The sequence below is a fragment of the Mangrovibacillus sp. Mu-81 genome (genome assembly GCF_036867415.1).
Lineage (GTDB): Bacteria > Bacillota > Bacilli > Bacillales > Bacillaceae_B > Rossellomorea.
Genome location: NZ_JBAJHU010000002.1, coordinates 1 through 57,671 on the forward strand (window position 1 = coordinate 1; position 57,671 = coordinate 57,671).

Here is a 57,671-nt window from a genome sequence, read left to right on the forward strand (position 1 = left end):
TTTGCCTTTCTGGATGGCATGGCTTATGTCTCGAGCCTCTAGCCGCCGGAGCTGGACAATAAAAAAAGCCTCCATGCAATCATGCACAGAAGCTCGTATCACCATCAAGGTTACAGCATTTTCAATAATGCATCGCGACCAATCATACCCGGATTGATTCCGCGGTTTTCCGCTTCAACCGTCACCGATTCAAGAGGGGCATCCAGGAGCTGGTCGATTGTCTTTACTCCCACTGCCCTGCCCGCGATGATGCCTCTGTCACTTAATTTCTCATTGAGTAAAGCAACATCCAGTGCCCCGCACATGATATATCCCTTATCGCTCGCCACGACGAGCAGGTTGGTCTTCGGTAACGCAACGGAAATAGCTGAAAAGGTATGTCCTTGAATGGTAATCGGAGAAAGATTCATCATCCTGCATCGCTCCTCTCAACTCATATGTATGACAGGAGCGGAAGAACGGTGAACCATTTACCGACCCAATTTCCAAGCAAGGATATCCCGCAGGAATTCCGGCATGAAGTACTTCTTCTCCAAACGCTGCAGGTCTGGAAAGAAGTGCCCGAATGTGAACATATCGGTTGTTGCAAGTTTATACGTTTTCTTGGGCTGGATCGGTTCTCCCTTGATATAAATCTTTTGTTTGTCTTCTTCAAAGACAATGCCGGAATAGACAAATTCACCCATTATTTTGCCCCTGAATCCAAGGCCTTTGAGGTTAAGATGCGGCCAGTCTTCATTAAATGTCTGCTTGAGGATTTCTTTCAGCTCTGCTCCTGAAAGCTCGATCAGACAAGGATTGATCGGGTGCGGCAGAATACGGTGAAGGTCCTGCCTCGTGACCGGTCCTTTGTTTAACCCTTCCATCAGAAGACCTGCATTCAGGAAGGAACAATCTGCTTTGCACCATTCCTTCAATGCGTCGCACAGCATTTGCGGCAGAGGTGACGCTTCGAACCATTCTGCGGATAATGAGTCCGGCAGGGTGGCAACCTCTGTACAAAGGAGCTTTTCCCCTATTTGCAGCCACTGTAGCTTCTCTTCATCTTCCTGTGTGGACTGAGGCAAATCATCGTGTGCATACAACTGTGCTTTTTTCGCCAGCACATTCTTTGTATCAGTATCGATTTCAATCATCATGTGACCGACAAAGTTCCCGAACTTCCCTGCAGCACCAAGCATGACCCCATTGATCTCTTTTCCCTCATGTAAAATATGATGGGTATGCGCACCCAGTATCACATCTATTTCTGGATGGGTCTCCGCTATGAGCTCATCATCCCGGATTCCCAGGTGAGACAGCAGAACCAGTACATCCGCTTCGTTCTTCAACTGTGCGACCTGTTTTTTCAATTCATCCAGGGGAGCTGAAACCGACCAGCCAAGCGCTCTATAGAAAGGGTAGAAATTGGCCGTCAAACCAAGGACAACAACTTTCAATCCTGACTTCGTTTCATAAGTATGATGAGTCTCGAGCCATTCAGGCAGCTTCCCGTCCCGGTTCAACAGGTTTCCGACAATCACATCGAATTCAGCTTCCTGATACAACGTATCCAGATCTTCATAATCCAGCGTGATGCCTTCGTTATTCCCGATCGTTACAGCGTCATAACCGGCTTTGTTCAAAAGCTGGACATTAGCTTTGCCCAATGTTGCTTCCGTATATGGATGCCAGCGGTCTACGTGGTCACCAATATCAAAGAGGAAGACGTCTTCTCCCTCATTCACATGCCATTCTTTTCTTTTTTGTATAAAGTCCCGGATCCTCGGCCAGTGCTCCAGATGACTGTGCAGGTCGTTAGTATGATAGATATGGATTACTTCTTTCATTGAACTCTCACTCTCCCAATGGAGGTTACCCCGTAATACTTTGATAAATCAATCGTATTCCTATTAAAATCAGTATAATGCGCAGGACACTCACAAGTGCCTTTGATTCAAGCCTTGTATTTAAATAGGACCCCAGCTTAGCCCCGAACCATGCTCCCGGGATCAGCGCCAATGCATACAGCCATTTAACATTCCCCAAAGCAACATGCGTACCTGAACTGACCAGGGCGGAAAGAAAGACCATGAACATCGATGTCGCCACTGCTACATGAGGCGGGAACATGAATATCAGAATCATCGCCGGCACCATCAGCGAACCTCCGCCGATACCGAATAAACCTGAAGTGAACCCTACCACCAGCGCAATCAATGCGCCCATCAGCGGAGGATATCCATAATGGAATATCTGTCCGCCGGGATCGGTGAACTCCCTTTGAAAAGAAGCCGACTTAAACTTTTCGATCGGCTTCAACTTGTTGCGCACCATCAGGATAAGCGCCATGACAATCATAAATATACCAAAATAAAGATTGAAGTCTTCCAAATCAAGGTATTTATTCACCCATGCGCCGATGATCGCACCCGGTCCGCTGCCCCCAAAGAAAATCAAACCGCTTTTGTAATCAACTGTCTTGTGCTTCAAATACGCAAGGGTCGAGGACAATCCCGTGAAAATCATGACCATCAATGAAGTTCCCACTGCTGTTTGCGGTGTGATGTTATCAAGCCAGCCAGTATATGTACCAAAATAAATCAATGCAGGAACAACGATCACTCCCCCGCCCAGACCGACAAGCGAGCCGACTGTCCCTGCGAGTAACCCAATGCAAATCAATACGATCCATTCCACTTACTTTCATCTCCAGTTCTACTAGTAGAAACGCATTTATACGGCGGATACACTTCTCGTATATTTTTCTCATCCTGCAATTAGAATAAATCAAGTTGTTTCGGAGCAAGCACCTGGTACTCAATTCCGAGCATATCAATCAGCTGTTTCGCATTATCTGCAGCGTCTCCACCCGAATTATTATTAAAAAGGATATAAATATCCTTTGACTCTTCATGAAGTTTACGGATATGAGGGATCCATTCGCTTAATTCTGCTTCATTATAGCGATATAAATACCGCACCTCACGCCATTCATCCCCACTGCCTGTCTTATTCCAGCCATGCACATTGCGGCCATGAAACCTGATCAGCGTCGCCCCTTCATCAGTGGCTTCCAATACCCTCGGCACCGACCCCTCTCCTGCCTGTGGTTCATCACAAATACTATGGATCCAGCCCTGTTCCTTCATGAATGTGAGGGTCCTATCTTTAAATCGGGGACTGTACCAGCTTTGATGGCGGAACTCCAATGCTAAAGGTAGATCTTTCAATTGTTCTTTACAGTACCTGATATAGGCAACATTGTCACGCGAGCAATCAAACCATGGCGGAAACTGCATGAGAACCATCGCAAGCTTATCTTCCCTGAGATACGGAGAAAGGGACTCCTTGAATGCCTGAAACATATCCTCTTTCGTTTCAAATGGAATCTCTCCGCGCTCATGTCCGGTCATACCCTGATACGCCTTCACAATGAATTTGAACTCTTTTGGCGTATCTTTCACCCATTTCTCGGCATTACGGATCGGCTGGACCGCATAAAAACTCGCATCCACTTCTACCGCAGGGAAATGCGCACCGTACTCTTTCAGCTTGTCCCGCGGCGAAACATTCTCATAAAGAGTATCATGATCCCCCCAACCCGTGACTCCTATATAAATCATCCGTATTCACCTCTTCTCGTATGATGAACATCCATTGGTTTGTCTTACATTTTATCATAACAGGCGAGTGAAATCGTAGTGATTGATGTTTTCAATGCTGAACCCTTTCTTGCCGTATCGATTATGAGCGGAATGTTGATTTTATGATTCAATTCATGAATTTATGAGCGTTATTTTTGATTTATGATCGATATTCTTATTTTATGAGCGTTTTACCGATTTGTCGACAAAGTTCAACAAACCGCCCGTCCCATCCTAACTTCTCCTGCAAAAACAAAACCCCCTCAGGCCGCATAAATGCGATCAAAGGGGGTTTCCTTATAAAAAAATCTATTATCCAATCGAACCTTCCATCTCGAACTTGATCAGGCGGTTCATTTCCACTGCGTATTCCATTGGAAGTTCTTTCGTGAATGGCTCGATGAAGCCCATTACGATCATTTCTGTTGCTTCTTCCTCTGAAATTCCGCGGCTCATCAGATAGAATAATTGTTCTTCTGATACCTTGGATACTTTCGCTTCGTGTTCAAGCGAGATGTTATCGTTCAGGATTTCGTTGTAAGGAATCGTATCGGAAGTAGACTGATTATCCATGATCAGCGTGTCACACTCGATGTTAGAACGTGCGCCTTCCGCTTTGCGTCCGAAATGAACGATCCCGCGGTATGTTACTTTACCGCCGTGTTTGGAGATCGACTTCGAAACAATTGTTGAAGAAGTGTTCGGTGCCAAGTGAATCATCTTCGCACCTGCGTCCTGGTGCTGACCTTTACCTGCTAATGCGATGGAAAGTGTCATACCGCGGGCACCTTCTCCTTTAAGAATGACAGCCGGATACTTCATCGTCAGTTTGGAACCGATGTTTCCGTCTACCCATTCCATTGTTGCGTTCGCTTCACAAACAGCACGCTTCGTTACCAGGTTGAAAACATTGTTCGCCCAGTTTTGAATCGTCGTGTAACGGCAGTACGCATCTTTTTTGATGATGATTTCAACTACCGCTGAGTGAAGCGAGTTCGTTGTGTAGACAGGTGCTGTACAACCTTCTACATAGTGTACGCTTGCGCCTTCGTCAACGATGATCAAGGTACGTTCGAATTGACCCATGTTCTCGGAGTTGATACGGAAATACGCTTGCAGCGGCGTATCAACCTTAATACCTTTAGGAACATAGATGAATGAACCACCGGACCATACCGCTGAGTTCAGTGCAGCAAATTTGTTATCCGTCGGCGGAATAACTTTTGCCCAGTGTTCGCGGAATAGTTCTTCGTTTTCTTTAAGGGCAGAATCTGTATCTTTGAATACGATCCCCATATTTTCCAGGTCTTCCTGCATGTTATGGTAAACAACCTCGGATTCGTACTGTGCAGATACCCCCGCAAGATACTTTTGCTCAGCTTCAGGAATACCCAATTTATCAAACGTCTGTTTGATTTCTTCAGGTACTTCATCCCAGCTGCGCTCTGATTTCTCTGAAGGCTTTACGTAGTACGTAATCTCATCAAAGTTCAGTTCTTGTAAGTCGCCGCCCCATTGTGGCATTGACATGTTATAAAAATGGTCAAGTGACTTCAAACGGAAATCAAGCATCCATTGAGGCTCTTCCTTCATGCGCGAAATTTCTTCTACAATCTCACGCGTCAAACCACGTTTCGAACGGAAAATTGATACGTCTTTATCACTAAAACCGTATTTATAATCCCCGATCTCAGGCATTTTCTTTGCCATGTCGATTCCTCCATTCTTTGATAGAGCGGGAAGATGAGCTTACTCCTGCTCTTCTTCCTTTACTCCTTTTTCCATCGCTTTCCAAGCCAGGGTCGCACATTTAATGCGGGCAGGGAATTTAGCAACGCCTTGAAGTGCTTCAATGTCTCCTAAATCCACATCTTCATCGTATTCGTTTCCTTGCATCATATCAGAAAAAATCTTCGAAAGCTTCAATGCCTCGTCAATTTCTTTACCTTTTACAATTTGTGTCATCATAGAGGCAGATGCCATCGAGATGGAACACCCTTCGCCGTCAAATTTGGCGTCCTGGACGATGCCGTCCTCCACCTTCAGTGTCAAGTGAATGCGGTCCCCGCAGGTCGGGTTATTCATGTCGATCGTAAAGCTGCCATCTTCCAAAGACCCTTTATTTCGGGGGTTCTTATAATGATCCATGATGACTTGTCTGTACAGCTGATCTAAGTTATTAAAAGACATCGCTGAAAAACTCCTTTGTCTTCACTAGCCCTGCAACAAGTTTATCAATATCTTCCTCTGTATTATACAGGTAGAAGCTTGCACGTGCAGTCGCCGAGACATTCAGCCATTTCATAAGGGGCTGTGCACAATGGTGACCGGCACGGACAGCAATTCCTTCTGCATCGAGTACAGTCGCCAAATCATGAGGATGGACATCATCAATGTTGAACGTCACAAGTCCGGCACGCTGACCGGGATCTTCCGGACCATAAATGGTCATCCCTTCAACTTCATTCATTTTATCCAGTGCATAAGCGGCTAGCTTGTGCTCATATGCCTCGATCGTGTCCAATCCGATATCTTCAAGGAAATCAATCGCAGCTCCGAGACCGATTGCACCTGCAATGATCGGAGTGCCGCCTTCGAACTTCCATGGAAGCTCTTTCCAAGTGGATTCCTGAAGACCGACGAAGTCGATCATTTCCCCGCCGAATTCGATCGGCTCCATCTTGTTCAGATGCCTCTTCTTCCCGTAAAGGGCACCGATACCGGTAGGCCCAACCATTTTATGTCCCGAAAAAGCGAAGAAATCACAATCAAGGTCCTGGACATCGATTTTCATGTGAGGTGCAGCCTGCGCACCATCCACTACCATGACAGCGCCATGATCATGAGCGATCTTCGTGATTTCCTTGATTGGATTCATCGTACCAAGTACGTTCGATACCATCATAATCGAGACGATTTTCGTTTGGGAAGTAATGGTTTCTTTTACATCTTCAAGCTTGATCGTACCATCTTCTTGAAGTGGAACGTATTTTAATACAGCGCCTTTTTCCTTAGCAAGCTGCTGCCAGGGAATGATGTTGCTGTGGTGCTCCATATGCGTGATGACGATTTCATCGCCTTCACTTAAGGATGCACGGCCGTAGCTTGCCGCTACCGTGTTGATCGCGGTTGTCGTTCCCCGTGTGAAAATCACTTCCTGAGTAGACGAAGCGTTGATGAATGTCCGAACCTTTTCACGCGCTCCTTCATAACCGTCCGTCGCCCTTGTGCCCAGCGTGTGTACGCCGCGGTGGACGTTTGAGTTAAAGCCGCGATAATAATCACTGACCGCATCAATGACGGAAATCGGTTTTTGCGAAGTCGCCGCGCTGTCTAAATAAACAAGTGGATGGCCGTTGACTTCCTGGTCGAGAATCGGAAAATGCTTACGAATCTCTTTTACATCCATTAGTTTACTTTCCTTTCGATTACCTCGACAAGCTGTTTCTTAACTCCTTCAATCGGCAATTGATTTACCACAGGAGCAAGGAAACCGTGAATGACAAGACGTTCTGCTTCTTTTTGCGGAATCCCGCGGCTCATCAGGTAATAAAGTTGAAGCGGATCGACGCGTCCCACTGATGCTGCGTGACCTGCTGTTACATCATCTTCATCGATCAAAAGGATCGGGTTCGCATCTCCGCGCGCTTTTTCGCTGAGCATCAATACGCGTGATTCCTGCTCTGCATTTGACTTGGATGCACCGTGTTCGATTTTGCCGATACCATTAAAGATTGAAGATGCTTCATCTTTCATCACTCCATGTTTCAAGATGTAACCTTCAGAATTCTTTCCGAAGTGAACAACTTTAGTCGTGAAGTTCTGTTTTTGCTTGCCTCGACCGACAACCACCGTTTTCGTATCAGCATAAGAACCGTCACCGATCAGATTCGTTACGTTTTCTGAAACTGTGTCTCCATCGTTCATCAAGCCAAGTGCCCACTCGATGCGTGAATCCCTCGCTGCAACACCGCGGCGGTTCACGTATGTGGTCAATCCGCTTGCAAGGTTGTCTACCGCACCATATGCAACTTTAGCGTTATTATTCGCAACCACTTCCGTCACGATGTTGTATACGCCATCTTCAACGTCTGTTGTAGAAATATAGTTTTCTACATATGTCACTGAGCTGTTGTCTTCTGCCACCACCAATACGTGGTTGAACATGGCAACTTCAGCGTTGTCGTGTACGTAAACCGCTTGAATCGGCTCTGCCAGTTCTACATTTTTCGGAATGTATAGGAAGACTCCCCCATTCATCAATGCCGCATGAAGAGCCGTAAGCTTGTGCTCATCCGATTTTACGCCTTCTGTCATGAAATACTTCTGAACTAGGTCGCCGTGCTCTTTCACCGCTGTGAAAATGTCCGTGAAAATAACACCATTTTCTTTCAATTCATTTGATAGAGATAGGAAAGCCGGTGTGTTATTACGTTGAATATATAAACTTTGATCTTTACTTTCTAAGTCAACTAATGCTTTTACTTCTTCTGGCAGCTCACTCAATGATGAGAACGAATCACTTTCAACTGAATGCTTCTTGAAAGAAGTGAAATTCCAGTTCGTGATTTTCGTTTTATCTGCAACTGGAAGGCTAAGATCCTTCATTTTGTTAAAGGCATCTGTACGAAGGGTTGTTAACCATTCTGGCTCTCCAAGCTGCTTTGAGTAGGAGCTGACATAGTCCTGATCTACTGATAGTTTCGTTTCTACAGTCATTATTATCCCCCTAACACTTACGCTTCTTGGCCAACAGTTTCGTCTTTAATTCCCAGTTCTTCTTTAATCCAGTCATAACCTTCCGCCTCAAGACGCTGTGCGAGTTCCGCACCGCCTGATTTCACAACACGCCCCTGCATCATGACGTGTACACGGTCTGGTGTGATGTAGTTAAGAAGACGCTGATAGTGAGTGATGATCAGGCATCCGAAATCTTCACCGCGCATCTTGTTGATACCTTTAGATACAACTTTAAGCGCATCAATATCAAGACCGGAATCAATCTCATCAAGGATTGCGATCTTAGGCTGAAGCATCATCAATTGAAGAATTTCGTTACGCTTCTTCTCACCGCCTGAGAAACCTTCATTTAAGTAACGTTGAGCCATATCCGGATCCATTTCAAGGTATTCCATTTCAGAATCCATTTTACGAATGAATTTCATTAGTGAAATCTCATCGCCTTCTTTGCGGCGGCTGTTGATTGCGGAACGCAGGAAGTCTGCATTCGTTACTCCGCTGATTTCACTTGGATACTGCATTGCAAGAAATAAACCAACTTGCGCACGCTCATCTACTTCCATTTCAAGGACGTCCTGCCCGTCAAAATGAATACTCCCTTTTGTTACCTCATACTTCGGGTGACCCATGATAGCAGAAGATAATGTTGATTTACCTGTACCATTCGGACCCATTACTGCGTGGATTTCTCCACCTTTAATTTCAAGGTTAACCCCTTTCAGGATTTCCTTTCCTTCAATCTCAACATGAAGATCTTTAATTGTTAAAGTAGAACCTGCCATGTGTAAATACCTCCGTGACTTTATATAATGATAAGAATTAAATTCTTTCATCATTCTCAATTTATTCTCATTACAATCTTATAACAAATAAAAGGTATAATCAACTTTTTCAGACGCGATTCCATTGTGTTTCCGACCTGCAAATACTTCCCTATTCTTTACCAGGTACAAAAGAAAAATGCAGGCACTCTCATGAAAGGAACTTGTCCGAATTCCTTCCTATATAAATAGGAAATAATTACATAGTAAAACACTCTTTTCTCCGTCTGTTGATTCCCTGCAGGAGTATGCGATCAATATTGTGAATGAGCTAATCCAAACCATATTCATAAAAAAACCAGTGTCTGTTTCAACACTGGTTTTCCTTAAGATCTATTATATATGAGCGTGCACTTTTCTATCAAGTGCCGCAATCATTCTCCGGCTTTCTTTATAATCCCGCTCTCTCTGTTTCTCTACTTGCATTCTGACATCATGCTTTCGTTTGTACACCTCGTATCCAATTCCATGGGCACTATGCATCGCCTTTTCCATTTCACTTGTGTACGTCAAACCCTCAAGAGAGTCGATAATGAATCATTCCTTTCAATTTTTATATACATAACTATACTACCCCCTCTTCTTGAATACAAAACCCGTTTTCGGTCATTTTTTCTTAAAATACTTCATCAGAAGATTTTAACTGGAGGGTATCATTAAGTTTTCACAAAATTCCGCCATTATACTAGCGAATAATAGGTAAGTTAGTAAATATCCAGATGCTTGTATAAAGATGAAGCGCTTACATTTCTAATAAACCCCTATTTCCTGTATTCGAAGTATTATCTAGAATATCTGAAGACCGTTCCTTCCGCTGCGCTCCTGCAGGGTCTCACATAAGCTACTTTTCCCCCAGGGATCTTCGTCTTGCACTCCAATCAACCGTTGGAATAAGTTGCTAACTAAATGGACTTTTGAACAAAGCTAATAAAAAACCGAACTTACTTGAACTTATAATTCAAATTAGTTCGGGCTTTATTTAGACTGGAACACTTTTGTCTCAGCCTGTTGGGTTATTGTTTCAGTTGGTTTATTTCCTGGACGGATTGTTGGACGAGTGTGACGGCCTGGCTCATTGCCGCTCCTCCGCCGAATGCCGCAGTGACTCCAACTGCTTCAAGGATTTCCTGTTCGGAGCATCCTTCATCGAGGCATCCCTTTGTATGATAGATGATGCAGTATTCATCTTGGGAATAGAGGCTGATGCCGAGGGCGATGAGCTGCTTTTCTTTTTTCGTGAGGACTCCTTCTTTGAAGCAGTGTTCAGTGAATGTATTATAATGCTGTGCAAGCTCCGGCATTTTCTCGGTGAAGATCCCCAGCCCCATTTTATAATCATGAAGTGCGGCTTCGGTTGTATTTCTTGGTTCCATTTGCATCATGTTCAGCTCCATTTTCGATTAGATTCTTCGAAGATAGTATGGGCCAATCAGGAAAGGTTTATGTCCGAAATTTAGTGCAGCCGCAGCCTGAAAATAAAAACAACCCGATGCAGTCACCGGGTTGCTCAAGTTAGGCTTTTTTTCAGAAAAGATTTTTGACATTATTCTGTTACAGGTACTACCGCTCCATCCCATTCTTCATTGATGAATTCCTGAATTTCTTTTGAACGAAGGGCTTTAACCAACTCTTTCACTTCTTCCTTATCTTCATCTCCTTTGTTGACAGCAATGACATTCACATATGGAGAATCAGTATCTTCTATCGCAATTGAGTCTTCCAGCGGTTTCAGGCCTGCATCGATGGCATAGTTGGAATTGATCACCACTGCATCGCCTTCTTCGTTTTCGTACATTTGAGGAAGAAGTGCTGCCTCATATTCATAATCGAATTGGAGATTTCTAGGGTTCTCCTCAATGTCTTCAAGCTGCGCCTGTGTATTTTCAACTCCATCTTTTAATTTAATAAGTCCTTTCTTTTCCAAAAGGGTAAGGATACGACCGTGGTCGGATACTGAGTTACTCATTAAGATGGTGGCACCTTCCGGAAGATCCTCTAAAGATTTATACTTTTTAGAGTAAGCCCCGATCGGCTCGATATGGATTCCCCCTGCGTTGACGAAATCATAGTCGTTATCCTTCATTTGCAAGTCCATATAAGGGATGGTTTGAAAATAGTTCGCATCAAGGTCTTCATTATCAAGGTCTTTATTCGGAAGGATATAATCCTGATAGGTCTCAATTTGTAAATCGATTCCTTTCTCTTCCAAGATCGGCTTCACCTGTTCAAGGATTTCAGCGTGAGGTACATTCGAAGCACCTACGACCAGTTCCTTTTCATCGCTTCCCGATCCAGTATCATTCCCGCATGCTGCCAATCCAACTATACTACTTGCTGCAATAACTCCTGCTATCCACTTTTTCATGTTTTTTCTCTCCTCTTATCGTTTGTCTAATTTATTTGTAAAGAAATCCCCTATGATCTGAATGGCAAATACGATGATCAGTATCATGATCGTGGCTGCCAGTGTTACATCTTCCCGGCTTCTCTGGAACCCGTCCAGATAAGCGAGGTTTCCAAGTCCTCCTGCACCGATGACTCCTGCCATCGCTGTGTAACCTACAAGGGCAATAGCTGTGACCGTTATACCCGAGATGAGTGCCGGCATGGATTCAGGCAGCAATACCTTCAGGATGATCGTACTTGTTTTCGCACCCATCGCCTTTGCAGCTTCGATCACACCCTTATTCACTTCTCGCAGTGCGATTTCGACCATTCTGGCGTAGAACGGAGCCGCCCCGATGATCAGAGCCGGCAAAGCGGCATTCGCTCCACGGATCGTATCCAATAAGAATTTCGTGAAAGGAATCAGCAAGACGATCAGTATGATGAACGGAATCGACCTGAACACATTCACGACAGAGTTCGTAACCGTGTAAGTGAGTTTATTTTCCCAGAGGTTTTCTTTGGATGTCAGGAATAACAGGATCCCCAGAATGATGCCTAAGACAAATGTGATCAATACAGACATTCCGGTCATATAGAGTGTCTCTAACGTTGCTTCCCACATTTTTTCCCAATCGACATTTGGAAATAGAGTTTCGATCATCATGCCATCACCTCAACCTTCACCTGTTGACTCTCAGCAAATTGCAGAGCTTCCCCAAGCTGCGATTCAGCCCCGTCTAAATGAACAAACAGAGTGCCGTATGCTCCTTTTTGCGTCTGGGAAATCTGTCCCTGAAGGATATTTACTTCAAGGTCGAACTTCCTGATCAACGAAGTGATCAAAGGCTGCCCGGTCGAATCCCCGACAAAAGTGAACTTCAACACTTTTCCGGTGGGATAGTGCTTGATCAACTCCTGCATCGCTTCTTCAGACTCCTGAGCCTGTGATACTTCTTTTACAAAACGTTTTGTCACTTGCTGCCGGGGATTACGGAACACTTCGAGTACATCCCCAAGTTCTACAACTTTTCCGTTTTCCATCACCGCGACACGGTGACAGATTTTCTGGATGACATGCATCTCATGGGTAATCAGGACTATGGTCAAACCGAGACGCCTGTTGATATCCACCAATAAATCAAGAATGGAATCTGTCGTCTGCGGATCGAGGGCAGACGTTGCTTCGTCACACAGCAGTACGCTTGGGTTATTGGCAAGTGCCCTTGCGATTCCGACACGCTGCTTTTGTCCCCCGCTCAGCTGTGAGGGGTACGCCTCCCCTCTTCCTTCAAGCCCGACAAGCGCGAGTAATTCATTGGCACGCCGAGTTCGTTCCTTTTTTGGCACTCCTGCTATTTCCAATGGGAACTGAATATTTTCGAGAACGGTTCTGGACCATAATAGATTAAAGTGCTGAAAGATCATCCCGATGGACTGCCTTGCTTCACGAAGCTTCCTGCCTTTGATTCTTGAAACAGACTGCCCGTTCACATCGATTGTTCCTTCTGTTGGAACTTCGAGTCCATTTAGCATTCTGATCAGGGTACTTTTACCGGCACCGCTGTAACCGATCACCCCAAAGATTTCACCTTCCCCAACAGAAAGATCGACCCCGTCTACAGCTGAAATCGGACCTGCTTTTGATTGATATATTTTCTTTACTTCTGAGATTGTGATCATGATGTCAGCCACCTTTCTTTCTCCGAGTAAAAAGAGCGTTATAATGAGGGTTACAGCTTTCCTTTGTAAAAAACGTGCTCCAGGCGGCCCTTTTAATTCCAGCCAATAAAAAAACCTTTCCGCAGATAAGCAGAAAGGCATAATCATATTGATTATCCTTCCTCTTATCTTTCAAAGCATACGCTTTGAGTGAATTGGCACCATTTCAATTTTCATTGACGGTTGCCGGGCTTCATAGGGCACGTCCCTCCACCACTCTCAATAAGAGTAAGTCTAACTATATAAAGTTTATGAGTGTAAAGTCTCAGAATATTTGCTACAAAAGTGATTCTATCATCGCACAAACGGGGTGTCAATTATTTTTTTCAGAAGATTAAAGTATTCAATATATTTCAACTGGTTCTTTTATCATTGGCCTTGTCAGCCAAAGCACTGATTCGACGAATAACAGAGGGCGGTAGCCTCCCTTTACCGACAATTGATCACTTTCAACCAATCTTGATAATAGCTCATTACCGGCGAGAACGGTGGTGATCATCTCCTCATTGCCTGTAATGACAAATTGAGGCTCAAGGTTATTGATGTCTTCCGCTACAAAACATTCTTTATTGGAAAAAGAAAGGGTGTAGCGCTGACTCTCACATTCAAGTTGAAGAATAAATGGGTCTGAAGGAAATAACAGCTGCAGATGGTACTTGGAATGACATTGGTCAATTAGTTTATCTAATAGATTTCTCATAAATACCCTCCCGCGAATCTTCTTACTTAACTTAATTCTACGAATGGGTTTTTTATCCTTTTTTTCTCTCTCGACACAGTTTTGTTGGAGAAAAGCAACTTGTGTCGAATTAGTTGGTTTTTGAATATTCAGAATATAAATTCTGAGTATTTTCTCATCATTTCCCAAGAAATATGTCCAAGTTTGTTGAAAGGTTTTCCTTAATATTTATGTTTTCATCACATATAAAAAAGACCTTTAATCATCAAAGGTCTCTGTTTTTTTTAACATCTCATATAAATAGGGAACTGAGTGGAATGCATAGATTCTTTCCCTCTCTTTTGCATGTTTATAAAGAAGTAAACATGGCACACTTTCAATCGCCTGCTCTTCTGCAAACTGTGGTAAGTAATTCAAATTGACTTTATCAAAGTGAAACGATTGCGGAAGCTTTTTCACAACTTCCATCATTTTGCCTGCTACCTGGCATGTCCCACACATCGGGGTGTAAAGATAAACCGCCGTAAGTTCATGTGTGTGTATTGATTCATACAGCGAATTTGTACTACTTACCTCATTCAACGTTAACTCATCCTTTTTTCCAAGTATTCCGTGTGTATATCAATATTCGCTCCGATCAGTACAGATGCCAAGTGGTACTCGGGAGCCGATGCCACTTCTTTATACATCCGGTCGATATATAAGTGCTCTGCCTCCGGGAATTCCCGCTTGAATTGTTTTCGAAGCTTTTCTCCTGCATGATCGGCATCCACCAGTATATAAACATCTCTCTGCTCCAGCGAATCAATCAGTTCGTCCATTTTCGTCATGCTGATGGTTCCATTTGTACAAATAATCTCAATAGGCTCTTTAATGATTCCTTCCACTTTACGTTTATCCGTCGTGCCCTCTACAATGATTACTTTCTCATCACCGATATCAAACATTGTCATCACCTTATCTTTCAGAAATAAGATTAGGATAGTATATTCAATTTATTAGAGATGATGTCCACTACTTACATATATCTTCTCATTTTTATTTAAAAATAGAAAGAAATACGGCCGATACATGGTTAGTTTCGGTCTGCTCCATAGCCTGATGACTGCCGTTTCAAACACTGTGCCAAGTTCAGTATTCTGCAGATAGACAAAAAAGTGCCAGTCCTACCGGAGGAACCTGGCACCGTTTTTTTATGAATATCAACACCAGCCACCCTCATCGCAATCGGTATAGCGTGCTTCAGAACCTTCTGTTGCGGTGTAATGTTGAAAGATTTTATCTTCATTCGCTTCAAAGTTCGGTTCCATGGTGATGCCTTCCAGGGGAACTGCCATGCGGCCGATCGGCTGATTGTCGAGATACAATTCCAGGCTTCCGTTTTTTAATTTACCTGTCACACGTTCGGTAACATCGAGCTTCTTTGGTTCAAGAGTCATCGGGATCATCCTTTCTGTAATGTCTTCCACATTTAGAATGCCCCAAAAGAAAAACAAAACACCTTGAGAATACCCTCAAGGTGCCTTGAAATCATTAACCTTCGTTAATCATTTCTTCATATTGTTCTGCTGTCATAAGCTTGTCCACTTCTCCAGCATCAGATGGCTCAACGACGATCATCCAAGCTTTTTCATAAGGAGATTCGTTGACAAATTCAGGGCTGTCAGCAAGCTCTTCATTCACTTCAACGATTTTACCTGAAACCGGTGCATAAAGCTCAGAAACCGTTTTAACTGATTCAACGCTTCCAAATGGTTCATCTGCTTTCACTTCGTCGCCTACTTCCGGCAGTTCGACGAATACGATATCTCCAAGTTCAGATTGCGCAAACGCAGTAATTCCAATACGCAGTGTTTCCCCTTCGGTTTTAACCCATTCGTGTTCTTCAGAATAGCGAAGTTCTTTCGGTGTACTCATTTAAAAATCCCTCCAAATACTTGGTATACAACCTAATATTGACACACTTTTAAATAAAAAAGCAAGAAAACGCAGTGTTTCCTTCAAAACTTTTTAGGTGCTGTGACAATACCTTCCATTTCCGCATCAAATCAACGATTCCACGCTCACTTCCAGGACTCTTCAAACGTTTCTTCCTTGAATCCGACTGTCACCTTCAAGCCATCCGTAGTGAGCGGCCGCTTGATCAGCATACCGTCTGTGGAAAGGATCTCAAGCAGTTCCTCATCAGAGGCAGAATTCACTTTTTCCTTCAAGCCAAGCTCTCGGTATTTCTTGCCGCTTGTATTAAAGAACTTCTTCAATGGCAGCCCGCTTTTTTCATAAAGACTTTTCAGTTCCTCCTTTGAAGGAGGATTTTCAACAATATGTATTTCATTAAAATCCGCGTTATTGTCCTCCAGCCATTTTTTCGCTTTTCGGCACGTCCCGCATTTTGGATAAGAATAAAAAGTCAATGACATATTACCACCACCTTTCATATTGGCTTCTAAACACCGCTGTTGATTTCCGTGCAACAGCTTAACAACCAAATACAACTATACTTATTATACATAGTAAACAGATGATCTTCATCAACCTTACTCATTAAAAGTATACCCTCTACTTGACTACATTCGACAGCTTTCGTTATTCTCCTTCTTTTAGAAAAGGTTTATTCACAGTGATTTTCTATTTGGCCAATCAGTTTTTTAGAGGTGAATGGTTATTAAGTATCTCCTCTGTTCATTTAACTTCCGTTATATCCATTCTTGGGCTTTGTGGACAATATTTACGGGGGACGAATCGAAGGGCAGTCGATTCGTTGATCCCTAGTATGATAAAAGATAGATTATGCTGTAAAAGGTGAAGTAACTGTATAAATGAGATCAAAGTTTTAAAAACATGCATTCTGGTGTCTGAAAAGAAATATTACATAAAAAAAACTACACGATAGTCCACTGACATCCTGCTTTTTCACTGAAATATTAATATACTAATATTTATTGTGCCAGTTTCGTGAATATGTGCCAGTATTTAATTATTGTGCCAAAATTTAAATAAATGTGCCACTTTCCCAATAATTGTTCTGCTTGTCGAATTTTCTCTTTCCCAGCACTTGACTTCACTCCACTCCTGTTGCCATCGCTTCCCTCCATCAACAAAACCCCAATCAAAAAAACAGACCCCCAGCTAAAGAAGGCCTGTTTCCCGAAACATTCACTTATCAAACAACATACTTCTCAGCTTCAACAAGTTTCTCGGACGCTTCACGTTTCACAGCGATTACGTTGATCGGCGTGTGGCGTGTGAATTTGCGGAGTGCTGAAAGCATCATGCGCAGTGAGTCGCCTTGTTCTGTTGCAACAAGGGTTTCTTTCGCATGAGCTTCGATTTCATTGAACGCTTCCTGACAGAAGATCTGTGTGTAAAGAAGCTTTTGCTTCGCTTTTTCAGCGCCTTTTTCAAGCGTCTTTTCCGTGCGAAGGACCGCTGATTCCATTGCATAGGCATTGGATACGATATCCGCAATGTTCACCAGGATTTCCTGCTCTTTTTCAAGAGCTTTGCCGAACTTCTGGGCAGCTAATCCAGCAAGCATCAAGCCTATTTTCTTTGCATTTTTCACAAGATATTTTTCTTGTGCCAGCGGTTCGTCGCCAACCTCTTCAGGCATCAGCATCATTAATTCTTCCTGAAGCGCCTGCGCTTTTTGCAGCAGCGGCAGTTCACCTTTCATCGCTTTACGCAGGTACGTCCCCGGCACCAGGAGGCGGTTGATTTCATTAGTTCCTTCGAAAATTCGGTTGATACGGGAGTCGCGGTACATTCTTTCGATTTCATATTCCTGCATGAATCCGTAGCCGCCGTGCAGCTGTACTCCCTCATCCACGACGTAGTCCAGCACTTCTGTTGCAAAGAATTTATTCAGTGAACATTCGATTGCATATTCAGCAATTGACTTCGCCACTTCAGTCCCGTTCTTAACTTCTTCATCAGTCAGCTTACTCATACGGTCTTCGAATAATCCTACAGTACGATATACGGAGCTTTCAGCTGCATATAATTTCGCTGCCATCGTCGACAATTTTTCTTTCGTCAGGTTGAAAGAAGAGATCGGTGTCTTGAACTGCTGGCGTTGATTCGTATATTTAACAGTTACTTCAAGTGCACGCTTACTTGCGCCGACAGCTCCCACTCCCAGCTTGTAACGCCCGATATTCAGAATATTGAAGGCAATGATATGGCCTTTTCCAGCCTGGCCGAGAAGGTTCTCGACAGGAATTTCTGCATCTTCCAAGATCAAAGTTCTCGTTGAAGAACTTTTGATCCCCATTTTCTTTTCTTCAGGCCCTGTCGATACGCCCGGATAGTCTTTTTCAACGATGAATGCAGAGAAGTGCTCGCCGTCTATTTTTGCATATACAACGAAGACATCAGAGAATGCTGAGTTTGTGATCCATTGTTTTTCACCATTTAATATATAGTGAGTGCCCGCTTCGTTCAGTTTCGCTGTCGTTTTCGCACCCAGGGCATCCGAACCTGAGCCAGGCTCTGTCAAAGCATAGGCAGCAAGCTTTTCACCGGTTGCGAGCGCAGGCAGGTACTTCTGTTTTTGATCTTCGTTTCCGAAAAGAACGATTGGAAGCGAACCGATTCCGACGTGAGCTCCGTGAGAGATGGAGAATCCGCCTGCACGGGACATTTTTTCTGCAATCAATGCCGAGCTGACTTTATCAAGGCCGATTCCGCCGTATTCTTCCGGTACATCCGCTCCAAGAAGTCCAATCTCCCCTGCTTCTTTCAATAATCGGACTGAATGATCGAACTCGTGGTTTTCAAGATTATCAATCACAGGTACCACTTCATTCAACACGTAGTCTTCAGTCGTTTTTGCGATCATTTTTTGCTCATCAGAGTAGTCTTCCGGTGTGAAGACTTGCTCACAGCTCACATCTTCAATTAAAAAACTTCCACCCTTAATCAACTTGTCTGTTTGATTTGCCATTATTGACATCCCCTTAACGTTTTTTATGGAAAGAGAGAGGACCCTGTTCGAAGGTCCTTCCCGCTCTGTTTACACCCTTAACCAATCAGTTCAAAGACACCTGCCGCTCCCATTCCGCCGCCGATGCACATGGTGACGATACCGAATTGCTGGTTGCGCCGCTTCATTTCGTGGAGTAGTGACAGAGTCAATTTCGCCCCTGTACAGCCAAGCGGATGACCGAGTGCGATGGCACCGCCGTTCACATTCACCCTGTCTTCGTCGATCCCGAGCTGACGGATGACTTGGATGGATTGCGAAGCGAACGCCTCGTTCAGTTCGAATAATCCGATATCAGACAATTCAAGTCCTGCCATTTTCAATGCACGCGGGATGGCTTCAACAGGACCGATTCCCATAATTTCAGGGGGAACCCCCGCAACGGCAAAACTTCTGAATTTTGCCATCGGCTGTAGTCCGAGACCATCAGCTTTTTCACGATCCATCACCATCACGGCTGCTGCTCCGTCACTTGTCTGTGAAGAGTTCCCTGCTGTTACCGACCCTTTCACATTAAAAGCAGGTCGCAATTTAGCAAGGACGTCGGCACTTGTTGAAGCACGCACGCCTTCGTCTTTAGAGAACTTGAACGTTTTTTCAACCAGCTTGTTATCTTCATTTACTGACCGCTGAACAACATCCACCGGGACTATTTCATCATCGAATTTCCCTTCTGAAATCGCTTTTGCCGCTTTCTGATGGCTTCTCACCGCAAATGCATCCTGATCTTCGCGGGAGACGCCGAATTTCTTCGCCACTTCCTCTGCCGTGTGCCCCATGCTCATGTAGTACTGCGGCGCCGTTTCAGCAAGCTTTGCGTTCGGCCGGACGACGTGGCCCATCATGGGCACAAGACTCATGGATTCAGCTCCGCCGGCAATGGCCGTATCTGAATGTCCAAGCATGATTTTTTCTGCTGCAAAGGCAATGGATTGAAGTCCCGATGAACAGTAGCGATTGATCGTGATGGCAGGAACTGAATCCGGCAGACCTGCAAGTCCCCCGATATTACGTGCCATATTCAATCCCTGCTCTGCTTCCGGCATGGCACATCCGATGATCAGATCGTCAATATTCCCTTCGTAGCTCCCTGCACGTTTCAATGTTTCTTTTACGACAAGTGCTCCAAGATCATCCGGCCTCACTCCGGCCAGCGACCCTTTCCTTGATTTACCGACTGGTGTTCTGGCACCAGCGACTATGACTGCTTCACGCATGATGTTTCCCCCGCTTTCTGGATTGGTTTATAGGCTAGTTGCGTAATGGCTTTCCTTTCACGAGCATATGCTGCATCCGCTGCTGTGACTTCGGCTGGGCGATCAGGCTCAGGAATGCTTCTCTCTCAAGGTCCAATAAATATTGTTCGTCGACTTCTGTTCCGAATGGCACTTTTCCGCCGGCAATCACATAGGCCAGTTTCTTGGCAATCAAGAGATCATGTTCGGAAATGAATCCTGATTGATACATCGACTGTGCTCCCAGCAGCAATGTGCCGTATCCCGTTTCACCTACAACCGGCACCTTCTTGCGGATCGGGGCTTTGTATCCTCGTTCATACAGCGACAGTGCCGCCTGCTTCGCATCATATAATAAGTGATCGCCGTTCACGCTCACTCCATCTGCTTTATTCAGAAAGTTGTTGTCCCTTGCTTCATCTCCTGAAGTCGATACCTTCGCCATGGCAATTGTTTCGAATACTTTGTTCGCAACCTTTTGCAGGTCGAACTCAACACCATTTGGAAGGTTCGCTAAATGCTTCATATAAAGTTCCTTGTTTCCGCCTCCGCCAGGGATCAATCCGACTCCGACTTCCACAAGTCCCATATACGTCTCCATCGATGCCTGGATGTGGGCTGCCGGCAGGCATACTTCACTTCCCCCGCCCAGGGTCATGCCGAATGGTGCTGACACAACCGGCTTCGATGAATACTTGATCTTCATCATTGCCTGCTGGAAATGACGGACGACCATATCAATTTCAAAAACATTATCATCTTGTGCTTCCATCAGGATCATCGCCAGATTGGCACCTACACAGAAGTTCTTCGACTGATTGCCGATGACCAGACCTTTAAAGTTCTTCTCCACTTCATCAACCGCAAAATTGATCATCTGGATGATGTCCAGGCCGATGGCGTTATTTTGAGAGTGGAATTCAAGCAATGCCACACCGTTACCGATGTCTATCAGGCTTGCACCTGTATTTTTCTTGATAAGTTTTCCTTGTTTTTTCAGAAGCTTCAAATCGATCACTTTAGGGTTGCGTTCCACATGCCTGTATTCCCCATTATGGTAGAAAAATAATTCTCCCTCTTCTTCTTTATAGAAATGGGTGTGGCCAGCCTCGAGCATTTCTTCCACCCATTGAGGAACAGAGACCCCGTCTTCCTTCATCCGTGAGACAGATTTCCCTACGCCAATCGCATCCCACGTTTCAAAAGGTCCGAGTTCCCATCCGAATCCCCATCTCATCGCGCGGTCGATGGCAACGATATCATCCGCGATTTCCCCGTGGAGTTTTGCAGAATAGGTCAGGACGGGAGATAAGATGTTCCATAAAAGAGTGCCTGCTTGATCCTTGGCATACACCAAGGATTTGATTTTATTTGGAAGTCCCTTTTCATTCCTGCTCATTTCGATAGATGCTGTCTTCAGCTTATTACGCGGCTGATATTCAAGTGTATCTGTATTTAATTCAAGAATTTCCTTCCCCTGCTTCAGGAAGAAACCCTGTCCGCTCTTGCTTCCCAGCCAGCCGTTCTTAAGCATTTTCTGCATGAAAGCAGGTACCTCGAAAACGTTTTTTTCTTCCCCATCCACCTGGTCATAGACGTTCTTCGCAACGTGGGCGAATGTATCAAGCCCGACTACATCCAATGTGCGGAATGTCGCACTCTTCGGTCTGCCGATCGCCGGACCTGTGATCGAATCCACTTCACCTACACTGTAGCCGCCTTTAAGCATCTCCTGCACAGTGACAAGCAAGCCGTACGTTCCAATTCGGTTGGCGATGAAGTTCGGGGTATCCTTTGCCAGTACAACGCCTTTTCCAAGGACATCTTCACCGAAGACTTTCATGAACTCCACTACGTCCGAATCGGTCTTCCCTGTCGGAATCACTTCAAGAAGCTTCAGGTAGCGGGGAGGATTAAAGAAGTGGGTTCCAAGGAAGTGCTTCTGGAAATCCTCAGAACGGCCTTCTATCATTGCTTCGACAGAGATCCCCGATGTATTGGAGCTGACGATGCTCCCCTGTTTTCGGTAACTTTCAACCTGTTCGAATACTTTTTTCTTAATGTCAAGATTCTCCACGACCACTTCGATGATCCAATCGCACTCCCCGATTTTTTCCATATCATCTTCAAAATTCCCTGCGGTAATCAGAGATAGATTTTGTTTTGATGTTAGAGGAGCAGGTTTTTGCTTCAATAATTTTTTTAAAGCGTTTTCAGTTAATCTGTTGCGAAACGCTTTGCTTTCTTCTGCCAGACCCTTTGCTTTATCTTCGTCCGTTAATTCACGCGGTACGATGTCTAGTAACATAGTCGGGATGCCGATATTCGCTAAATGAGCGGCTATTCCCGAACCCATAACTCCTGATCCCAGCACTGCTGCTTTCTGAATTCTGCGAGTCAATGTGATTTCCCCCTTTGTTGGAACTGATATTGATTTCTTTACAACCTATTTTGATTGGATGTGAAGATTTGAGATGTTTGGACAACTTTGAATGAATACTCATTCATTTTTTACTCAAAAAAAAGACTCAAGTGAGTTTCTGTTATCTATAATATATCGGATTTTCTAAAATATCGCAATATTTAAACGTTTAAAAATGAATAATTTTTACAAAAAAATTTCAAGTCATAAACTTCTTCCTTCTGGGACAATTTATAAATGGAGGTGTTTTTTCATGGCGAAACGCAAAAAAGATCCTTCAAGAGCAGGAGTGAGTGCTGCCAGCATTAAAGGCGACGCCGGTCCGACAGTCGAAGCGGACGGCGCCGGTAAGGTAAACAGTCAAAATAATCAATTCAAGAAGCAATAGCGGATGATCACAGGTGTCCCTGACGGCGCCTGTGATCATTTTTGCCATTTAGGCGCACTGTTCCTACCCTCCTTCGTAGCGGGTCCTTCGTTTCCTGCCGTTACAATGAGCTTTAAAAAACAATGTATTGAAATGCAGAAATTAACTTTGCTTCCCCGTACGTTTTCGAGTAAACTTAGTATATTGCTTTCAGTTGTCAGACCTCCTACTTTAATGAGCAGGGAGTCGACAAGCGGCTATTTTTGATAACGTTTACAGATAAGGGGAGAATTACGATGATGCTTCGAAGATCAGCATTTTTTACTGTAGGATTGTTCATTTTGACGATGGGTGTATCGTTGATCATTAAATCAGGGCTTGGCGCTTCTGCATGGGATGCCCTTGCAGTGGGTCAGTCGAAGATGTTTGATATTACAGTCGGCACAGCAGTGTTCACCAACGGGATCGTGCTGATCGCCCTCAATGCCATCATTATGAAAAAGAGACCTGATGTGCTGGCGACGCTGACGATCTTTGTCATTGGATTATTGATTGATTTCTGGTTATTGATTATCTTAAGTGATTTTGCTCCTGTTATGATGGTCAATCAATTCATCGCACTTGGAATCGGTATCCTTACAGTCGGTCTTGGTGTCGCGATCTACTTGCAGGCGAAGTTTCCTGCCAGCCCAATGGACACGCTTATGGTGGCCATTCATACGAGATTCGGCTTGAACCTCCGCAATTCCAGGATCATCAGTGAAGGATTTGCCTTAACACTTGCATTCCTGTTCAAAGGGGATATCGGCATCGGCACAATCCTCGTGACTGTACTATTAGGCTTTGTCGTTCAGTTCATGTATCCGATCTTCGAGCAATTATTTGAGAAAAAGTCAATTCCCAAAGCAGCTGTATCTGCTGAATAAACAGCAAAAGGATGAAATCCAATCGATTTCATCCTTTTTTAATACAACTATCCGCAGCCCCTTTTTATATTAAATACAAGCTGAAAAGTGATAAGATAAATCTATTATTCTATTTCATTTAGGAGCGTAATGTATGCTGCAGGTTCTGAATAAAAAACTGGAGAAGCTTATGCCGTTCATCACACCTTCTTCGGTTGTGATCGGTGTGTTTTTTGCTCAATATTTATCGTCTTTCACTTACATCGTGCCTTGGGTATTTGCCTTCATGACTTTTTCGGGCAGCCTGAGTTCAAATTTCAATTCACTTCAAAGGGCTTTTAAATTTCCGCTTCCGCTGTTGACAGCCTTGCTGATCCTCCATATCATCATGCCGCTGTGGGCTTTCGGTATGGGAAGCATCGCATTTCCCGGAGATGGGCTGACGGTAACAGGTTTGCTGCTTGCCATGGTGATTCCGACCGGGATAACCAGCTTTGTCTGGGTGACCATCTATAAAGGGAACATCGGTCTCGCCCTTTCCATCATTTTGGTCGATACCATCCTTTCCCCTTTCATTGTTCCTGCCAGCCTTTCCCTGATCGTCGGGCAAAAAGTTGAAATGAACAGCTGGAGCATCATGAGCGGGTTGGTATGGATGGTGGTGATCCCGTCAATCGCCGGCATGCTTTGCAATCATCTGACGAAGGGGACCATCAAAGAGACTGTGGGCAGATGCCTCTCCCCTTTTTCCAAAATCGGCATAGGGGTTGTGGTAGCCATCAACAGCTCTGCTGTTGCACCCTATTTATTGGAGCTTAGCTGGAAGCTGTTCCTCATCGCTTTTGTTGTGTTGTTCATTGCCTTTTCGGGATTCGCCATCGCCTGGCTGCTCGGAACGCTTTTCAAACAATCGAGGGAAACGAAAGCGAGTCTTCTGTTCACTGGGGGAATGAGAAACATCAGTGCGGGAGCAGTCATTGCCGTACAATACTTTCCGGCGGCTGTTGCGGTCCCGGTCGTGATCGGCATGCTCTTCCAGCAGGTCCTCGCCTCCCTGTTCGGCTTTTTGTTCCACCGTCATGAGTTGAAAATGAAAGCATAATACGAAAAGTGGAAGCGCCTTGTTAAGCCCCGACATAGACGTTTTAAGGCTGGCCGGTGACTTCATTGGGCGGACTGGAAGTCTCGAGGGGCTGGGCAATGGTGCCTGGCCATTTCTCAAAATATGTCTTGTCATTCAAAAAAGGACCTGATCACAGGTCCTTTTTTGTTGAGCTGTCTTTTGATTCGGTTTCCGGTTCACGTTCCCCGGCCACATCTGCATCTCGTTCCGATTGTGATTGAGGCACCCTGCCACCTTTCCCATTCTGCTCCGTTTCATTTCCCAAATCCGATTGGAGTTGAGTTTCCCGCACTGAATTCCGTTCCTGCTCAAACTCCTCTTTGGGTTCTTTCTTCGCATTAAGCAAGTGGTTTATATGCTTTCTCTGACTTTTACTTGCGAGTACATACAACGTATCGTCAGCCTTGATGATGGTATTACCCGTCGGTGTGATTAGATCATTTTCCCTTATGACGGCAGAAATCAATGTTTTTTCCGGAAGGTCGATGTCTTTGATGGCCATTCCGGTGATAAACGCTTCGTCATTGATATGGACTTCTATCATTTCATTCTTTGTTTTCCCGATGCTCACTAATTCAATCGTGTGCGCAAGCGGAGGTTTATCCTTGCCGGAAAGCTTAAGATAATTTGCAAGCGGTGTGATGGTAGAGCCTTGTATCAAAGCGGATAAAAGGACGACGAAGAACACCACATTGAAAATGATCTCACTGTTCTCGATCCCCGCTACCATCGGGAACGTGGCAAGAACGATTGGAACGGCCCCCTTGAGCCCTGCCCATGAAATGAAGAATTTTTCTTTCGTATTAAAGGTTTTACCGAACGCCAGACTGATGTAGACCCCCAGCGGCCTTGCCACGAAAATCAGGAGGATCGATAACAGGATTCCCTGAAGTGCGATTCCTGGCAGGTGCTGCGGAAATACAAGCAGACCGAGCAGGATAAACATGACAATCTGCAGCATCCATGCAAATCCTTCATTGAATCTGAGGATGGAGTGACGGTAAGTGAGTTCACGATTTCCTAAGATGATCGCCATGACATATACCGCAAGCAGGCCGCTCGCATCAAGGAGGGATGTCATCGCATAGGCAAGGATTGCCAATGCGACGGATAGGACAGGGTATAGCCCTGAAGAATCCAGATTGATTCTGTTAATGATCCAGACAGAGACCAATCCGAAAAGAATTCCGAATACAAGTCCCATACCCATCTGCCAGAAGAAACTTAAAATAAGATTGAGTGGATTTAAGTTCGGAAATTGAATCAATTGTAAAAATGCTACGGTCAAGAAAATGGCCATAGGATCGTTACTGCCAGACTCTGCCTCCAATGTGGATGAAATTTTCGGTTTGATATTTTTGTTGCCCAATACCGAAAATACAGCTGCAGCATCTGTCGAACCAACGATGGCACCAAACAGCATGCCTTCCAGCCAGCTTAGGTCCAGGATGAATTTAGCCGCGACCCCGATGGAAAGGGTCGTCACCAGCACCCCGATTGTAGCAAGTGATAACGACGGTTTATATACACTTTTCACACTGCTCCACTTCGTCTGAAGTCCACCCTCAAACAAGATGATGATCAGCGCAATCGTACCGATGAATTGGGTGATATGTGCATTATCGAAGAAAAAGTATGTATTCAGGATCATACCGACAGCAATGAAGAGAATGAGTGAGGGTACCCCTAAACTCGAGGAGAATTTAGCAAAAAGGACTCCGATTAAAAGAAGGAGCGCAAGAAGGAATGAAACATTTTCGATAGAAAAATCCATTTAATCGCCTCGTATAAGTATTGATGATATGTTTAATTATACTCTATTGTGAATAATGTCACAAATAATATGCACCGATAATCATGAACATTCATATTAAGGATTTTCCTTCAAATTTAAAAAAGAGGTTGGGACAAAACAACTATACCTAGAGACGAACACTCCAGTGTACTCTGCACACCGCTAATGATTTCCGTGCAAGACTTCGCTTTCCGCGGGTAGCCCGTGAGCCTCCTCGTCACATTCGTTCCTGCGGGTAAGAAAAGTGGAGGGGCTTTGCTCAGTGGCGTGTGGCATAAGGCGACTCTTCCCGCAGGAGTCTCCGTCTTGCACTCCAATCAACCGCTGGAACAAGCTAAAAACTAAATGAACGTTACAAAAATAATAAAAACCCGAACCTACTTGAATCCTGGAATTCAAATTAGAACGAGTTTTACTTTGACTAAAACACCTGTGTCCCAGCCTCTCCTTGCCAATTGCTTTATTTGTTTTTCATTACACCCTTCAATACGAATGCCACGTTTGCAGGTCTTTCGGCAAGCCTTCTCATGAAATAGCCATACCAGTCTGTCCCATAAGGAACATAGACACGCATTTTGTAGCCTTCTTTGACCAGCTGGTGCTGACGCTCGACACAGATACCGAACAGCATCTGGAATTCGAATTGATCTCTTGGAATATTATGTTCTTCTGCAAGCTGTTTTGTATACTCGATGATCTTATCGTCATGAGTGGCAATTGCAGTGTAATTACCGTTGAGCATATGCATCTTGATGATTTTCTTGAAGTTTTCATCCACATCTTTTTTCTCAGGGAACGCAACTTTAGGCGACTCTTTGTAAGCACCTTTCACAAGACGAAGATTGGGGGAATACGCATTTAACTCTTCCATATCCTTCTCTGTCCGATAAAGATAAGCTTGAATAACAGTACCGATGTTGTCGTACTCTGATTTCAATGTCTTAAAGATTTCGAGCGTCTTGCCGCATCGTGAATAATCCTCCATATCGATGGTTACAAAGACATCATGCTTCTTTGCTTCCTCCAGGATCATTCTCATATTCTTTGTAACGACATCCTCTTTAAGATCAAGTCCCATAGAAGTCATTTTGAGAGACAATTGAGATTGTAGTTTCTCCCTGCCAATCGCACGGACGGCTTCTACACATTCAAGGGCCATTTCATTGGCTTCCTCTACGTTATCCACAAACTCTCCCAAATAATCAATCGTTACGACAAGATTCTGTTTATTCAATTCACGAATGACATCGACCGCTTGTTCTATTGAAGAACCGGCAACAAATCTGGCCGCACCGAAACGCAGACCATACCTCTTAGCCAGTTTAGTGATCGGCTTGTTTTTAGAAAGGAATAAAAAGAAATTACGCATTGCTTGCTCCATGTTGCTACCTCCCTGAAAAGAACATATATGCCATACTATGAAAACGTTTACTTTCCTGTCAAAAAAAGAAACGTTTCGATTAGTATTTTATTTACCAACATTCTATCACCTATTAAACATTTTGAATATACTTTTGTTACTTTCTTAGTAGAAAATTTTCAAATTTTGAAAGCGGTGTATAACATGCTGTAAATGTCGCAGAATAACCATTGGCAAGGCGTTTATGATGCTTGTTTAAACAACGGGCACGTTAGGAATAAATACCTAATTTTACCTGTAAATAAAGGAGGAATACAAGATGCAGCAACAACAGCCTCAACAAGGTAATCAGCAGCAAACATACACACAGCCGCCACAATTGTTAACAACCAAGGATTCCCTTTATCTCAATGACATGCTTGCATGGAACCTGAATGCCATGAAAAAGTGTCATTTCGCGGCTTCCCAATGTCAGGACCAGGAAATCAAGGCGGAGCTCGATAAGTGCGGGCAAATGCATCAGCGTCACTATGAGCAGTTATTGGCCCACTTGAATACGTCAAACACCAACCAGGGCATGATGTAGAAAGGAGATCTGACTATGAACCAGCAAAATCAGCAAAAAATCCAAAATCCGCAGACTCAGGTACCGTCCACACCGCAAATGAATGACCGAGACTTCATCACGGACGTGCTTTCACATGAAAAATACATGACAGCCTCTTATTGCACAGCCCTTAACGAAGCCAGTCACCAGGCCCTTTATCAGGATTTGCTGACGATCTTCAACGAAACACAAAACGCACAACGCGAACTTTACAATGAAATGTTCCGTAAAGGCTGGTACAAGCTGGAAGCAGCTGACAGCCAAAAAATCCAGCAGTCCTACCAGCAGCATCAGCAGTACTCATCCCAATTCCCTTATGGAACCGCTGGCGGCGGACCGCTGCAATAAGTTTTTGAATAGGCGACCTCCTTATAGCGGGGGTCGTTTATTTATAGATTCGGGGATGGGAAGAAAAATCATTAAAACTAGTTTAAAAATCACCTTATTTCCTAACAATTATCCACTTCAGTACAGCTGGTACCTTTAAAATACTCTCTTATGCCTGTCCATACCCATTAAGAGGACTTTTATTTTCAAACCGACTTTAATACATTTATTTTCAACAACTTTACCTATTTTACTTTCAACTCAGCTTCTTCCAAAATAAAAAGCACCCTTCTCAAAAGGGTACTCCTCATCACAATTCTATTCTTCCCGCTTCCGGCGGTTCATTTCTTCACGATGTGCTTCGTTCAATTCTTTGATTTCGCCGACGATTTTTTTCATTTCGTCTTTGCCGTCAGGATAGAGTGAGTTCCAGTGCTTCACGAGAGAAGGCATATTCTTGGCGATGAACGTGTAGAGTGCATATTGGCCGACCATTTCTTTTTTCTCGGGAGAAGTCTCTCCGACCAGAAGCTCGGTATACTTATCCAGAAGTGCATCAAACTGTTTCGGAAATTCGCTCATAATATTGTAGAACCCCCTATTATATACTGGTTAACCGCTTCACCCTGCATGTCTGCGGGCAGCTCTTGCAGCGGAATTGTTCTCCATTCTCAAGTTGATAAGAAAAACAGCACGTCTTCCGCACCCGGATTTCATCTTCGAGTCCTTCCACTTTGACTTTTTCAGTATAATATCTGCTCAGTGGATTCTGATTATACGACCCGAACCAGTGACTGTTCTCAGCATTAAGTAATTGGGCAAAATCGCTTTTTTTCTTATCCAGCATGCATTCATCGGTAACAAACGCATCGTTTTCATAGATCCAGAAGAGATAGACCGCAATATTCTCCCACAATATCAGATTGGAAAGCTTTACGGATCTCTTTATCACACCGATGATTTTATCAAGGTGCTTACTGAACAGCGCCACCATGAACTCTTCTTTTTCAGACCAGCTGGTAAATTCCTTGACAGTTGAATCCTTTAAATAAAACTGCGGCAGCCACAAACCCTTATCATTTACGTAATCGACCAGCACAAGATTTTCCGGGGACAGATTCAGTTTACGATTCCAGAAGGTTGCAGCGAGCATCCCCATTGCTGCGACGAATGCATAACGCTTCATTAAGAGAGATGCTGCTGTCTTCAAGTCACTGGCGCCCATCATGGAGATGCGGTCTTTAAGATAACTCAGCATTCTCTGTTCATCTAAAAGTTCACTTGCATTAATCCCATCCGAAGCAGCAGGAACACCTCGATGAAAGCGATACTGTTTCAGGAGCCCCCATTGCTCTTCAGTGAGTGAAGCTTGCATCATACAGGCTCGCCTATCTGTTTAAGTATGCATCTTCCTTTGCCGAACGGGATGCATAGCGGTGTACCGAATAACGGATCACTAGTTACCTGACAATCCATGTCAAAAACATTCTTCACCAGTTCGCAGCTGATGATGCTCTCCGGTTTTCCCTGGGCAAAGATTTTCTGATCGCGGATCGCCACGATATTATGAGCGTAGCGGCAGGCAAGGTTCAAGTCATGGAGCACCATGACGATTGTACGGTCTTCCTTTTCGTTCAGCTCGAATAACAGATCGAGGATTTCGATTTGATGCGTCATATCCAGGTAAGTCGTCGGTTCATCGAGCAGGATGATATCCGTATCCTGTGCAAGGGTGAGGGCGATCCAGGCACGCTGGCGCTGTCCGCCTGACAGTTCGTCGACTTTGCGGTGCTGCAGCTCTTCCATTTTGGTTGCCCTCAATGCGTCTTGCACGATTTCTTCATCCTCATGCGACCATTGTTTCAGCCATGTCTGATGAGGGTATCTTCCCTGCTTTACCAATTGCAGTACGGTCAATCCTTCAGGAGCTGTCGGCGACTGGGGAAGGATGGCCATTTTACGTGCAACTTCTTTAGTGGACAGTTTTGCAATGGCATCCCCTTCTAAAAGAACAGACCCCTGCTTCGGCTTCAATAACCGTGCGATGGAACGCAGCAAAGTTGATTTCCCGCATCCGTTCCCACCGATGAATACGGTGATTTCTCCTTTTGGAATCTCAATATTCAATTCATCGATTATCGTTCTATCACCATAAGCCAGGGTTAAGTCTTTCGTTTGCAGCATGCTCATTAGCGGCCAACTCCTTAAGAATTTCTCGTTTTAAATAATAGATAAATAAAATACGGTGCACCGATCGCAGCGGTAAATACTCCTGCAGGAACCTCCAAAGGAAGGAAAAGTGTGCGCCCGATCAGGTCGGCGACCATCACGAGTATCCCTCCGATAAAGGCGGACGCCGGCAGCAGCGCCCCGTAAGAAGATCCTACCAGCCTTCTTGCCATATGAGGAGCCATCAAGCCGACAAAGCCGATACCTCCCGCGAAAGATACCGCTCCACCTACTAAGACAGTGGCCATGAGAAGAAGGAAGAACCGCTGTCGTTGAACACTCCCTCCGACTCCTTTGGCCATCTCTTCTCCAAGTTCCTGGATATTCAATTGCCGTGTAATGAAAAAGCTTATAAGAATGAACACGATACTCCATGGCAAGAGTATTCCTACATCCTGCCAATCAGATCCGTTCACTGTACCCGTGATCCAAATATTCGCCTGACTTGCCCTGTAAATGGGACCCATGATCATCAAGAGGGCGGTCAGTGCCTGTGTCAGGGCCGATATCCCGATGCCGATCAGGACGAGCCTGACCGGGGAGACTCCTTTTCTCCATGCCAGGAAATAGACGAGGAACGCAATCGCTGCTGCGCCGATAAATGCTGCAACAGGCATCCATTGAATACTTACAGGCAGCGTCCCATCTTCATTGCTGAAGAGGGTTAAGAATGCGACGACTGCGGCTCCCGCTCCCCCTGTGATTCCAATGATATCCGGTGAAGCAAGCGGATTTCTTATCATTCCCTGGAGAATGCCGCCAGCAACCGCCAGGGCCATCCCTGCAAGGAGGGCAATGATGATACGGGGCAGCCGGAATGATTTCACGACCAGCTGTTCAAGGCTCGTGCCTCCGCCAAAAAAGACATTCACAACATTCCATGGGGCAATCTTCATGTCCCCTATTCCTGTACTCACGATCAATACAAGTATTCCTAACAGTCCCAATATCATTACTTTTTTCAAAGCAGACATATCTACCAGGAATGATATCCGGTCCTTGAACCAACGTTTTCCTATGAATCTATTCATTTTAGAACCCCTTCCTGGCAACATACACGAAGAATGGTGCGCCGATGACTGCGGTCATGACTCCTACAGGCACCTCTTGGGGCATGATAATGTAGCGTGCTGCAATATCAGCTGTCAACAGTAGAATAGCACCCAATAAACCTGCATAAGGGATGAGCCACTTATGATCGACACCGATCACCTTTCTTGCCAGATGGGGAATGACAATACCGATAAAACCAATAGGGCCCGCAATCGCGACAGAACCCCCTGCCAGAAGGACGACGATCAACAGCGAAAGAAACTTAATAAGGTTGGTTTTCAACCCAAGGCCCTTGGCTACATCTTCACCCATTGCTAATATATTCATCTTGCCTGCGAGTATGAGTGCACCTGTCCACCCTATAAGGATGTATGGAAAAACTCCGCTTAAAATATCGAGGCTCCTCCCCTGCACGGATCCTGCCAGCCAGAAGAGCACCTGTTCAAGCGCTGATTCATCCAGTACCAGCAATCCTTGGGTGAACGACGAAAACATGGCCGTTATTGCAGCCCCCGCAAGCGTCATTTTCATCGGTGTTAGTCCGTTATTACCGGCAGCACTGATAGCAAATACGCCAAAAGCGGCGATTGCAGCTCCAAAGAACGAAAGCCACGTAAATGTCTGAAGGTCGGAAACCCCAAACAATGTCACTGCCAGGACGACCATGAAACCGCCGCCAGCATTGATTCCGAAAATACCGGGTGATGCAAGCGGGTTCTTCGTCAATGTCTGCATAAGGACACCGGAAATAGCAAGGGAAGCTCCGACAGCGGCAGCAATCAGTGCCCTTGGAAGACGGATCGTCTGCAGCACCAGATGTTCAGTCGACTGAGTCGGGTTCGTAAACGCTTCAAGCGCTGTTTTCCAAGAAGTATCCGTGTATCCATAGACGATGCTCATTCCGATGCACAAGACAAGGATAAGGATAGTTCCTATAAATAGAAGAAATTGTTTTTGCGTTTTGATCATATGTTTACCTTTCCGGTCACTGTATAAATAGTTACTCTTATTCTTATTCTCTTCTTATTTTAGAGAAGATTGGGAAAGCCGTCAATGACTTTGAAAATCATTATCATTTAGTTGTTGACAATGAAAACCTTCTCAATTATGATTATGTTTGTGAATGATAATCATTATCAGTCAAACAAATCTTAGGGGGATTTATACATATGAAATTAAGAAGTTTATTATCGTTACTGCTGATTACTTCTCTTCTTTTCCTTGCTGCTTGCGGCAATAAAGAAGAAGAAAAGTCTTCAGGAAGTGATTCTGACAAGAAAGAAGAAACTTATACAGTAGAACATGCAATGGGTACCACTGAAATCAAAGGAACGCCTGAAAAAGTCGTCATCCTTACAAATGAAGGAACCGAAGCTCTTTTGGAATTGGGTGTCACTCCTGTCGGTGCCGTACAATCTTGGACCGGTGACCCTTGGTATGAACATATCGCAGAAGACATGAAAGATGTTGAAGTGGTTGGTACGGAAAGTGAATTGAACATCGAAGCGATCGCAAAGCTTCAGCCGGATCTTATCATCGGAACGAAACTGCGTCAGGAAGAGCAATACAACCAATTGAAAGAAATTGCTCCAACCGTCATGTCCGAAACCCTTAAAGGGAATTGGAAAGAAAACTTTAAGCTATACTCCAAAGCATTGAACAAAGAAGAAGAAGGCAAAGAAGTCATTGCCCAGTATGATCAGCGCATTGAAGACTTAAAAGGCAAACTTGGCGATAAGCTGAATCAGGAAATTTCCATGGTCCGTTTCCTTGCAGGAGATGTACGTATTTATCATAAGGATTCCTTCTCCGGTGTCATCCTTGATCAATTAGGATTTGCACGTCCTGAAGGCCAGGATGTGAATGACTTTGCTGAAAAAGGCGTGACGAAAGAAAGAATCCCGGCAATGGATGGAGATGTTCTCTTCTATTTCACCTATGAAACAGGTGACGGAGAAGCCAACAAGTTAGCTGAAGAATGGATCAATGATCCGTTATTCAAGAATCTTGAAGCTGCCAAAGCAGGCAACGTCCACGAAGTCAGCGATGCAATCTGGAACACTGCAGGCGGTGTCATTGCTGCGAACAAAATGCTCGATGATATTGAAAAATATTTCTTGGAGCAATAAATATTACTGAAGACCAGGGATGATTCCCTGGTCTTTTTTTATTAGATGTTCACCAAATAGTATGTGCCGCACTGAGAGTCTTGCACGGAAATTAAAAGCGATACAAAAGTTCCTATTACACAGAAATATTGGTCCCCTTCACATTTTACAACCTCACTTCAACTTTTCATAATTCTCCCTTTTTCGGAAACACTACTGAATACACCACGTTGAACATGAGGGATTCGTATGTTTTCATTCTTTAAAAATAAAAATACTGATCAAAATAAAAAGAAACCATCCTATGAAAGTATAAAAACAGCCCTTGAAAAATCTGCTGATTATAAGCAGGCTTTTTACCAAAATCAATTTACCGGGGTGAAATTCAGCCTGCATTTTTTTACTACCTTGATCGATGGGAAAATCATTCAGGAAGATGTTCTTCCTTCATTATTATCCAAGGATTTCAATGATCTGGAAGATTTGAAAACACTGGTACCGATTGTTGACATCCAAGTTTCTGATGACGAATCGGTCATTGAACAAAAGCTGCTGAATGGATACACGATGCTGACAATGGATAAATCCCATCGGAAATTTGCCTTCATTGCGACCAAGAATGAAATGGGACGGAAGGTATCTCAGCCTGAAGTTGAATTCAGTGTCGTCGGTCCGAAAGAGGCATTTGTTGAATCTCTCAGTGACAATCTGAATCTCCTGCGAAAACGCATCCCGGTAAAAGAATTCACTGTAGAGGAAGTGACCGTCGGTACGATTACTCATACCCGGATCGCCCTTCTCTACTTGGATGGGTTAGCCGATGAGGCGAACGTGAATACTGTCCGTCAGCGTTTGAAAGATGTTGATTTTGACCAGGTGATGGACAGTTCATTCATAGAACAGCTTATTTCGGATAATAGCTTATCCCCCTTTCCCCAGCTGCTCGATTCCGAACGTCCGGACCGGGTCGCTTCAGTATTAGTGGAAGGGAAAATCGCCATTTTGGTAGATGGGTCACCCCATGCATTGATTGGTCCGACTACACTGGTGGAATTCTTCAATGCCTATGAGGATTATTTCCTTAACTTTATAGTCGCTTCCTTCTTTCGTCTCGTTCGTGTATTTGCGGTTTCCTTCTCGATTTTGATTACACCACTATATGTAGCCGCTCTTACCTATCATTATGAGTTGATACCGAAAGACTTGATGGCGACACTCGTGACGTCCAGGCAGGAAATCCCTTTGCCCCCGATCCTGGAGGCATTGTTTCTCGAACTCACAATTGAACTGCTGCGTGAGGCGGGAGCCCGCCTGCCCACTAAGGTCGGTCAGACGATCGGTATCGTTGGTGGTATCGTTATCGGAACAGCATCTGTTGAAGCTGGATTGACAAGTAACGTACTACTCATCCTGGTTGCCCTGGCTGCGCTTGCTTCCTTTACGACACCTGTTTACAGAATGGGCAATACGATCCGGATTTTGAGGTTTCCATTTTTGCTCTTTGCCCAGCTTTGGGGACTTCTCGGAATCGTCTTTTGTTTCTGTTTCTTGATGGGACACCTGATGAGGTTGACCTCTCTCGGCCGACCATTTCTGGAGCCGTTGTATCCTCCGCGTTTAAAGGATTTAAAGGATGCGCTCATCCGGTTTCCATTTTATAAACAGTCAAACCGTCCCGGGTTTCTACGAACGAAGAAATCCGTCCGATTCAGCCCTAGAGAAGGTAAGAAAAAGCTTGATATTGACGAATGATTGGAGGTGGAACGATGCAGCCGATTCCTGAAAGCAGAAAGATTTCCCCTTTTCTTGTGTTCTTTCTCATCCATGCGATCCAAGTAGGAGCCGGGGTATTGGGCTTTCAGCGGATCATTGCAAAGAATGCCGGGTATGATGGATGGATTTCCGTCATACTCGCGGGGATTACCACTCATATCCTTATGATGATCATGTATCTGTTATTGGATAAAGGCGGCGGCGACCTTGTTTCAGCACACCGCATCGCATTTGGGAAGTGGTTAGGGAAAGCTGCGGACTTTCTCTTCGTCCTTTACTTTACACTACTGGTCGTCACCATCTTAAGGACCTATATCGAAGTTGTCCAAGTATGGATGTATCCGCGGCTGAGCACATTTTACTTTGCACTCGCCTTTATGATTCTTGCGTATTATATAGTCTCGGGCGGAGTGAGGAACATTGCCGGAGTCGCTTTTTTCGGAACGGTGCTGCCAAGCTACCTGCTATTGACGTTTGCGTTCACGTTCCCGTTCAGCGATTTCCGGAATATCCTGCCCGTTTTTGATCATTCGCTGAAAGATATGCTGATTGCCACTAAAAATATGTCCCTTACCTTTCTCGGATACGAATCGATCTTATTACTCTATCCATTCATCAAAAATGCGAAGAAGTCACAAAAACACGCCCAATGGGGCCTGTTCACCACTACAACGGTATATGTGATCATCGCCATCATTTCCTTTGCCTTCTTTAGTGAGAAACAGCTGGCAAAGACGGTCTGGGCCACTTTATCCATGTGGAAGATTGTCGAAATGCCTTTTGTCGAACGGTTTGAATATATCGGGATAGCAAACTGGTGCCTTGTGATTCTCCCTAATGTATGTATTGCCTTATGGTGCGCAAGCAGAATCATGAAGAGAATCACCCCGATCAATCAGCGTCATTCCATATGGATTCTATCGGTAATCGTTATCGGCACCCTGTCATTTTTAACAAATCGCAAACAGGTGGATATGCTTAACACCCTGTCGGGAGAAATCGGTTTCTATCTTAATTATGTATATATCCCTATTCTCCTGTTAGTAGTGATCATTATGAAGAAGGTGAGAAAGAAAGTATGAGAAAACGAATATCTAACCTTATCCTCATTCTTTTGCTTTTAACCGGTTGCGTGGAAAGGGAAATCCTTGATGACTTGAATATTGAAACGGCCAAAGGGTATGACCTCGTCGAGGAAAATACCATTCGCGGGACGGCGTTATTTCCTGTTTATATTAAAGATGGCGCGATTGAAAACAGGACGTTATCGGCAGAAGCACCTTCTACGAGAGAAGTACTGGAAACATTGTCACGTAAATCTCAGCAGCCATTAGTGCGGGGAAGTCTGGATGTCGTGCTTCTCGGGGATGATATGGCAAAGAAAGGCGTCCTTGATGTCGCCGATTCCCTTCAAAGGGATGCCAGTATCGGGGCACGCGTTACTTTGGCCATTGCCGAAGGAAGTGCGGAAGACATTCTGAAAGGAAATTACGGGATCCGAGGGAACGGGACGTTCATTTCAAATCTGATCAATCACAATATCAAGAGAAGAGAGCTCCCTGAAACCAACTTGCATATGTTTCTCTTTGATTATTTTCAAGATGGCAAAACTCCGTATCTGCCGATCATAAAAAAAGTTTCCGACGATACACTGGAAGTCTCGGGTGTTGCCTTATTTGATAAAGACAAGATGGTTGATACCGTACCTGCGGATGATCTGTTCTTCTTCAAGCTCCTTGTAGATAAACTCTCTGAGGGAAGTCATGTCGTAAAGCTGGGCAAAAAGGACGGCGATGCCGAAGAACATGTCGAGGCTGCGGTAACAAGCATTATGTCAAAACATAAAATCAAGGTCGAGAATGAAACAGACCCTGTAAAAGTATCCTTTAAAATCGTCATTCGAGGGATCATCAAAGAATATACGGGAAAAAGGTTATCTCAGAAAAAAATCAAGGAAATAGAAGATAAGATGTCAAAAGACATTACAGATCATTCGTTGAAGCTGCTTGGAAGGTTTCAAGAGAAGGGGATTGACCCGGTCGGCATCGGTCAACTTCAGAAACACGGTGTACGGGGTTTTGATATAAAAGAATGGGAAAAAACTTTATACCCGAATGCACAATTCGAAATCAAACCGGATGTAGAGATCCTCGAATCCGGGACTGTGGAATAAGGCGGTTGAATTGTCCTGCAAAACGTGCAGTGTGCCTTAATGAAAGGAGAGGTGCCGAATACAGCACCTCTTCTTTCATTGATTGTTGACATCGTATCATGTGGTGATTATAAATATATGGATTTATTCTCTGCAGAGCTTTTCTTGCATGCTTCGATGATTTCAATGACATCGAGTGCCTCTTCAGCTCTTACCGGAATAGGCTGATTATTTCTGACTGCCTCAAAGATTCCTTGATAGTACTGAGTGTAATCTCCTTTTTCAGATGGAAGTTTCACCTTATTCACTTCTTCCTCTTCTAAAAGGGATAATGTGCCCCAGGATTCTTCATCCTCCATTCCCCAGGAAGCGGAATAAGGATCGATCCCTTCTTTAAGATCTGTCTCCTGACGGTCCATCCCGTATTTCATGAAGCTTCCTTTATGGCCATGCAGCTGATAGCGCGGACCGGGGTCGAGTACAATCGAGCGGGAATAAAGACCGATTCGGGCCGTCCCGTAACCGAGAGTGATTTGGAAATAATCTTCTGCTTTTTCAGGGTCACGCTGTGAGAAGACATCTGCGAACACCCATTGAGGTTTTCCGAACAAACAAAGTGCCTGGTCGATCAGATGGGAACCGAGGTCATAGAGCACGCCTCCGCCTTCGATCTTATTTTCTTTCCAGCGATTTTTTACCGCCGGACGGTAACGATCAAAGTGTGCTTCATATGTAGTGATGTCACCTAACTTCTTATTCTCGATGAGTTTCCGGATCGTCAGGAAATCAGCATCCCAGCGGCGGTTGTGGAAGACTGACAACAGGAGGCCCTTCTCTTCAGCCAGCCTGATCAGCTCTTCACCCTGTGTTCTTTCCGTTACGAATGGTTTTTCCACCACTACATGTTTCCCTGCTGTGAGTGACTGCTTAATCATGTCATAGTGAAGATGATTAGGTGTCGTGATTACGACAAGTTCAACGTCTTCCTGAAGCAGTTCCTGAAGTGATGACACTACGTTGACACCGCCAAGATCTGCCTGGACCTTCTCTTTATTGGAAGACATGACCGTATGGATCTCAAAGTTACGGGAATGTTGAAGGAGCGGACGATGAAAGCTTTGACCGGAGAATCCGTAGCCCGCCAATCCTACATTGATCGGTTTCATGTTATCACCTGTTTTCCTTAGAGTGTATCCCTATACTATCATGTTCTCTTGACGCCGGGAAATTCTTTGCCGATGGTTTCTTTGAGACCTTGCAGTTTACGTAAAGATCAGCTGTGGTTAAAATAAAAGAGAAAGGAGGGTTATACATGCAATCGATCAAGAATAAAGAAACATTCGAAGAAATCATTTCTTCCGATCAGCCCGTAGTTGTTAAATTCCATGCAGACTGGTGCCCGGACTGCCGGCGCATGGACATGTTCATTGATGAAATCATGGATCAATACAGCCAATATAAATGGTACGACATCAACAAGGATGAATTCCCTGAAATCGCAGAAAAATATGATGTCATGGGAATCCCGAGCCTGCTCATCTGGAAGAACGGCGAAAAAATCGCGCACCTGCACAGCGCACACGCCAAAACACCGGAACAGGTTACAGATTTCTTGAATACGCTCTAATCAAACGCCCGTCCTTCTGTACTTTAAAGCACTCAGGACGGGCATTTCCATTATTCATAGAGGGTGCCGGCACGGTCTACAAAGATGGTTTTAACGACTGTCCGCTCGAATTCATTTCCGCGTCCGGTAGTTCCATTGATGTCGATAGTGATGTTGAAGGTGCCTTCTTCATATTGTGTTAAGGTGCCAGGCTCAAGTCCGGGTGGATTTTCGATGGACTTCATATTCCCCTTATTTTCAACCGGAATGTGAGTGAGATGAACATGCTTTTTGATCACAGAGGCGTTATGCACCTCCACTCCTTTATTCCCGATAGATGCATCCCCTGCGAAGATCTCATCAATTTGTGGCAATACCCCATTTGTAAACATCACGTTCAACAAATACGTTTCTCTTTGATCATTCCGGCTTTCAAGCACCCACCTACCGCTGGGCGGATCACTGATGAGCACGGAATGATGAAATGCATCCGGAAAGAAACCTGTGGCATCCCCCGTTGTTACAAAGTCTGTATAAATTTCGCCCCCGGGGCCGGTAAGTACCAGTTCCGTATACCTGGAACAGCTGATCCAGTCAACCGTAATGTCAGCGACGTCCTCTTCAACCGAAAACTGTTCAGTGCCAGTGCCTTCAATCGACCCTCCCCTATGCAGAACCGACGTTTGAACTTCTTCTTCGGAAGACGATTGGTCAACAGCTGCAGGAATGACATCCACTTCCTCACTCAGCAGACGTTCTACATAAGGAAATATTTCTTCACCCTGCTTGATCGTTTTGTGGGTCCAATCATCGACTCTCACTTCCCGGCCGTAGGGAAGCTGCGAACTCTTCACCGTCACCGCTCCATCATTTGCACCGAAACGCCTTAAATAGAGGCCTCCCCAGAAGAGTTCTGAATTCATCCCTCCCCATCCAGTCCCGCCGAAGGTATAGAAAGGAATTTCTCCGCTTTCCATATGCTCATCTGTTCTCTGCCTGTATGCTTCCATATAAGCCTTCTGCAGAGAGAACACCGCATCGCTTTTACTGCCGAGGGTTTCCGTGAGCCATTCTGCCCATTTGCTGTATGCAAGGTCAGCAAGCTCAGATCCATGATGGGGTGTGGAAAGAGTGATCACACGTTTTACACATTCAGCAGCGCCATGATAAACAACGGCCGTCTGCGCATCGATCCCTCCTTTGCTATGGGCGACAATCACTACTTTTTTCTTGAAATAGTTATACACTTCCCGCAGCTTTTCAGCCAAAAGCAACCCATTTGTCCACATGTCATCGATCCCCGATAAATCAATGAATGCAGTCTCATACCCCGCGGAATATGCCATTTCGCTTAGTTCATTATTCTCAATCCACCATGTTTCAGAGGTTGTGTTGATCCCGTGGATAAAGAGGATCGGATGGCTGTCAGGTTTCACTTGTTCCGGTTCTTTTCCAGGAAACCAACTCCCTTTACTCGCCCGGATTGAAGCAACAGAATGTGGATGGTCATTCAATATGGTAACCTCCTTTATCCCTCTACTTTTCTCCTTTTTTTCTCAAATTCCTTTACTGACAAGCATTTTAGGAGATATTGCTTACTGTATTTTGCTGAAAAAAATAATGGGGGAACAGTAGGTTGTTTCCCTTCAGTGCAATCTGGTTTATTTGTTCTTTACCTCATCGAAACTGAAAACTGAATTGATCAATGAATAACTTCCCTGTGGTTTTCAAACACTAAAGTGAAAAGATAAAAGGAGGAATGACCCATGACGAAGAAGGTCAACAAAGGCAGCAGCAATCAAAATTCCCCGAAACGCGGAACGACTGAATTTGCCTCTGAGATTACGAGCGGCGACAATAGCAAAGGAAATAAACACAATAAGGATCAACGAAATAAAACCAGATGACATACTTCTTTTAATAATGACAAAGATACAGGAGGACCATGCATATGGAACTTAAGCGCGCAAAGCAAATCCTGTCTTCATCAGCAGACATCGAAGTGAAATACAATAATGCGTCTGTCTGGATCGATGAAGTGATGGAAGATGGCCAAACGGCAGTCGTTCATCTTCGCGGCCCGTTAGAAGAAAGGTCACAAGTCAGCATCTCTGACCTGCAAGAAACGTGAAATCAATGAAAAAGCCATGCAGCTGCATGGCTTTTTCATTATTTATCTTCCTTGATTTTTCCTTTGTTCTTTAATATTTCAAAGATCAACTGTGCCTGGTCTGTATTGTCGATCATGCCTGCAAATTTCTCTTTCTGAGGACCGAATGCATAAACAGGGACATCATCTCCCGTGTGCCCATCCGTCGTCCATCCTGTTCCTGAACGTTTGTCGAAGATCTTCTCGATCGCATTATCAATTTCGACTTTATCCTTTGTTGCTACAGCTTTTTGTACAGAAGCCAATTCTTCACTTGTCAATTCTAAATCTACATATTGAGACAGGGTCTCTTCCACAGAGGCTCCATTCGCGATTTCTTCCGCCATAAAGTCGGGCGTGCGCTCCGCTGCATCGATTACATCCGGATTCCAGTTATACTCACCGTCCGAACCGATCGAAAAGCCGCCAGTAGAGTGGTCAGCTGTAACAACTACTAATGTTTCTCCATTTTCTTTTGCAAAGTCCCGAACTTCTTCAAATGCTTGTTCGAAATCTCTCATTTCACTCATGGCAGCGACCACATCATTGTCATGACCGGCCCAATCAATTTGGCTTCCTTCCACCATTAAGAAGAATCCGTCTTGATCGCCTTTCAGACGATCGAGCGCTGAATTCGTCATATCAGCCAGGCTCGGCTGCTTCTGATCACGGTCGATCATCTTGTCCATTCCCTCTTCGGCAAAAAGACCAAGAATCTGTTCATTGTCATCATTCTTCATTTCTTCAGCAGACTTCACATAACTGTATCCGTCATTCTTGAATTCTTCAGCAAGGTTGCGGTCTTCACGTTCAAAGAAGTCCGTTCCGCCGCCAAGCATGACATCCATCTTATGTTCACCTTTGATCATTTCGTCAAAATAATCATTTGCGATCTCATTTTCATTATCACGATGCTCATCATGTGCTCCGTAGGAAGCAGGTGTCGCGTGTGTGATTTGAGACGTTGACACGATCCCGGTCGACATACCATTTTCTTTAGCCTGCTCCAACACTGTCTTCACGCGGGATTTATCATTTTCAACTGCGATTGCATTATTGTATGTTTTGACTCCGCCGCTCATCGCTGTCGCTGCAGCAGCTGAATCCGTTACGTTTTCGTGTTCATCTTCCGGATAAGTCGTTTGCAATCCGACAAGATAAGGATCGAATGCCGTCTTTTCAAACTCCATTGTTTCCGGATCGTCATTCATATAACGGAGAGCTGTTGTAAACGGAACCCCCATACCGTCACCAATCATAAAAATAACATTTTTTGCTTTGCCATTTTTAGATTCTTTGGCTTCTGCCTCCGTATTATCCAGATTCATTCCGATCACACTGCCAATAGCCAAAGATGAAACAACTGCAAGTGGAAGAATTTTTTTCATAGACTTCTTCATTTCCCTACCTCCTAGTGTATGAATACAATTACTAGAATACTAGAAGAATATAAAGAAGCTCTTTCAAGAAAACTACATTCGTGTAAAAGGTTTGTAAAAGTGGTTTAATCCTTACCAGACAATAACGACCCGCTCCTGCACTGCTTTTAAAACACTGCGGGACGGGCCTTTACAATTATCCCCTTATGATTGGCAGCGTACAGCATCTGAAGGAGCCGCCTGATTTAATGATTTCAGAGAAGTCGGTTTCGATGACAGTATAGCCTTTTTCCACCATTCTCTCATTCAATTGTTTATTTTGGGGGAGGCTGATGATTTTCTTATCACCGATCGCCAGCACATTTGGCCCCATCTGGAATTGTTCCCTATCATTCACTTCAATAATATTATAGTGCTTCTTGATCTTTTCCAGATCCTTTTTAGCAAAAGCCGGCGGATACACGATGGCTGCCTCTTCTGAAATGATTGTGAAGACACAATCCAGGTGAAGGATATCACTTCTTAACGGAAGGGTGTGGACGGTGTAATCAGGAAGAAGCTTTTTCAGGGACTGAACCGCCAGGCGATTTGTCCGTCCGCTCAGCCCAACCCATACATCTTTCCCATCTACAAGCACATCCCCGCCTTCAATGGAGTGGGCTGCAAGATGGGCATGGGGAATATTGTTGTCCTCGAGCCAATGAAGAAGCACCTTCACTTCTCCTTCCCTCAAGCTGGTATGCATGGAAGAAACAATGAATTCATTTCCGATGCAAAATCCGATATCCCTGGTGAATACCTGCTCATTCAACTCTTCGCGAGGTTCAAGATGAACCACTTCAGCTCCATTGCCCTCAAGGATCCTTACAAACTCCTCGTGCTGGCCAAGGGCTTTCTCTATGTTTATATTGTCTTTCAAATAATGTTTTTGGGTCTCATTGATCACTTCGGTAATTTTCATATTCTGAGGTGAAACCACCACTACCTTCTTCAATTCTCCATATTCGTCAGAACAATTTACGTTCTTGTCCTCCACTGCTTTCCTAGTCAGGCTCATAGGGTTTAACCTCCCGATAAATTCTTTACGAAAAGATTATTCCCTGTTTGGTTTGGGCTAAAACCTGGCCGGGCAGATTTTTCGTATCGTGCAGTCACCAGATACCTTGAACTCAACTCTATATAAATTCTTTCACCGCTCGGAAACTATAACCCTTTTCCTCGTACACTTAAAAAAGGGACTCTATGCTAAGAGCCCCTTCTCATTTTTACCTTTAAATTATCCGTTGTTACTTGAGTTGTTATTCGAATTGTTGCTTCTTGAACGGCTTGAGTTACTGGAATTACCTGAATTACTGGAATTTTTTCCGCCCTTTTCGCCGATTTCCTGATAGAATTCTTTGTCGTGATTGCTGGCGGTCGCTTCTCCGCCTTTTTCACCGATTTCCTGATAGAATTCTTTATCATGGTTTTGGGATGTAGTCTTTCCGCCTTTACGCCCCGCTTCTTCATAACTCATTTTATTGTTGTTATTGTTTTTGCTGTTGTTATTATTGTTTGCCATTTTGTTTCCTCTCCTTTAAGTGTAATTGTATTTACCAATGACGCTTTCTGGAAATGACGTTTTCCAATGGTGCATATTTCTTTACTATCGTTTAGCTGTTGTTTGAGCTGTTATTGGAACCTGAGTTCGAGCTGTTGCTTCTTGAACGGCTTGAGTTACTGGAATTACTGGAATTACCGGAATTACTGGAGTTTCTTCCGCCTTTTTCGCCGATCTCCTGATAGAATTCTTTGTCGTGATTGCTGGCGGTCGCTTCTCCGCCTTTTTCACCGATTTCCTGATAGAATTCTTTATCATGGTTTTTGGATGTAGCTTCGCCGCCCTTGCGCCCTCTTTCCTCGCGGCTCATGTTTCCATTGTTGTTATTGTTGTTGTTTTGATTATTATTGTTTGCCATGTTGTTTCCTCTCCTTTTAAGTGTAATCAGTATTTACCAATGACCCTTTTACAGAAATGACGTTTCCAATGACTTTCTTTCAATCGAAGCAGAATTCTTATTTGCCTGCTTTTCAGCTTCACTATAGCTCGTCTATTCTTTTTAACATGAACGCCATAATGTAAGAATCCTCCTTTGTTTTTTTGTTGTTACATTTGCTTGTTTACCATCTTTTTAGAGATATAAACATATTGAATGGCAAATTTTTATATTGTAAAATCTTTGTCATTTTTAAAAAATATTTTTTACACTTTAACAAGATTGGGGCTTTTGGTCAGTGTTGATATTTTAGGGATTGGACAAAAAAAGACATGCTTATCCGCACGTCTTTTCCTTAATCATTACCCTATTTAATGGACCATTCGATCATGGTCTTTCCAGAATTCTTTCCTGATGATGACCTTTTGGATTTTGCCCGAAGCAGTTTTGGGCAGTTCTTTTGTAAATGTGATTCCTTTTGGCGCTTTAAAACCGGCTAATTTTCCACTGCAGAAGCTGATGAGTTCTTCTTCTGTCAGACTATACCCATCGCGAAGAACTACCACTGCATGCGGCACTTCCCCCCATCTCTCATGAGGAACGGCAACCACTGCCGCTTCCAGGATTCCGGGGTGATCGTAAAGCACCCCTTCAACCTCGATGGATGAAATGTTCTCCCCCCCGCTGATGATAACATCTTTCATCCGATCGACGATTTCGATATAACCGTCCCGGTCAACGACAGCCATATCCCCTGTATGCAGCCAGCCATCCCGTATCGCTGCATTCGTGGCTTCAGGATTTTTAAAATATCCCTCCATCACCGTATTTGTCCTTGTCACGATTTCACCTATCGACTTGCTGTCATGGGGGACTTCCTCTCCTGACTCATCAACCACTTTCACCTTCGCACCGATCATGCTGTACCCCGCCTTCGCCTTTAATCGGTACTTCTCTTCTTTTAGCTTTTCAAGTTCAGTTGAGCGGATCGCTGAAGTTGTGATGAGCGGCGAGATCTCGGTCATCCCATAAACCTGGATAAACTCCCACTTCAAGTCCTCTTCCACTTTCCTCACAAAAGCAGGGGGAGGTGCCGAGCCTGCGATAACGACCCTCAACTGCTGATCGATCTCCGGTTTATCAGATTCATATTGTTCAAGGATCATATTCAGGACGGTCGGGGCCATATGCATGACCGATACCCCGTACTGCTTTACTTTTTCCAAAATGACTTTGGGGTCGACCTTTCGGAGCATCACTTGTGTGGCCCCGTTAGCAGTGTAGTAAAACGGAGAACCCCACCCGTTCACATGGAACATCGGAAGCACATGGAGAATTGTATCCTGATCGGACACTCTCAAATGGTGCATCGATGTAAGAGCATGGAGATAATTGGAACGGTGCGTTAACAGAACCCCCTTCGGATCTCCGGTCGTCCCACTCGTGTAAAGTAACGAAGCGATATCCGTTTCCTCAAGAGCCACCCTCTCAAAATCCTCCCGGCTGAAACTGCCCCTCCACTCGTCATATCCCGGATACCCATCCCGGGATTCCCCGTGGATGATGACATGTTCCAAACCCGGAACCTTTGGCAGTATACCTTGAACGAGAGGATACAGCTCCTCATCCACAAAGAGTGCTTTGCTTTCACTATGAGTCAAAATAAATTCATAGTCCGCAGGTTTCAAACGTGTATTCAGAGGCGTCATCACCCCACCGACTCCGAACACTCCGTAAAATCCTTCAAGCATCTCCGCCGTATTCGGTGCGAGATAAGCGACTTTATCACCTTTTTCAATCCCGATTTCACGCAGTCCCCGGGATAATTGATTGACCCTCGCAAATAACTGTTTATACGTCAGTCTCTTTTCATCATCGATGATCGCAGACTTGTCCCCATATTGCTCGACTGCCCGATCGAGAAAATCCGTTAACACTAAAGGTACATGCATCCCTACATTCCATCCCCTCTCTAAATTAGCGAAGCGTTACTTCTATTTATAAGGGAACGGCGAATAGATATCAAGTTAGTTGTTTTAATTTTCTGATAAATAGAGACAGTCTTATGGGGATGGTGTGATGATTCGGATTCTGGGATTGTGGATTCAGTTTTTTGTAAACGTTTATTGATGAGTATGAGACAGGACTTAGCGTTTGGTCACGAAAGGAGCATCAGTCTAAGCATTTTGACGGAATTTTTTATCTTTCTATTTCAAAGTCAGCCAATATTCTACGAATCCTTCTATTTAATTGATTTCTGTCATTCACAGGAAAGTATAAGCTGCCCCTGAATTATACTTTTCCCGCAAACGCTCATCAATCTTGCCATTTTTCTTCTTAATCTGGCTGGCCGATACGCTCGTTTTTCTTTCCGGATTAAGATTATTCTTTCTACTATTGAAATTATTCTTGCCGAAAAGTCTATTAATCTAGCCGATTAACATAAAACACCAATATTTAAACCGAAACAATATTGCACTTCTCGAATCCGTCTCTGTAAACAAAAAAGCATGGTCGCGTTTCCACAACGCCCCATGCTTTCTTTTTTTATGAACGGCCTCTCCGTCCGCCTGCTCCGTTCCCGCTTCTCCTGCCTGATGAAGTTTCACTTCTGCGGCCTGAAGTTCTGCCCGAAGTGGTCGAAGCCCCACCATCTGAATTTCTGCCTGAAGGGGCAGAACCCCGCCCGGTTCCGAGTTTGCTCGCAGACTCTGCAAATGGTTTTCCGCTAGAAGGGGTCCTGCCTCCCTGCACGTTAGATGAATCCCTGCGTGATGAGCTTTTTCGCTCCGGACCGCCGGATGAACGTCTTCCCCATCCGCCTTTTCCACTGCGTTCCCGGCTTGCCTGGATGTTCTTTTCTCTTCTTTCTTTGACGCTTTCACTTTTGTCTTTGCTTCCGGAAGAGGAATGGCTGCCGGATGGAGATGGCACGTCAACCTCGCGTCTCGGAAGCGAACGCTCGATCCCTTTTTCGATCATCTCAAGAGCCTGTTTGTCTTTCAGGGCGACAAATGTGATGGCGAGTCCGTCTTTTCCGGCACGTCCTGTACGGCCGATACGGTGGATATAGCTTTCTACGTCCTGCGGGATGTCGTAGTTAAAGACATGTGTGACGCCTTCAACATCAAGACCGCGCGCAGCTACATCCGTTGCAATCAATAGTTGCAGCTTGGCATCGCGGAATTTCTTCATGACGGCTTCCCGTTTTGCCTGCGACAGGTCTCCGTGAAGCTCATCTACAAGGAAGCCCCTTGCTTTCAAGTCCATGTGAAGCTTACTTACCCGTCTTTTTGTCCGGCAGAAAATGATGCCGAGAAACGGCTGGACATCATGGATCGTTTGGCTGAGGGCATCAAGCTTCGAACGGTCGGTCGTTTCGACGACTTCCTGGTGGATTTCCTCGACGATCTTTTCTTTTTCGCGTATTTGTACATTATGAGGATTTTTCATGTAACGTTTGCCGATTTTCCGGATTTCTTTTGACATTGTCGCTGAGAACAATGCCGTCTGTCTCGTATATGGAGTCTCACGGATAATCGCCTCCACTTCATCGAAGAAACCAATATGAAGCATTTGATCGGCTTCATCCAATACAAGGAATGACACCTCTGAAAAATCAATCGTACCGCGTCGTACGTGGTCAAGGATCCGCCCAGGCGTCCCGATGACAATGTGGATCGCCCGGTTCTTCAAGCGGTTGATCTGCTTTTCAACATCCTGCCCTCCATAAACGGCCAGCACATTGATGTCTTCTTTTGAAGCGGTCAGCAGCTGATTTAGCTCTGCAGTCACCTGAATCGCCAGTTCTCTTGTCGGAGTGACGATGAGGGATTGAATGCTTTCTTTCTCTTTATCGATTTTATCAAGCATCGGAAGCAGGAATGCCATCGTTTTTCCCGTGCCTGTCTGAGCTTGTCCAATCACGTCTTCGCCATTTAATAAAACAGGTATCGTCTCAACCTGGATCGGTGTAGGTTCTGTAATCGATTGTTCTTTTAATGCGTCTGTATACTTAGGCTGAATTCCTAAGGATGTGAAATCGTTCAATTTGGTCACCTCTTTCCCCTCATTATACCCTTAACCTATCTTGAAAAATAGGGGACTGTGCTATAATGAAAAAATCGTCCAAAATAGGAAATGAGGGATAACATGCTGACATTTCAGGAGAAACTTGTCATCATTGAAGCATTTGAGGAACTTACTAAAAAAGATGTGTCGTTGAACCGGGTGAATTTTCACTTTGAAGACAGTCTTTATGATAAAACCATTGTAGTCTACCATCTGCATCCCAACGGGAACGGATTTGTCTATACAGGAGATCTTCCTCAATATGATTCAAATGCAAAAGGACTGGTCAATATCCGTGACTTTAATGAAATCGAGCTGCGTGACGTTGTTACTGCCTCTGTTGCATACTTGTCACAAGAGGAAGAAATCCAGCCTGCCCTGGAGCAGACATGGAAAGATTCAGAAGGACACACCCTGCGCCTCGTGGAAGAGGATGACCGCTGGAGTATTTATGCCGGTGAAAATCTGGAGGACAGCTTCGGCGGCTATGATGAAGCTGCCTTGTATTTAAGAGAAGAAGGATTTAAGATCCGATAATTTTTTTAAGAGACATTGCGCCCTTGTCAAATGGTCGAAGGACAACCTCTCTCGCACCCGGGTCCATTCCCTGTTTGCCTATGGGTGAATATACTAAGATAACAGATCTGATCTATATAAGAAGGAGAGTTAAAGATGAAAGTATTAGCCTTGCTGGGAAGTACGAGAAAAGACGGGAATTCTGAATACCTTGCCAAGAAAATCATCGAAGGTACCGACCATACCATTGTGTCGCTTGCCGATATGGATATCAGGCCGATAGTGGATATGAGACATTCTGAAGAAGGCTTCTCACCGGTCGAGGATGATTACGAAGAACTTGTTCAGCTGATCCAGGATCACGACATCCTGCTGTTCGCCACTCCACTATACTGGTACGGCATGAGCGGACCGATGAAGAACTTCTTTGACCGCTGGAGTCAATACTTGCGTGACGAACGATTCAACCTGAAAGAAGAACTGACCAGGAAGAAAGCCTATGTGGTCATCACCGGAGGCACTAGTGCCCGTATCAAAGGGCTTCCTCTCGTACAGCAGTTCAACTACATTTTTGAATTTGTGAACATGGAATTCTCAGACTACCTGATCGGTGCCGGCGTCCGTCCCGGTGAAGTGATCAATGATCTTGCCGCCCTTGAAAAGGCTGAGCGCTGGAATGTATTGTTCAGATAAATAGAAAAGCGGAGGCGGCTCGCTCAGAGGCGACAAGCATAAGACAGGGCAGCCACAAAGGCGTTCTTTGCCTTTTTGGATGGCATGGCTTATGTCTTGAGCCTCTAGCCGCCGGAGCTGGACAAATAGAAAAGCGGAGGCGGCTCGCCCAGAGGCGACAAGCATAAGACAGGGCAGCCACAAAGGCGTTCTTTGCCTTTTTGGATGGCATGGCTTATGTCTCGAGCCTCCAGCCGCCGGAGCTGGACAAATAGAAAAGCGGAGGCGGCTCGCTCAGAGGCGACAAGCATAAGACAGGGCAGCCACAAAGGCGTTTTTTGCCTTTTTGGATGGCATGGCTTATGTCTCGAGCCTTTAGCCGCCGGAGCTGGACAAATAGAAAAGCGGAGGCGGCTCCCCCAGAGGCGACAAGCATAAGACAGGACAGCCACAAAGGCGTTCTTTGCCTTTTTGGATGGCATGGCTTATGTCTCGAGCCTTTAGCCGCCGAAGCTGGACAAATAGAAAAGCGGAGGCGGCTCGCCCAGAGGCGACAAGCATAAGACAGGGCAGCCAAAAAGGCGTTCTTTGCCTTTTTGGATGGCATGGCTTATGTCTCGAGCCTCTAGCCGCCGGAGCTGGACAAATAGAAAAGCGGAGGCGGCTCGCTCAGAGGCGACAAGCATAAGACAGGACAGCCACAAAGGCGTTCTTTGCCTTTTTGGATGGCATGGCTTATGTCTCGAGCCTCCAGCCGCCGGAGCTGGCCAATTCGCAAATCACATTTATACTTCTATAAAGTTAGTGACGGATGATCCTGTTGGGTCATCCTTTTTGGTTTATACGTTTCTTTTTTGGAAACATTATGACTATCATGATCATCGGAGGCTTACCATGAATTTACCAACGATCCATACCAACATCTGGGATGCCGTCATTGCCATCCCTGTTATCATCCTGCTCACCCAGCTCATCAAGCTGACCATAAAGCCCCCATCCTTCCTGGTCCCTAACATCGCTGTCCTACTCGGACTGCTGATCTCCATTTTCATCAGTCACAAAGGACATTTTGTTGTCGGGACCTTCATGGGCTTCTTCTACGGATATGCAGCCATCGGAAATTATTCTTCATTAAAAACAACGGTGTTGGCTTATAGGAAGCAGCGTGAGGTCGTTAGGTAGGGATGGTTGCGAAGTGGGGTGATTTTTGGTTGGGAAATGAGCTGGGGAAAAATCCCTTATTTATATAATAAATGTGTAGCTTTATATACAACAAGGTCTGGCGGGAGTAAATATTGTTTACTTTTTGTCTTACCTGTAGCAGGGAGATTCATTTGACTAAGGAGTTTAACAGCAATATTTGCAGATGTAAGATTGAGAAATTTGCGCATTTCACTATTTGTGATGGAAGGCTTAAAGAGAAGCGAATACTCTGCCAACGCCTCGATATGTGCATTTTTATTGGTTTGCCTGCAAAATCTACAGCGCCATCTGCCGGAAACCCTTTCCATTGAAAATGAGTTGCAGCTTTTACAATAGATACCGGTTTGAATATCGTGTTCAGACAATCCAAATAGTTCCAATACATCTTGATTAGGCGGTACGTGGTGTTTGATCAGTTTTCTCGATAGCTTAGTAAGATTTTTATCTGTTAAAACCTTTTTGGTGTGTACATTGCTGTATTCAAGTATCTTAACCGCCAGTTTGGTATTGCGGATCAGTCTTTTATTTATATCAGGGGCAGTTGCGGGGGCCTTAATCAGTGCCTTGGGATTGGTAAAAACCACAATGTGTTCAATAGGGACTTCTGAAAACTTATTTTCAGTCAACCACCTCTTTAATTCAGTCATTTGTTTATTCGCCTGAAGGATTGGATCAGGAAATATCTCAGTATGTCCATCAATTGTCCTGATCATCTGGCTAAAAGATGAATCAAGGTAAATTTCACCTGAAATATTCTTTACTTCGATTACTAAAATGAAAGAAGAGTGAAGAATGAGGGTATCGATCTGGAAAAAATAAGAACCAATCTTGAGCCGGATATCGTGGAGAATGATAAACTCCTTTTCTGGAAGAGAACTTAAATAATAGTCAAGTGATAGTTCCCCTTTAAAACCTGCCAATATTCTATTATAAGTTGATTCAATTTCTTGGATTCTATGATGATGATGAAGAATTCTTTTCAATAAAGCGTCGAGCTGCAACAATAGTTTCGGAGGCTCATGTTGCTTAAGGGTCAATATGGTCACTCCTAACTTTTTGAATTTTTAATAGGGGGTTCATGTGGAGTAATTTGCAATTATTATTTGTCAGGTTGGGTACTAATAGGTGAGTTTGTACTTTTTTAGACGGATGGGCTATATATTTCGATAATTGATATGATGAAACTGTTGACTTTACAGCATTTCCCATGAAACATGTCTGTTTAACTTCTGGATTGGACTTGGATGAGTCAAGGAAAACAATAATCCTGCCATTTTCACACTTATTCCTGCCAATTTCACACTTATTCCTGCCAATTTGAGCATTAATCCTTTCAATTTCAGGCTTAATCCTGCCGATTCTTCCAACAATCCTGCCGAAATAGACATTAATTCTGCCATTTAACAAAAATTGTAAATTATTATCGCCTCTTTCATCATTTAGTCAGAAAAAACTACTCTCCATAAACCAAATTATACCAAACACCCACCCCCATACAAGATCAATTTCCTCAAAAATACACCCACACGTTTCAATCCCCCTTCCAAAAGGGAATGGGATAGTAAACATAGTATGGTAACTTGTACTCATTGGAGGATCACGAAGAGATGGAATTACACAACGGGGAATTATTTTGGCCAACAACCTATAACGATACAGAAAAAGAGTTTGATACCCATTACGATGTTGCGATCATCGGAGGCGGGATGTCTGGTGCGCTTTGTGCCTATGTCTTGTCCCGGGAAGGCTTGAAAGTGTCGATCATTGAAAAAAGACAGCTAGCTTCCGGGAGTTCTTCCGCGAACACGGGGCTGCTTCAATTTTCAAATGATATCATGCTTCATGAATTGATCGACCAGATCGGCGAGGAGAAAGCGGTCCGTTTTTATAAACTTTGTCAGGAAGCGATCGATCATCTTGAGGAAGTTGCGATGAGTGTGCCGGTGTCACCCGAGTTCACACGCAGAAAGAGCATTTATTATGCGAGCACGCCGCTGCATCTTCCCAAACTGAAAAAAGAATACAAAACATTGAAACTGCATGAGTTTCCGGTCGAATACTGGTCCCGCAAGGATATGAAGGAGCATCTTCCTTTCTCGAAGACCGGGGCGTTGATTACCCGCGGCGATGCGGAGGTGAATCCGTTCAGGTTCGTAAATGGGATATTTGACTATTTGAAGGATCATGACACCACAACTTTCGAGGGTACAGAAGCGCTTGAGGTAAAAGAAGACCGCGGCAGGGTCTTGATCGAAACGACTAAAGGGAAACTGTCAGCATCACACGTCGTCTACGCGACTGGTTATGAAACGCCGCGGCTCGGTGAACACATTGGGACTGAAATCAATCGTTCTTATGCGATTGCCACAAAGCCGGTTGAAGATTTGTCAGAGTGGCATGAGCGTTCGCTTATCTGGGAAACGAACAGGCCTTATTTATATATGCGCACGACCGTGGATAACAGGATCATTGCAGGCGGACTGGATGAAGATCCGGCAGAAGCACCGCAAAACATGGAAAAAATCGAAAACCAGGGAAAGCGGATTGAAAAAGAAGTGCAGAAACTGTTTCCCGAGTTAGACATCGAAATGGAATATGTATGGGGGGCAAGCTTCGGGGAATCCCTCGACCACCTGCCGTATATCGGGAGGCACCCGGATATGGAACGAATCTATTACCTGCTTGGATATGGTGGAAATGGCACGGTTTACAGCATGCTCGGTTCAAGGATACTCAGGGATCTGATCCTTGGCCGCCCGAATCCGGATGCAGGCATTGTGAAACTGGACCGGTAGGAAGAGCATGCGCTTTGATCACCCCCGACAAGAATCGGAGTGACCGGTCAAGTGCCTCCACCCGCCGGACCGAAAATTCACGAGTCGCTGAAACAGAACAGATAAGTAAAGGCAGAAGACCCCCGCCGGTCTTCTGCCTTTTTGCTCCTATGTTCATTAACCATCCCTGCCCCATTTGTATACACTATCGTAGAACTCAAAGAGTAGGCGATTTACATGGATAATGCGTTTAAATCCACATTTGGATCCTGGATCCAGGCAATCGGAACGGTACTCTCTGCCATCGGGAATACGCCGAGCAAGACTTTGCCGGAAGATACCCTCGATAACATCGATATTGTTGGAAACGAGCTGCAGGCGACAGGGAATGCCCTTGAAGCCGATGCGATCGCTGATCCCGCCAGCTTGACAAAGATCGGAAATCAAATTCAATCAATCGGAAATTTGACTGTGCTGACCGGAATGATGATGGATTTCAATGAAGTGACGGAGCAAGAACTCATTATCAAAGGAAACCTTCTGCAAGCTCTGGGCGGATCTGCCGCGGTCGCAGATTCCCTTGATGAAGAGCGGACGCTCGATGAACTGCTGTCCATTTACGGTAACGGTCTGCAGGTGATAGGGAACACCCTTCAGGCGATATCTGGCATACTTGAACTGAATCATGAAGACAGCGGGGACCTGAACGTAGCCGGGAGCTGGATCCAGGCTGTCGGAGCAGTGCTCTCGGCACTCGTTCAAAGTCAGCCCGCTTCCCCCGCGAGCAGTGATTCCGCAAGCAATTCATAGGATCTCATTTTGTCTTCAAAATCCGATACATTCGAAATGATCATGAATTCATCCGCAGCATAGATTTCACTGAGTAATTGTAACTCTTCCTTCACTTTTTCAGGCGTGCCGACAATGGTGCGTTTGCGATTTTCTGCGACTTTCTCCCTTTCCCTGGCCGTGAATATTCGATTTGCCGCTTCTTCCTTTGAAGGGATGCGGGTATCGATTCCTCTTTCTACCTCCAACAGCCAGATGTCCTGGCTGCGGGCAATCTCCTCTGCTTCCTCCTGGGTCGGTGCACATATAACAAATATACAGACGTTGCTGACGGGTGCCTTTAATCCTGCAGATGGCTGAAAATGAGTATGATAATAATCCAGTGCCCTTTTCCCATTACTCGAATTGATGAAGTGTCCATAGGTAAAGGCCGTCCCATGCTCTGCCGCAACCCGGGCACCCCGATGTGAGATTCCGAGTATCCATGTCATCGGCGGCTGTTGAACGGAGGGATATGCTTTTACCCTTGATCCTTCGTGGAGGTATTGCTGCAGCTCTCCTACCTGTCTTGGAAATTCATTCATACTTTTCTTGAGTCCATCCGTCAGCGCCAGACGCGTTTCATAAGACCCGCCCGGTGAACGGCCGATCCCTAAATCGATGCGTCCGGGAAAAAGGGTTTCCAGCACCTTGAAATCCTCCGCTATTTTATACGGGCTGTACTGAGGAAGAAGAACCCCTCCCGATCCTACCTTGATGTGCTGTGTCATCGATGCAAGATGCGAAATCAGCACTTGTGGTGCAGAACCGGCGAGACCGTTCGTATTATGATGCTCCGCAACCCAGAAGCGGGTAAAGCCGAGTTCTTCAGTACGTTGAGCCAGTTTCACTGTTTCTTCAAAGGCCATTCTCGCGTCCTGTCCTTTCGTTATGACCGACTGATCAAGTACACTCAATTTCATGCCAATACCTCCACACTCCACCTTTTAGCCTGTATTATCCCATTCTTCCCCGCTCTTTCAAAAAAAATTGCTTATTCGGTATACTTTTCATTTTTCCATTTACAATAAGGAAGGAATCCATACCAGGAGGTCCTTTCATGAAAAAGAAAAACCCTTACCAGCCAGAAGACCGTAAAGTGGCTCCCACTTATGATGAAGAACAATCCTTTGGTGAAGATGCGACAGAAGAGGATGTGAAACATGGAGATGCAACGATGGTCACTCGTCTCGTCAATGATGAGTACGATCCAAGTGAAGGATAACTTTAATAAAAAGCCGCCTCGTATCATGCTGTAACCCTTTCGGTTGATAGGGAGAAAAAGCATTTGCAGTTGTTTTTGCAGGTGAATTAACAAAGCTTTTTACAGATTGTTTTGAAGTGGAAAATGAATGAGAAATTGTACAAAAAAGAGGCGCTGCCATATTGATTGCTCCGCCTCTTTTTGATGTATATCCCCAGTTAGCATAATATACAACTTACAAGAACTGGTAGCCCCATAATAAAAACAGATATTTATAAAAACAATGTGGTTTATATCTTCATAAAAACACTTCTCATTATTTTTTCAAAATGTTAATCGTTTTTTGGTTGCTCATCCAAGACGTTTTTTAAAGGTTTTTGAAGAACGTTCACAAAAGCTGCGATGACGCTTGTTGCTAAAATACCCATTAGACCCAGTGATATCGGACCTGCTGGGTCGTCACCTGTGAATTGAGCAAGCACCCTTAAATAAACTATTGCTATCAAAATGAAGAAAATGACAGTAAAAGCACATTTTTTTATTAGCTTCAAAGATTTAAGAGATAACTCAGAGAAAGCATTGTTCTTTTCGATATAGGTTAAAAGTTTAAATACTTGATACAACACTACAGAAAACGTTATACATATTCCATATGCACATGCCAAAAGTGGATATAGCGAATAATCACCCGGGCGCTCTATCGCATCTCTTCTGGTTGCTTCAGGCAACAAATATATACACACCGCCAGCACCGCAATTCCAATAAGAAATGCAATGACCTTTAAGAAAAAAGTTGAACTTAGTTTAACTTTCATATAAAGCACCCCGCTGATTTAATGATAAAATCACTTTAACACAGTATTTATTGATTCTCAATAAA

Annotated in this window: 58 protein-coding genes, 1 pseudogene and 1 riboswitch; of the genes and pseudogenes, 18 read left to right on the forward strand and 41 right to left on the reverse strand. The window is 44.5% G+C overall.

All coding sequences use genetic code 11. The features are described 5' to 3' along the window. Positions 1-110: 110 nt before the first annotated feature. The 22 genes from V6B33_RS03765 to V6B33_RS03870 form a co-directional block, all read right to left on the reverse strand. A complete protein-coding gene (locus tag V6B33_RS03765; protein ID WP_334216427.1) occupies positions 111-413 on the reverse strand; it encodes a YunC family protein in 303 nt (100 codons plus the stop codon). A gap of 57 nt (positions 414-470) precedes the next feature. Next, positions 471-1,829, reverse strand: a complete 1,359-nt coding sequence (locus V6B33_RS03770) for a bifunctional metallophosphatase/5'-nucleotidase (protein WP_334216428.1) — start codon at positions 1,827-1,829, stop codon at positions 471-473. 25 nt (positions 1,830-1,854) lie between these two features. After that, positions 1,855-2,679, reverse strand: coding sequence for a sulfite exporter TauE/SafE family protein (locus V6B33_RS03775; protein WP_334216429.1), 825 nt, complete (start codon positions 2,677-2,679; stop codon positions 1,855-1,857). An 80-nt stretch (positions 2,680-2,759) separates the two neighbouring features. Continuing rightward, the gene (locus V6B33_RS03780; RefSeq protein WP_334216430.1) at positions 2,760-3,605 is read right to left on the reverse strand and encodes a DUF72 domain-containing protein; all 846 of its coding nucleotides are present in this window, start codon (positions 3,603-3,605) and stop codon (positions 2,760-2,762) included. Positions 3,606-3,938: 333 nt separating this feature from the next. Beyond that, a complete protein-coding gene (sufB, locus tag V6B33_RS03785) occupies positions 3,939-5,336 on the reverse strand; it encodes a Fe-S cluster assembly protein SufB (protein ID WP_334216431.1) in 1,398 nt (465 codons plus the stop codon). 39 nt (positions 5,337-5,375) lie between these two features. Further along, a complete protein-coding gene (gene sufU, locus V6B33_RS03790; protein ID WP_071620486.1) occupies positions 5,376-5,816 on the reverse strand; it encodes a Fe-S cluster assembly sulfur transfer protein SufU in 441 nt (146 codons plus the stop codon). Then, the gene (locus V6B33_RS03795) at positions 5,806-7,035 is read right to left on the reverse strand and encodes a cysteine desulfurase (RefSeq protein ID WP_334216432.1); all 1,230 of its coding nucleotides are present in this window, start codon (positions 7,033-7,035) and stop codon (positions 5,806-5,808) included. Before V6B33_RS03795 ends, sufU begins: the two co-directional genes overlap by 11 nt. Continuing rightward, on the reverse strand, positions 7,035-8,345 hold the full coding sequence (gene sufD / locus V6B33_RS03800; protein WP_334216433.1) for a Fe-S cluster assembly protein SufD: 1,311 nt from the start codon (positions 8,343-8,345) through the stop codon (positions 7,035-7,037). Before sufD ends, V6B33_RS03795 begins: the two co-directional genes overlap by 1 nt. 17 nt (positions 8,346-8,362) lie before the next feature. Beyond that, on the reverse strand, positions 8,363-9,148 hold the full coding sequence (sufC, locus tag V6B33_RS03805) for a Fe-S cluster assembly ATPase SufC (RefSeq protein ID WP_334216434.1): 786 nt from the start codon (positions 9,146-9,148) through the stop codon (positions 8,363-8,365). 1,052 nt (positions 9,149-10,200) lie between these two features. After that, complete coding sequence (locus V6B33_RS03810; protein ID WP_334217049.1) at positions 10,201-10,566, reverse strand: carboxymuconolactone decarboxylase family protein; 366 nt, start codon at positions 10,564-10,566, stop codon at positions 10,201-10,203. Positions 10,567-10,730: 164 nt separating this feature from the next. After that, entirely contained in the window at positions 10,731-11,552 is an 822-nt protein-coding gene (locus tag V6B33_RS03815) for a MetQ/NlpA family ABC transporter substrate-binding protein (protein ID WP_334216435.1), read from the reverse strand. Positions 11,553-11,567: 15 nt separating this feature from the next. Beyond that, complete coding sequence (locus tag V6B33_RS03820; RefSeq protein ID WP_334217050.1) at positions 11,568-12,236, reverse strand: methionine ABC transporter permease; 669 nt, start codon at positions 12,234-12,236, stop codon at positions 11,568-11,570. Then, positions 12,236-13,255, reverse strand: coding sequence for a methionine ABC transporter ATP-binding protein (locus V6B33_RS03825; RefSeq protein WP_334216436.1), 1,020 nt, complete (start codon positions 13,253-13,255; stop codon positions 12,236-12,238). Before V6B33_RS03825 ends, V6B33_RS03820 begins: the two co-directional genes overlap by 1 nt. A gap of 161 nt (positions 13,256-13,416) precedes the next feature. Then, positions 13,417-13,523: riboswitch (SAM riboswitch) on the reverse strand. Between the two features lie 114 nt (positions 13,524-13,637). Continuing rightward, positions 13,638-13,994 (reverse strand): hypothetical protein, encoded by a 357-nt coding sequence (locus tag V6B33_RS03830; protein ID WP_334216437.1) that lies wholly within the window; start codon positions 13,992-13,994, stop codon positions 13,638-13,640. A 237-nt stretch (positions 13,995-14,231) separates the two neighbouring features. After that, positions 14,232-14,555 carry a thioredoxin family protein gene (locus V6B33_RS03835; protein ID WP_442915461.1) on the reverse strand — a complete coding sequence of 108 codons (324 nt, stop codon included), beginning with the start codon at positions 14,553-14,555 and terminating at the stop codon, positions 14,232-14,234. Between the two features lie 2 nt (positions 14,556-14,557). Continuing rightward, positions 14,558-14,920, reverse strand: a complete 363-nt coding sequence (locus V6B33_RS03840; protein WP_442915462.1) for a toprim domain-containing protein — start codon at positions 14,918-14,920, stop codon at positions 14,558-14,560. 255 nt (positions 14,921-15,175) lie between these two features. Beyond that, on the reverse strand, positions 15,176-15,442 hold the full coding sequence (locus V6B33_RS03845; RefSeq protein WP_334216439.1) for a YusG family protein: 267 nt from the start codon (positions 15,440-15,442) through the stop codon (positions 15,176-15,178). A 64-nt stretch (positions 15,443-15,506) separates the two neighbouring features. After that, positions 15,507-15,890: a glycine cleavage system protein GcvH gene (gcvH, locus tag V6B33_RS03850; protein ID WP_334216440.1), complete on the reverse strand. Its 384-nt coding sequence runs from the start codon at positions 15,888-15,890 to the stop codon at positions 15,507-15,509. A gap of 146 nt (positions 15,891-16,036) precedes the next feature. Continuing rightward, complete coding sequence (locus tag V6B33_RS03855) at positions 16,037-16,393, reverse strand: arsenate reductase family protein (RefSeq protein ID WP_334216441.1); 357 nt, start codon at positions 16,391-16,393, stop codon at positions 16,037-16,039. 743 nt (positions 16,394-17,136) lie between these two features. Continuing rightward, positions 17,137-18,918: an acyl-CoA dehydrogenase family protein gene (locus V6B33_RS03860; RefSeq protein WP_334216442.1), complete on the reverse strand. Its 1,782-nt coding sequence runs from the start codon at positions 18,916-18,918 to the stop codon at positions 17,137-17,139. Positions 18,919-18,995: 77 nt separating this feature from the next. Beyond that, positions 18,996-20,174, reverse strand: coding sequence for an acetyl-CoA C-acetyltransferase (locus tag V6B33_RS03865; protein WP_334216443.1), 1,179 nt, complete (start codon positions 20,172-20,174; stop codon positions 18,996-18,998). 34 nt (positions 20,175-20,208) lie between these two features. Continuing rightward, on the reverse strand, positions 20,209-22,593 hold the full coding sequence (locus tag V6B33_RS03870; RefSeq protein ID WP_334216444.1) for a 3-hydroxyacyl-CoA dehydrogenase/enoyl-CoA hydratase family protein: 2,385 nt from the start codon (positions 22,591-22,593) through the stop codon (positions 20,209-20,211). Positions 22,594-22,867: 274 nt separating this feature from the next. On the opposite strand from V6B33_RS03870, the gene V6B33_RS03875 reads away from it, so the two are divergent. The 3 genes from V6B33_RS03875 to V6B33_RS03885 all read left to right on the forward strand — a co-directional run bounded on the left by V6B33_RS03875 (position 22,868) and on the right by V6B33_RS03885 (position 24,988). Next, positions 22,868-23,002, forward strand: a complete 135-nt coding sequence (locus V6B33_RS03875; protein WP_334216445.1) for a YuzL family protein — start codon at positions 22,868-22,870, stop codon at positions 23,000-23,002. A gap of 275 nt (positions 23,003-23,277) precedes the next feature. Continuing rightward, positions 23,278-23,907: a YczE/YyaS/YitT family protein gene (locus V6B33_RS03880; RefSeq protein ID WP_334216446.1), complete on the forward strand. Its 630-nt coding sequence runs from the start codon at positions 23,278-23,280 to the stop codon at positions 23,905-23,907. Positions 23,908-24,040: 133 nt separating this feature from the next. Next, positions 24,041-24,988, forward strand: coding sequence for a bile acid:sodium symporter family protein (locus V6B33_RS03885; RefSeq protein WP_334216447.1), 948 nt, complete (start codon positions 24,041-24,043; stop codon positions 24,986-24,988). A 151-nt stretch (positions 24,989-25,139) separates the two neighbouring features. On the opposite strand, the gene V6B33_RS03890 is transcribed toward V6B33_RS03885, so the two are convergent. Next, a complete protein-coding gene (locus V6B33_RS03890) occupies positions 25,140-26,783 on the reverse strand; it encodes a potassium/proton antiporter (RefSeq protein WP_334216448.1) in 1,644 nt (547 codons plus the stop codon). Positions 26,784-27,264: 481 nt separating this feature from the next. Next, positions 27,265-28,185, reverse strand: coding sequence for a proline dehydrogenase (locus V6B33_RS03895; protein WP_334216449.1), 921 nt, complete (start codon positions 28,183-28,185; stop codon positions 27,265-27,267). Positions 28,186-28,483: 298 nt separating this feature from the next. On the opposite strand from V6B33_RS03895, the gene V6B33_RS03900 reads away from it, so the two are divergent. Together V6B33_RS03900 and V6B33_RS03905 are read left to right on the forward strand one after the other, a co-directional pair. Beyond that, positions 28,484-28,750, forward strand: a complete 267-nt coding sequence (locus V6B33_RS03900; RefSeq protein WP_334216450.1) for a hypothetical protein — start codon at positions 28,484-28,486, stop codon at positions 28,748-28,750. A gap of 15 nt (positions 28,751-28,765) precedes the next feature. Next, complete coding sequence (locus tag V6B33_RS03905; protein WP_334216451.1) at positions 28,766-29,119, forward strand: spore coat protein; 354 nt, start codon at positions 28,766-28,768, stop codon at positions 29,117-29,119. A 297-nt stretch (positions 29,120-29,416) separates the two neighbouring features. Here the strand turns inward: V6B33_RS03905 and V6B33_RS03910 are convergent, their stop codons facing one another. The 5 genes from V6B33_RS03910 to V6B33_RS03930 are packed head-to-tail and all read right to left on the reverse strand — an operon-like array spanning position 29,417 to position 33,349. Further along, positions 29,417-29,680, reverse strand: a complete 264-nt coding sequence (locus V6B33_RS03910; RefSeq protein WP_334216452.1) for a DUF2573 family protein — start codon at positions 29,678-29,680, stop codon at positions 29,417-29,419. Between the two features lie 19 nt (positions 29,681-29,699). Beyond that, entirely contained in the window at positions 29,700-30,476 is a 777-nt protein-coding gene (locus V6B33_RS03915) for an IucA/IucC family C-terminal-domain containing protein (protein WP_334216453.1), read from the reverse strand. After that, positions 30,473-31,288, reverse strand: coding sequence for an ABC transporter ATP-binding protein (locus tag V6B33_RS03920; RefSeq protein WP_334216454.1), 816 nt, complete (start codon positions 31,286-31,288; stop codon positions 30,473-30,475). The genes V6B33_RS03915 and V6B33_RS03920 overlap by 4 nt, the downstream gene beginning before the upstream one ends. Before the next feature lie 14 nt (positions 31,289-31,302). Next, positions 31,303-32,358: a FecCD family ABC transporter permease gene (locus V6B33_RS03925; protein WP_334216455.1), complete on the reverse strand. Its 1,056-nt coding sequence runs from the start codon at positions 32,356-32,358 to the stop codon at positions 31,303-31,305. 1 nt (position 32,359) lies between these two features. Further along, positions 32,360-33,349, reverse strand: coding sequence for a FecCD family ABC transporter permease (locus tag V6B33_RS03930; RefSeq protein WP_334216456.1), 990 nt, complete (start codon positions 33,347-33,349; stop codon positions 32,360-32,362). Positions 33,350-33,549: 200 nt separating this feature from the next. On the opposite strand from V6B33_RS03930, the gene V6B33_RS03935 reads away from it, so the two are divergent. The 4 genes from V6B33_RS03935 (at position 33,550) to V6B33_RS03950 (ending at position 38,434) form a co-directional block, all read left to right on the forward strand. Next, positions 33,550-34,509, forward strand: a complete 960-nt coding sequence (locus tag V6B33_RS03935; RefSeq protein WP_334216457.1) for an ABC transporter substrate-binding protein — start codon at positions 33,550-33,552, stop codon at positions 34,507-34,509. 228 nt (positions 34,510-34,737) lie between these two features. Next, complete coding sequence (locus V6B33_RS03940; protein WP_334216458.1) at positions 34,738-36,240, forward strand: spore germination protein; 1,503 nt, start codon at positions 34,738-34,740, stop codon at positions 36,238-36,240. A gap of 14 nt (positions 36,241-36,254) precedes the next feature. Beyond that, positions 36,255-37,343: a GerAB/ArcD/ProY family transporter gene (locus V6B33_RS03945; RefSeq protein ID WP_334216459.1), complete on the forward strand. Its 1,089-nt coding sequence runs from the start codon at positions 36,255-36,257 to the stop codon at positions 37,341-37,343. Beyond that, entirely contained in the window at positions 37,340-38,434 is a 1,095-nt protein-coding gene (locus V6B33_RS03950; RefSeq protein ID WP_334216460.1) for a Ger(x)C family spore germination protein, read from the forward strand. Before V6B33_RS03945 ends, V6B33_RS03950 begins: the two co-directional genes overlap by 4 nt. Before the next feature lie 107 nt (positions 38,435-38,541). Here V6B33_RS03950 and V6B33_RS03955 read toward each other — a convergent pair whose 3' ends face one another. Next, on the reverse strand, positions 38,542-39,579 hold the full coding sequence (locus V6B33_RS03955) for an oxidoreductase (RefSeq protein WP_334216461.1): 1,038 nt from the start codon (positions 39,577-39,579) through the stop codon (positions 38,542-38,544). Positions 39,580-39,725: 146 nt separating this feature from the next. Here V6B33_RS03955 and V6B33_RS03960 point away from each other — a divergent pair, with 146 nt between their 5' ends. After that, complete coding sequence (locus tag V6B33_RS03960; RefSeq protein ID WP_334216462.1) at positions 39,726-40,040, forward strand: thioredoxin family protein; 315 nt, start codon at positions 39,726-39,728, stop codon at positions 40,038-40,040. Positions 40,041-40,090: 50 nt separating this feature from the next. On the opposite strand, the gene V6B33_RS03965 is transcribed toward V6B33_RS03960, so the two are convergent. Next, entirely contained in the window at positions 40,091-41,533 is a 1,443-nt protein-coding gene (locus tag V6B33_RS03965) for an esterase/lipase family protein (protein WP_334216463.1), read from the reverse strand. Between the two features lie 252 nt (positions 41,534-41,785). Between V6B33_RS03965 and V6B33_RS03970 the strand changes: the two genes are divergently transcribed. Both V6B33_RS03970 and V6B33_RS03975 read left to right on the forward strand, forming a co-directional pair. After that, positions 41,786-41,926 carry a hypothetical protein gene (locus tag V6B33_RS03970; RefSeq protein WP_172252315.1) on the forward strand — a complete coding sequence of 47 codons (141 nt, stop codon included), beginning with the start codon at positions 41,786-41,788 and terminating at the stop codon, positions 41,924-41,926. 44 nt (positions 41,927-41,970) lie between these two features. Beyond that, complete coding sequence (locus tag V6B33_RS03975; RefSeq protein WP_334216464.1) at positions 41,971-42,150, forward strand: H-type small acid-soluble spore protein; 180 nt, start codon at positions 41,971-41,973, stop codon at positions 42,148-42,150. 38 nt (positions 42,151-42,188) lie between these two features. On the opposite strand, the gene V6B33_RS03980 is transcribed toward V6B33_RS03975, so the two are convergent. The 6 genes and pseudogenes from V6B33_RS03980 to V6B33_RS04005 all read right to left on the reverse strand — a co-directional run bounded on the left by V6B33_RS03980 (position 42,189) and on the right by V6B33_RS04005 (position 49,582). Continuing rightward, on the reverse strand, positions 42,189-43,568 hold the full coding sequence (locus V6B33_RS03980; protein WP_334216465.1) for an alkaline phosphatase: 1,380 nt from the start codon (positions 43,566-43,568) through the stop codon (positions 42,189-42,191). 175 nt (positions 43,569-43,743) lie between these two features. Next, on the reverse strand, positions 43,744-44,604 hold the full coding sequence (locus V6B33_RS03985; RefSeq protein WP_334216466.1) for a dimethylarginine dimethylaminohydrolase family protein: 861 nt from the start codon (positions 44,602-44,604) through the stop codon (positions 43,744-43,746). 219 nt (positions 44,605-44,823) lie between these two features. Continuing rightward, a complete protein-coding gene (locus V6B33_RS03990) occupies positions 44,824-45,108 on the reverse strand; it encodes a KGG domain-containing protein (RefSeq protein ID WP_442915463.1) in 285 nt (94 codons plus the stop codon). Between the two features lie 178 nt (positions 45,109-45,286). After that, positions 45,287-45,505 (reverse strand): annotated as a pseudogene (locus V6B33_RS03995) (KGG domain-containing protein); the annotation flags it as partial. 389 nt (positions 45,506-45,894) lie between these two features. Further along, positions 45,895-47,475 carry a long-chain-fatty-acid--CoA ligase gene (locus tag V6B33_RS04000; RefSeq protein WP_334216468.1) on the reverse strand — a complete coding sequence of 527 codons (1,581 nt, stop codon included), beginning with the start codon at positions 47,473-47,475 and terminating at the stop codon, positions 45,895-45,897. A gap of 595 nt (positions 47,476-48,070) precedes the next feature. Next, entirely contained in the window at positions 48,071-49,582 is a 1,512-nt protein-coding gene (locus V6B33_RS04005) for a DEAD/DEAH box helicase (RefSeq protein WP_334216469.1), read from the reverse strand. A gap of 93 nt (positions 49,583-49,675) precedes the next feature. Between V6B33_RS04005 and V6B33_RS04010 the strand changes: the two genes are divergently transcribed. The 3 genes from V6B33_RS04010 to V6B33_RS04020 all read left to right on the forward strand — a co-directional run bounded on the left by V6B33_RS04010 (position 49,676) and on the right by V6B33_RS04020 (position 51,964). Next, a complete protein-coding gene (locus V6B33_RS04010) occupies positions 49,676-50,131 on the forward strand; it encodes a hypothetical protein (RefSeq protein WP_334216470.1) in 456 nt (151 codons plus the stop codon). 135 nt (positions 50,132-50,266) lie between these two features. Then, a complete protein-coding gene (locus tag V6B33_RS04015) occupies positions 50,267-50,803 on the forward strand; it encodes a flavodoxin family protein (protein ID WP_334216471.1) in 537 nt (178 codons plus the stop codon). A gap of 873 nt (positions 50,804-51,676) precedes the next feature. Beyond that, a complete protein-coding gene (locus V6B33_RS04020; RefSeq protein WP_334216472.1) occupies positions 51,677-51,964 on the forward strand; it encodes a hypothetical protein in 288 nt (95 codons plus the stop codon). A gap of 56 nt (positions 51,965-52,020) precedes the next feature. Here V6B33_RS04020 and V6B33_RS04025 read toward each other — a convergent pair whose 3' ends face one another. Together V6B33_RS04025 and V6B33_RS04030 are read right to left on the reverse strand one after the other, a co-directional pair. Further along, on the reverse strand, positions 52,021-53,022 hold the full coding sequence (locus tag V6B33_RS04025) for a nuclease-related domain-containing protein (protein ID WP_334216473.1): 1,002 nt from the start codon (positions 53,020-53,022) through the stop codon (positions 52,021-52,023). 156 nt (positions 53,023-53,178) lie between these two features. Continuing rightward, positions 53,179-53,373: a hypothetical protein gene (locus V6B33_RS04030; protein ID WP_334216474.1), complete on the reverse strand. Its 195-nt coding sequence runs from the start codon at positions 53,371-53,373 to the stop codon at positions 53,179-53,181. Positions 53,374-53,592: 219 nt separating this feature from the next. On the opposite strand from V6B33_RS04030, the gene V6B33_RS04035 reads away from it, so the two are divergent. Next, positions 53,593-54,780, forward strand: coding sequence for an NAD(P)/FAD-dependent oxidoreductase (locus tag V6B33_RS04035; RefSeq protein WP_334216475.1), 1,188 nt, complete (start codon positions 53,593-53,595; stop codon positions 54,778-54,780). 216 nt (positions 54,781-54,996) lie between these two features. Then, positions 54,997-55,569, forward strand: coding sequence for a DUF6944 family repetitive protein (locus tag V6B33_RS04040; protein ID WP_334216476.1), 573 nt, complete (start codon positions 54,997-54,999; stop codon positions 55,567-55,569). Here V6B33_RS04040 and V6B33_RS04045 read toward each other — a convergent pair. Continuing rightward, complete coding sequence (locus V6B33_RS04045) at positions 55,524-56,510, reverse strand: LLM class flavin-dependent oxidoreductase (protein ID WP_334216477.1); 987 nt, start codon at positions 56,508-56,510, stop codon at positions 55,524-55,526. The two genes, V6B33_RS04040 and V6B33_RS04045, sit on opposite strands and share 46 nt — an antisense overlap. A gap of 137 nt (positions 56,511-56,647) precedes the next feature. On the opposite strand from V6B33_RS04045, the gene V6B33_RS04050 reads away from it, so the two are divergent. Next, positions 56,648-56,812: a hypothetical protein gene (locus V6B33_RS04050; RefSeq protein ID WP_334216478.1), complete on the forward strand. Its 165-nt coding sequence runs from the start codon at positions 56,648-56,650 to the stop codon at positions 56,810-56,812. A gap of 311 nt (positions 56,813-57,123) precedes the next feature. Here the strand turns inward: V6B33_RS04050 and V6B33_RS04055 are convergent, their stop codons facing one another. Further along, entirely contained in the window at positions 57,124-57,606 is a 483-nt protein-coding gene (locus V6B33_RS04055; RefSeq protein ID WP_334216479.1) for a DUF2975 domain-containing protein, read from the reverse strand. Between the last annotated feature and the right edge of the window lie 65 nt (positions 57,607-57,671).

Coding starts and splice junctions, on each gene's coding strand:
- V6B33_RS03765 (WP_334216427.1), bottom strand. CDS start 413: ATGATGAATCTTTCTCCGATTACCATTCAAGGACATACCTTTTCAGCT.
- V6B33_RS03770 (WP_334216428.1), bottom strand. CDS start 1,829: ATGAAAGAAGTAATCCATATCTATCATACTAACGACCTGCACAGTCAT.
- V6B33_RS03780 (WP_334216430.1), bottom strand. CDS start 3,605: ATGATTTATATAGGAGTCACGGGTTGGGGGGATCATGATACTCTTTAT.
- sufB (WP_334216431.1), bottom strand. CDS start 5,336: ATGGCAAAGAAAATGCCTGAGATCGGGGATTATAAATACGGTTTTAGT.
- sufU (WP_071620486.1), bottom strand. CDS start 5,816: ATGTCTTTTAATAACTTAGATCAGCTGTACAGACAAGTCATCATGGAT.
- V6B33_RS03795 (WP_334216432.1), bottom strand. CDS start 7,035: ATGGATGTAAAAGAGATTCGTAAGCATTTTCCGATTCTCGACCAGGAA.
- sufD (WP_334216433.1), bottom strand. CDS start 8,345: ATGACTGTAGAAACGAAACTATCAGTAGATCAGGACTATGTCAGCTCC.
- sufC (WP_334216434.1), bottom strand. CDS start 9,148: ATGGCAGGTTCTACTTTAACAATTAAAGATCTTCATGTTGAGATTGAA.
- V6B33_RS03810 (WP_334217049.1), bottom strand. CDS start 10,566: ATGCAAATGGAACCAAGAAATACAACCGAAGCCGCACTTCATGATTAT.
- V6B33_RS03815 (WP_334216435.1), bottom strand. CDS start 11,552: ATGAAAAAGTGGATAGCAGGAGTTATTGCAGCAAGTAGTATAGTTGGA.
- V6B33_RS03820 (WP_334217050.1), bottom strand. CDS start 12,236: ATGATCGAAACTCTATTTCCAAATGTCGATTGGGAAAAAATGTGGGAA.
- V6B33_RS03825 (WP_334216436.1), bottom strand. CDS start 13,255: ATGATCACAATCTCAGAAGTAAAGAAAATATATCAATCAAAAGCAGGT.
- V6B33_RS03830 (WP_334216437.1), bottom strand. CDS start 13,994: ATGAGAAATCTATTAGATAAACTAATTGACCAATGTCATTCCAAGTAC.
- V6B33_RS03840 (WP_442915462.1), bottom strand. CDS start 14,920: ATGTTTGATATCGGTGATGAGAAAGTAATCATTGTAGAGGGCACGACG.
- gcvH (WP_334216440.1), bottom strand. CDS start 15,890: ATGAGTACACCGAAAGAACTTCGCTATTCTGAAGAACACGAATGGGTT.
- V6B33_RS03855 (WP_334216441.1), bottom strand. CDS start 16,393: ATGTCATTGACTTTTTATTCTTATCCAAAATGCGGGACGTGCCGAAAA.
- V6B33_RS03860 (WP_334216442.1), bottom strand. CDS start 18,918: ATGGCAAATCAAACAGACAAGTTGATTAAGGGTGGAAGTTTTTTAATT.
- V6B33_RS03865 (WP_334216443.1), bottom strand. CDS start 20,174: ATGCGTGAAGCAGTCATAGTCGCTGGTGCCAGAACACCAGTCGGTAAA.
- V6B33_RS03875 (WP_334216445.1), top strand. CDS start 22,868: ATGGCGAAACGCAAAAAAGATCCTTCAAGAGCAGGAGTGAGTGCTGCC.
- V6B33_RS03880 (WP_334216446.1), top strand. CDS start 23,278: ATGATGCTTCGAAGATCAGCATTTTTTACTGTAGGATTGTTCATTTTG.
- V6B33_RS03885 (WP_334216447.1), top strand. CDS start 24,041: ATGCTGCAGGTTCTGAATAAAAAACTGGAGAAGCTTATGCCGTTCATC.
- V6B33_RS03890 (WP_334216448.1), bottom strand. CDS start 26,783: ATGGATTTTTCTATCGAAAATGTTTCATTCCTTCTTGCGCTCCTTCTT.
- V6B33_RS03895 (WP_334216449.1), bottom strand. CDS start 28,185: ATGGAGCAAGCAATGCGTAATTTCTTTTTATTCCTTTCTAAAAACAAG.
- V6B33_RS03900 (WP_334216450.1), top strand. CDS start 28,484: ATGCAGCAACAACAGCCTCAACAAGGTAATCAGCAGCAAACATACACA.
- V6B33_RS03905 (WP_334216451.1), top strand. CDS start 28,766: ATGAACCAGCAAAATCAGCAAAAAATCCAAAATCCGCAGACTCAGGTA.
- V6B33_RS03910 (WP_334216452.1), bottom strand. CDS start 29,680: ATGAGCGAATTTCCGAAACAGTTTGATGCACTTCTGGATAAGTATACC.
- V6B33_RS03915 (WP_334216453.1), bottom strand. CDS start 30,476: ATGATGCAAGCTTCACTCACTGAAGAGCAATGGGGGCTCCTGAAACAG.
- V6B33_RS03920 (WP_334216454.1), bottom strand. CDS start 31,288: ATGAGCATGCTGCAAACGAAAGACTTAACCCTGGCTTATGGTGATAGA.
- V6B33_RS03925 (WP_334216455.1), bottom strand. CDS start 32,358: ATGAATAGATTCATAGGAAAACGTTGGTTCAAGGACCGGATATCATTC.
- V6B33_RS03930 (WP_334216456.1), bottom strand. CDS start 33,349: ATGATCAAAACGCAAAAACAATTTCTTCTATTTATAGGAACTATCCTT.
- V6B33_RS03935 (WP_334216457.1), top strand. CDS start 33,550: ATGAAATTAAGAAGTTTATTATCGTTACTGCTGATTACTTCTCTTCTT.
- V6B33_RS03940 (WP_334216458.1), top strand. CDS start 34,738: ATGTTTTCATTCTTTAAAAATAAAAATACTGATCAAAATAAAAAGAAA.
- V6B33_RS03945 (WP_334216459.1), top strand. CDS start 36,255: ATGCAGCCGATTCCTGAAAGCAGAAAGATTTCCCCTTTTCTTGTGTTC.
- V6B33_RS03950 (WP_334216460.1), top strand. CDS start 37,340: ATGAGAAAACGAATATCTAACCTTATCCTCATTCTTTTGCTTTTAACC.
- V6B33_RS03955 (WP_334216461.1), bottom strand. CDS start 39,579: ATGAAACCGATCAATGTAGGATTGGCGGGCTACGGATTCTCCGGTCAA.
- V6B33_RS03960 (WP_334216462.1), top strand. CDS start 39,726: ATGCAATCGATCAAGAATAAAGAAACATTCGAAGAAATCATTTCTTCC.
- V6B33_RS03970 (WP_172252315.1), top strand. CDS start 41,786: ATGACGAAGAAGGTCAACAAAGGCAGCAGCAATCAAAATTCCCCGAAA.
- V6B33_RS03975 (WP_334216464.1), top strand. CDS start 41,971: ATGGAACTTAAGCGCGCAAAGCAAATCCTGTCTTCATCAGCAGACATC.
- V6B33_RS03980 (WP_334216465.1), bottom strand. CDS start 43,568: ATGAAGAAGTCTATGAAAAAAATTCTTCCACTTGCAGTTGTTTCATCT.
- V6B33_RS03985 (WP_334216466.1), bottom strand. CDS start 44,604: ATGAGCCTGACTAGGAAAGCAGTGGAGGACAAGAACGTAAATTGTTCT.
- V6B33_RS03990 (WP_442915463.1), bottom strand. CDS start 45,108: ATGGCAAACAATAATAACAACAGCAAAAACAATAACAACAATAAAATG.
- V6B33_RS04000 (WP_334216468.1), bottom strand. CDS start 47,475: ATGCATGTACCTTTAGTGTTAACGGATTTTCTCGATCGGGCAGTCGAG.
- V6B33_RS04010 (WP_334216470.1), top strand. CDS start 49,676: ATGCTGACATTTCAGGAGAAACTTGTCATCATTGAAGCATTTGAGGAA.
- V6B33_RS04015 (WP_334216471.1), top strand. CDS start 50,267: ATGAAAGTATTAGCCTTGCTGGGAAGTACGAGAAAAGACGGGAATTCT.
- V6B33_RS04020 (WP_334216472.1), top strand. CDS start 51,677: ATGAATTTACCAACGATCCATACCAACATCTGGGATGCCGTCATTGCC.
- V6B33_RS04030 (WP_334216474.1), bottom strand. CDS start 53,373: ATGTCTATTTCGGCAGGATTGTTGGAAGAATCGGCAGGATTAAGCCTG.
- V6B33_RS04035 (WP_334216475.1), top strand. CDS start 53,593: ATGGAATTACACAACGGGGAATTATTTTGGCCAACAACCTATAACGAT.
- V6B33_RS04040 (WP_334216476.1), top strand. CDS start 54,997: ATGGATAATGCGTTTAAATCCACATTTGGATCCTGGATCCAGGCAATC.
- V6B33_RS04045 (WP_334216477.1), bottom strand. CDS start 56,510: ATGAAATTGAGTGTACTTGATCAGTCGGTCATAACGAAAGGACAGGAC.
- V6B33_RS04050 (WP_334216478.1), top strand. CDS start 56,648: ATGAAAAAGAAAAACCCTTACCAGCCAGAAGACCGTAAAGTGGCTCCC.
- V6B33_RS04055 (WP_334216479.1), bottom strand. CDS start 57,606: ATGAAAGTTAAACTAAGTTCAACTTTTTTCTTAAAGGTCATTGCATTT.